Raw genomic sequence first — 57671 nt, forward strand, 5'->3', positions numbered from 1 at the left:
ATAAACATGGGCGAAATATTAGCATGTGTTGGGGCCAATGGGTCCCCCCCCCGGGCGTCGTGCAACGGTACACACCTCTCCCCCGATCGACGGGGGAGAGGAAAGCCCCCCTTCCGCAACTGCTGCGGAGGACGGGCAGGCAGGTGAGGGGCGCGCCGACGGTTGCAAGGAATCCTGAAGCGGTGCCTTGAGAAGAACGAGGCGGGATTAAGTCAATCTTTTAAGCCAGCGCAATCCAATCTCCACCCGCAACACGGTATAAAGCCAGCCGATGCAAAATCGTTTCTTGCCCTATCTCCTGACCTTGCCCAGCCTGTTTCTGGCGGCGGTGGTTATCTTCTGGCCGGTCTGGGACCTGATCCAGATCTCGACACATGATGTCAACCGCTTCGGCCAGCTTCGCGAATTCAACGACTTCGCCAATTTCGCAGCGCTCACTGCCGATCCCGATTTTATCGCCGCGCTCTGGCGCACCGGCCAGTGGACCGTGATGGTCGTCGGCGGTGCGCTTCTCTTGTCGATCCCGGTGGCGATGATCCTCAACACCGATTTCTATGGCCGGGGTATTGCCCGCGTCATCATCATGCTGCCCTGGGCAGTGTCGCTGACCATGACCGCGGTGGTCTGGCGTTGGGCGCTGAGCGGCGAAAGCGGTATGCTGAATTCGGCGCTGATCGGCCTTGGCCTCATCGACCACAACATCCAGTGGCTGGCGAGCGCCGAGACCGCTTTCCCGATGCAGGTGCTGATCGGCATCCTGGTGACAGTGCCGTTCACGACGACGATCTTCCTTGGCGGTCTGTCGTCGATCCCCGACGATCTCTACGAGGCGGCGGCGCTCGAAGGGGCGACGCCGCTGCAGCAGTTCCGCGAGATCACCTTTCCGCTCTTAAAACCGTTCATCAACATCGCCATCGTGCTCAACACCATCTACGTCTTCAATTCCTTCCCGATCATCTGGGTGATGACGCAAGGCGGGCCGGCCAACTCGACCGATATCCTGGTCACCCATCTCTACAAGCTGGCCTTCCGCATCGGCAAACTGGGCGAAGCATCGGCGGTGTCGCTGGTGATGTTCGCCATATTGCTGGTCTTCACCATGATCTATGTGCGGCTGGCGATGCGGGAGCAACGCGCATGAGAGGCAAGATCAAGCGTTCGATCATCGCCTGGCTGCTGCTGGCGCCGCTGATCGTGGTGACGCTCTTTCCCTTCGCCGTGATGCTCCTGACCGCGGTCAAGCCAAGACAGGAAGTGCTGTCGCCGACCTGGTGGCCGAGCGAGTTCCGCTGGTCGAATTTTTCCGACATGTGGGTGGCGACCGGCTTTGGCCAGGCGCTGCTCAATTCGCTCTACGTGTCTGTAATAGCAACCGTCGGCGCGATCCTGATCTCGGTTCCAGCGGCCTATGCCATGTCGCGCTTTCGCTTTGCCGGCTACGGCGCCTTGCGCCAGTTCCTGCTGATCTCGCAGATGATCTCACCGATCGTGCTGGTGCTCGGCCTGTTCCGGCTGATGGCCGCCTGGGGCCTTGTCGAGAGCACCACCGCGCTCGGCTTCATCTACATGGCCTTCAACGTCGCCTTCACGGTTTGGATGTTGCAGAGCTATTTCGACACCATTCCGCGCGATCTCGAGGAGGCGGCCTGGATGGAAGGCGCCGGCCGCTGGCTGACCTTGCGCAAGGTGTTCTTGCCGCTCTGCCTGCCGGCGATCGCGGTGACCGCGATCTTCACCTTGATCAATGCCTGGAACGAATTTGTCGTCGCGCTCACCATGCTGCGCAGCCAGGAAAGCTACACGCTGCCGATCCAGGTGTTCTCGCTGGTCGCCGGCCGCTACACGATCGAATGGCACCACGTCATGGCGGCGACGCTGCTGGCGACCTTGCCGGTGGCGATCCTGTTCATCTGGCTGCAGCGCTACCTCGTTCGCGGGCTGGCGCTCGGAGCGGTCAAATAGCCGCTCTATTTCTTCTTTGTTTTGACGCAATTCCGGGCGGAAAACCGCTTCACCCTTTTCCTGGAATTGCTCTAGGCCCACGGAGCTTTCATGCGCATCTTCACCGCCTCGCTGGCGACGGAAACCAACACATTCTCGCCGGTGCCGACCGACCGGGCCTCGTTCGAGATGGCCTTCTATGCCGGACCCGGCAAGCATCCGGAAACGCCGACGCTGTGCTCCTCGCCGATGGTCGCGCTCCGCCGGCGCGCGGCAGCAGAAGGCCTCACCGTCATTGAGGGCACCGCCACCTGGGCCGAGCCGGGCGGCCTGGTACAGCGGCAGACCTATGAGGCGCTGCGCGATGAGATTCTCGGCCAGCTCAAGGCAGCACTGCCGGTCGATGCCGTCATCCTCGGCCTGCATGGCGCGATGGTGGCGCAAGGCTATGACGATTGCGAAGGCGATCTGCTCGAACGCGTCCGTGCAATGGTCGGGCCGGAGGTGGTGATCGCGGTGGAACTCGATCCGCACAGCCATCTGACGCCGAAGCGCGTCGCGGCTTCAGACATTCTCGCCTACTTCCTCGAATTTCCGCACACCGATTTCTACGAGCGCGGCGAACACGTCGTCGAACTCGGGCTTGCAGCAGTGCGTGGCGAGATCAAGCCGGTCATCTCGACCTTCGACTGCCGCATGATCCAGGTGCTGCCGACCAGCCGCGAGCCGATGCGCTCCTTCGTCGACCGCATCAAGGCGCTGCACGGCAAGGACGGCGTGCTGTCGGTTTCCGTCATTCACGGCTTCATGGCCGCCGATGTGGCCGAGATGGGCACGCGCATCCTTGTTGTCACCGACAACGACAAGGCCAAGGGCGACGCGCTGGCGGAACGTCTGGGGCGCGAACTCTATGCGCTGCGCGAGAAGACGGCGATGACCATGCTGAGCATCGCCGACGGCATCGATCGGGCGCTGGCGGTGCGCGCCAAGAATCCGGGCAAGCCGGTGGTCATCGCCGATATCTGGGACAATCCCGGCGGCGGCGTTCCAGGTGACGGCACCTTCGTGCTGCGCCAGATGCTGGCGCGTGGCCTGAACAATGTCGGCGTTGCGACGATCTGGGATCCGATCGCGGTCACCTTCTGCCTGGCGGCAGGCGAGGGCGCCGTCATCGACCTGCGCTTCGGCGGCAAGGCCGGGCCGCAGGCCGGCGAGCCGATCGACGCGCGCGTCAAGGTGCTGAAGGCTGTTCCAGAAGGCTGGCAGAGTTTCGGCCCGAGCCGCGTGACGCTGGGGCCGACGGCGCTGGTCCGCATCAAAGGCACCGAGGTCGACATCATCCTCAACACCAATCGCACGCAGACCTTCGAGCCGGATATCTTTTCCAATATCGCCGTCGATCCGCTGGCCAAGGACATGCTGCTGATCAAGTCGACCAATCATTTCTACGCCGGCTTCGAGCCGATCGCCGCCGAGATCATCTATGTCTCGGCGCCGAGTTCGTATCCCAGCAATCCGGCGGTGACCAACTACACCAAGCTGACGCGGCCGATATGGCCGAGGGTGACGGATCCTTGGAAGGGTGACGCAGGTGTTCTCCCCCCTTGAGGGGGAGATGTCGCCGAAGGCGACAGAGGGGGTCGTCTCTCGTCAAGCGCCAACCTTCTTCTGCCGCGGCAGGTCGAGCCCGGTCGGACCGACCCCCTCTGGCCGCTTCGCGGCCATCTCCCCCTCAAGGGGGGAGATACCCAGCGCTACATCAGCCCGCGCTTGGCCATCATCGCTTCGGGTGACGGCATCTTGCCGCGGAAGGCCGTGTAAAGCTCTTCCGGGTCCTTCGAGCCGCCGGCGGCGTAGATGTTCTTCCTCAGCCGCTCGGCGAGCGCTGGGTTGAAGGGGTCGCCGGTTTCCTCGAAGGCGGCGAAGGCGTCGGCATCGAGCACTTCCGACCACATGTAGGAGTAATAGCCAGCCGAATAGCCTTCGCCCGAGAAGACATGGCCGAAATGCGGGGTGCGATGGCGCATCGCGATGGTATCCGGCATGTCAAGCTTCTCAAGCGTTTCGGTTTCGAAACGAAGCGGCTCCTGCGGTGCATCAGGCCGCGCATGATAGGCCATGTCCATCAAGGCAGAGGCCGTGAATTCCACAGTTGCAAAGCCGGCGCCAAACGTGCGCGCGGCCAGCATCTTGTCGAGCAGCGCCTTGGGCATCGGCTTGCCGGTCTTCACATGCAAAGCGTGCTTTTCCAGCACTGCCGGCACGGTCAGCCAGTGCTCATAGAGCTGCGAGGGAAGTTCGACGAAATCGCGACTGACCGAAGTTCCGGCGACCGACGGCCAGGTGACGTCGGTCAGCATGCCGTGCAGCGCATGGCCGAACTCGTGGAACAGCGTCTTCGCCTCGTCGACCGACAGCAGAGCCGGCTCGCCCACCGGCGGCTTGGCGAAGTTCATGATGTTGTAGATCACCGGTTTCGAGCCGTGGCCGAGTCCATAGCCGGACTGCAGCGCGCTCATCCAGGCACCGGAACGCTTTGACGGCCGCGCGAAATAGTCGGCCAGGAACAAGCCGCGCTCGCTGCCGTCGGCATTCTTCACCACGAAGACGCGGGCATCCGGATGCCAGATCGCGATGCCTTTCTTCTCCACGAAGGTTATGCCGAACAGCCGTGTCGCCACGTCGAAGCAAGCGTCGATGATCCGGTCGAGTTGCAAATAGGGTTTCAGTTCGGCTTCGTCGAAGGCGAACTTTTCCGCGCGCAGTTTCTCCTGGTAGAAACGCCAGTCCCAGGCGGCGAATTTTTCGTTGCTGCCGGCTTCCGCTGCCAGTCGCTGCAGGTCGGTCTGGTCAGCCGCAGCCTTTTCCAGCGCCTTCTCCCACACCGGGTCAAGCAGCGCGTGCACCGCCTTCGGCGTCTTGGCCATGGTGTCGTCGAGCTTCAGCGCGGCGAAGGAGGCGTAGCCGAGCAGCTTTGCCTTTTCGGCGCGCAGGCGCAGCATGTCGCGCACAACGGATGTGTTGTCGGTGGCGCCGCCATTCTGGCCGCGCATGGTGAAGGCGCGGAAGGCGATCTCGCGCAGGTCGCGACGTTCGGAGAAGGTCGAGAACGGCTCATAGATCGAGCGTGACAGGGTGACGGCATAGCGGCCCTTCTGGCCGCGCATTTCGGCCGCTTCGGCCATCGAGCTTTTCAGAAAGTCCGGCAGGCCGGCAAGATCGGCCTCGTCGAGGAACAGCGCCCAGTCGCGCTCGTCAGCCAACACATTCTGGCCGAAGGTCGTGCCCAGCGAAGACAATTCCTCGTTGATCCTTGCCAGCCGCTTCTTGCCGTCGGCGTCGAGCTTGGCGCCGGATCGGACGAAGCCCTTCCAGGTCTTTTCCAGCACCCGTAGGGTCTCGGCGTCCAGCTTCAGGCTCTCGCGGCGCTGGTAGAGATCGTCAATGCGGGCAAACAGCCTCTCATTCATCGAAATCGCCGAGAAATGCCTGGACATTTTCGGCGAGATGTCGCGCTCCAGCGCCTGAATCGCCTCATTGGTGTGGGCGCCGGCGCGGCACCAGAAGATCGACGAGACACGGTCGATTGCATCGCCACCGAGTTCCAGCGCGGCAAGCGTGTTCTCGATGGTAGGCGCATCCTTGTTGCCGGCAATCGTCTCGATCTCGGCATCGTGCGCCTTCAGCGCCGCATCGAAGACCGGGGAAAAATCGCCGTCACCAATGCGCGTGAAATCGGGCAGGCCGAGCGGCCCTTGCCATGCGGTCAGCGGATGGGCGGCGAGGTCGACGGCTTTCGTGGAAGGCATGGACGGTCTTTCGCTGGTGGAGGGCAGGCAGGGCGGGTCGGTACCGATGTAGGGCGTGGCCGGCGGACCCGCAATATCGCGGTTGGCCGATATCCGCCTCAGAAGCCGTCGCAGTTCTCCGCGATCGCCGCTTGCGAACTGGCGGTGATGCGGTTGTCGGCCACTGCGAAGGTTTCCTGCATCAGCATGTCGTTGTTGGGGAAATCGTAACAGGCGACCACCGTGGTGACGCCGCCTTCGCTCTTCTCGATCCGGTGCCGGATCGCCGCACCGGCAACCGCACCTTTCCATTCGTCGATCGAGGCGATGAATTCCTGCTTGCTTTGTACGACGCCCAGGTCGTCCAGTTTGATGCGGACATCATCGGAGAGCAGGTCGGACAGTTCGGTGCGGTCGGCGACCAGCAGCGCCGAATACCAGCGGCTGATGATGGCGCGGTCGTCGGCGCGGGCGGCAATAATCGCGATCAGCAGCGCAGCCGCCGTCAAAACGGTCGACCTGATATTCACCACCTTGCGCGCCGCTGCGTTCATCCCAGCTCCGGCCGTTCGAAATCGCCGGTCTCCTTGTTCATCACCCAGAGTTCACCGGTCGAAATGTCGAACCAGGCGCCATGCAGCGACAGCCGACCCTTGCCTTCGAGGATCGAGACGCAAGGGAAGGTCCGGAGATTGGCGATGGAATAGCGAATCGAGATGCGCTCCAGCGCGGTCTGGCGCTCCGACGCCGTCATGAAGGTGCTGGAGGACACGGTTTCGGCGGCCGGTGCGATCAGGCTCATCCACTTGCCGATGAAGTCGCCGGGCGACAGCGGTGCGGAATTGGTGTCGAGCGCGGCGCGGATGCCGCCGCAGCGGCCATGGCCCATGACGACGATGTTCTTGACCTTCAGGCTCTGTACGGCGAATTCGAGCGCGGCGGAGGTCGAATGGAATTCGCCGTCCGGCGCGTAGGGCGGCACCAGATTGCCGACATTGCGCAGCACGAAGAGCTCGCCGGGCCCGGCGTCGAAGATCGCTTCGGGTGCCGCGCGGGAATCGCAACAGGCGACGATCATCGTTTCCGGCGCCTGGCCTTCGCGGGCAAGCTCGCGATAGCGTCCGCTCTCTGTGGGATAGCGGCCGGTCATGAAATTGCGGTAGCCGGCGAGAAGGTGGTCGGGGAGATGAGACATGGGCGGCGTCTGGAGCCTTTCCGGGTTGGATGCGGCAGCTCGTTGCGGTCAGAAGAGGCTCTAACGGCAAAAGCCTGTTGCGAGCAATGCAGAATTGCGGGCGCTAGCTATAAATGCATGCGCCCAGCGCGGCTCTGGGCGATGCGGTCACGCCCAGATGGCGACGGGAATGCCGAAATTGTCGGTGAGCGGCGGGTCGGGAAACGGCCTTGCCTCACCGTAGGCAATGCGACCGGCGATGAGCATCATCGCGGCCGCGTCGAGGAAATCATCGGCGGCGGCACCGCGCGGCGGCGGCTGATCGAGAAAATCCATCTCATAGCCGTGCCGGCAGAGCAGCGCCTTGCGTTCCGCCATGCCGGCCGGATTGATGCTGCCCTTGATCTTCTTCGGCAGCTGCATGGCCCGGTCGCCATTCAGCCGGCAGAAGGCGACCTCCGGATGCGATTCGAACACACGGCGGCGCAAATCGAGTCGCGAGATCAGCAGCGCGTCGATCTCGCGGATCTTGGCGAAAATGCCGAACGCCTGGATCGAAACGCCGCGCGGTGGGTCTGATGTGGTCTTGGCGACCTCGCTTGCCCTGATGTGCGCGGCATACCAGGCTTCAATGGTGGTGAAGTCGTTGGTGTCGGCATAGAGCGCGGCGCGGGACGGGATCGAGAAGACGCTGGATTGGCGTGCCCCAAGCAGCGGTCGCACCAATGCTTCCGGGCCGCGCCCGCCTTTGCTCGAAAACTCGGGCAGGCCGATCGGCATGTCGACCGCGATGACCGCATCGTCGGGGAGTGAGGCAAGCAGGGCAGCAAAGCTTGCAAAGACAGCGACGGAGGGTGCCGAATCGGGGCTACGAAGTATCGAACCGGGGTTACGAGGTGTCGAACCGAGATTACGATGTATCGAACCGGGGTCGTGCCGCACGGCGATCCAGCCGGCCTTGCAGCCGTCGACGCCGACAAGCACGGCCTTAGTCGGTATCACGCCCGGCGGTCCCGCCCTGGATGCGTGAGGTGGCGAAGCTGCACCATCGCCATCGGGTGCGACAGGCTCTGCGCATCGGTTTCGAGCTGCAGTTCGTCGCCGCCGCGCTTGGCGGTGCGCGCCAGGATCTCGTAGACCGCCGCCGTCGTCGATTGCAGCGCCTTGATCGGCGGCTGGCCGGACAGGATGCGCGCCAGGTAGACCGCCGCCGTCAGGTCGCCCAGGCCATTCGGCGGCTTGTCGATCAGGCGATGCTCGGCAAGCAGCACCTGGTTGCCGTCGAGCAGAAGATTGCCGGTGCCGCCCGTCATCATCGACGGCGCCGAGGTGACCAGCATGGTCGATGGTCCGGCATGGAGGGCGGCCGCGATCACCGATTTCAGGTCGGGCAACGGCGCGCCGGCCATCCATTCCAGTTCGTAGCGGTTGGGGGTGGCGATGTCGGCGATCGGCATCAGCCGGCCGCGCATGGCGATGGCGGTCGGTTCAGGCACATAGAGGCCGCCCGAATCACCCATCACCGGATCGCAGATATAGACGGCGTCGGGCGTCCTTGCCTTCACCGCGGCCACCAGCGAGGCGACAGCCTCGGCCTGGCCGGCCTCGCCGAGGTAGCCCGACAGCACGGCGCCAACCTCGCCCAGCCACGGCGCCCGCTCGAGATCGGCCAGCAGCGCCTTAAACTGGTCGAGCGACGGCACGATGCGCGTTGCCCGTCCATGGCCGGGATGCCAGGGCAGGATGATCGTCGGCACGGCCCAGACCGGAAAGCCCAGCGTCTCCAGCGCGAACACGGCGGCACGGTTGCCGACCGAGCCGCGTGCGACATGGCTGGAAATGACGATGACCGCACGCGGCGCGTCGGTTTGTTCGGCGCTCATTGTTGTGTGATTCCTAACTGCCCTGGATGACGTAAAGCACGAGCCAGACCATCAGGCCCAGCGCCAGCAGCAGGCCGAGTATCCGGCCAATGCGAGTGCCCCAGACTTCGATCGGATCGGCACGATCGGCATCGGCCGCGGTGATGTGATCGTGCATGCCTTTCGTGGCCCGCGCCACAAACGAGTTGCCGGCCGGATCCGTCTCGCGCGCCACGCGCTCGAGGATACGGCGCGATTCCTTCTCGCTGTCCTGGCGTTCCGCCATGATGATGTCCCGTTTCGACGGACCTTAGCGCGTTCGCACAGTCAATCACAGGGCCTTGCAACGGCATGGGGCGGGCCAGGCAAACGGCTGCCGGCCGGGCGGTTTTCTTGCGCGCCGATTGTGGTAATGCTTCGCATGCAACTTCTATTGAGGGACCCCACATGTTCGCCCAGCGCCTTACCTCACCGTCCATGTTCCGCACGCTGCCCGCGTTCCTGATGATGGCGATCGTGCTGCCGCTGCTTGCCGGCTGCGGCTACAACACCATCCCGACAGCTGAGGAAAGCGCCAAGGCGGCATGGAGCGAGGTGCTGAACCAGTATCAGCGCCGCGCCGACCTCATCCCCAACCTGGTCGAGACGGTCAAGGGCTATGCCTCGCATGAAAAGGATACGCTCGACGCGGTGGTCGAAGCGCGCGCCAAGGCGACCCAGATCACGGTGACGCCGGAAACGCTGAACGACCCCGAAACCTTCAAGAAGTTCCAGGATGCGCAGGCGGGGTTGACGAGCGCGTTGTCGCGGCTGATCGCGGTGTCGGAGGCTTATCCCGACCTCAAGGCCAATCAGAACTTCCTGGCGCTGCAGGCGCAGCTCGAAGGCACCGAGAACCGGATCGCGGTGGCGCGGCGCGATTACATTCAGGCGGTGCGGGATTATAATCTGACGTTGAGGACCTTCCCGTCGGTGCTGTGGGCGACCTTCTGGTTCCGCGGCAACCAGCCTTTCGCCAATTTCACCATCGAGGACGACAAGTTGCAGACGCCGAAGGTCGATTTCGGCACGAAGCAGGGTGGGTGATCCGCGACTGTCATCGGAATAAATCCCGCGAAATGACGGACCGCTGGCGTGCAAACACCCCCCTCTGTCCTGCCGGACATCTCCCCCTCAAGGGGGGAGATTGGCAGTTTCGAGCGCATTGCTCATCCTTGTGCGTCGGTGATTGGCGAAGGCCGGTGTGACGTCCAATCTCCCCACTTGAGGGGGAGATGTCCGGCAGGACAGAGGGGGGCGCCACGGAATACCTACCTTTCCTTTCTTAGCCTTCTTGCCAGCCTCTTCTTCCTCCCGATCACCGCCCTCGCCGCAGACCTCCCAGCCCTGACCGGCCGTGTCGTCGACAATGCCGGCATCATCGATGCCGCGACCAGGGCGGCGCTGACGCAGAAGCTGGCCGACTTCGAGACAAAGGGCTCCGACCAAATCGTCGTGGCGACGATCCCCAGCCTCGACGGCGAGGAGATCGAGCCCTACGCCAACCGGCTGTTCCGGTTCTGGAAGCTCGGCCAGGCGAAGGAGAACAACGGCGTCCTGCTGCTGGTGGCCCCGAACGACCGCAAGATGCGCATCGAGGTGGGCTATGGCCTTGAAGGCACGCTGACCGACTTGCATACCAAGCTGATCATCGAAAACGACATGGTGCCAGCCTTCCGCGCCGGTGATTTCTCCGGCGGCATATCCAAGGCCGTCGACGACATGGTCATGGTGCTGGAAGGCAATCCGGAGGAGCTGGAGGCGCGCGGCGAGCGCAACCAGCAGGCGCCGTTTGATTCCGACGACCTGTTCTTCGCCGTCTTCATCAGCATCTGGGCGATCATCTTCTTCGGCAGCATCGCGATTTCCGTCCTGCCGCCGATCTTCGGCCAGAAGCTCGGTCCCGGCCGCTACCGTTGGCTCGGCATGACCTTCGAGCCAAGCCGGCGATCCTCCGGTGGCGGCTGGTCGTCGGGAAGCTCCGGCGGCGGTTGGTCTTCGGGTGGCGGCGGCGGCTTTTCCGGCGGCGGCGGTTCGTCCGGTGGCGGCGGCTCGTCGGGAAGCTGGTGATGGCATGACGATCCGCAGCATCAGCTCGTCGACATCGAGCCGCCCGGCAGCGGCGATCGGCAGTGCCTTGATCATACTGGCTGCCGTGCTGTTCTCCTGTTTCACGGCCTGCGCTGCCGAACTCCCAGCCCTGACCGGCCGTGTCGTCGACAATGCCGGCATCATCGATGCCGCGACCAGGGCGTCGCTGACCCAGAAGCTCGCCGATTTTCAGACAAAAGGCTCCGACCAGATCGTCGTCGCGACGATCTCGAGCCTCGACGGCGAGGAGATCGAGCCCTACGCCAACCGGCTGTTCCGGTTCTGGAAACTCGGCCAGGCGGGCGAGAACAATGGCGTGCTTTTGCTGGTGGCCCAGAACGACCGCAAGATGCGCATCGAGGTCGGCTACGGGCTCGAAGGCACGCTGACCGACCTGCACACCAAGTTGATCATCGAAAACGACATGGTGCCGGCCTTCCGCGCCGGTGATTTCTCCGGCGGCATATCCAAGGCCGTCGACGACATGATCATGGTGCTGGAAGGCAATCCGGAGGAGCTGGAGGCACGCGGCCGCCGCAATCCCGCTGACAACAGCATTTCTATCGACCCAATATTCGCGGTGTTCCTGATCCTGTGGGCGACGATGTTCTTCGGCGGGATGGCGATGGCATTCCTGCCGCCGATGTTCGGCACAAAGCTGTCGCCGGGCGTGTACAAATGGCTGGGCATGACCTTTCGCTACGGCCGCGGACCGAACGGGTCGGGCGGCAGGAGCGGCTGGACAACGGGTTCGTCGTCGGCCGGCGGCTGGTCGTCCGGAAGTTCGAGCAGTGGCTGGTCTTCGGGGTCGAGCAGCAGTGGCGGTTTTTCCGGCGGCGGCGGCTCATCCGGTGGTGGCGGTTCTTCAGGAAGCTGGTGAGACAAATCATGGCAACACGACCAATCAGCCCGCAGGATCATGAGCGCATCGCCACCGCGATCCGCACCGCCGAATCGAAAACCGACGGCGAGATCTACTGCGTCGTGGCGCATGCCAGCGACGGCTATTTCTTCCCGGCTGCCTTCATGGCGACCGTGTGTATGCTGATCGTCAGTCTGGCCGTCGGCTACGGGCTGGAGACCTGGTGGCTGTCGATCCGGCTGCCGCATTTCGTCCTCGCCCAGCTCCTGGCGCTGGCGTGCGTGCTGGCCTTGTTGTGGGCGATGCCCGGCCTGCGCATCCATCTGGTGCCGAGGCGGCTGCGCTACCAGGCGGCGCATGCCAATGCGATCAAGCAGTTCCTCGCCCGCAACGTCCACCGCACCACGGCGCGCACCGGGGTGCTGGTCTTCGTCTCAATCGCCGAACGCTATGCCGAAGTGGTCGCCGATTCGGGCATCGATGCCAAGGTCGGCCAGCCTGTCTGGGATGGCGTCGTGCGCGATCTCACCGCGCATGCCGGCGACGACCGGCTTGCCGACGGCTTCGTCAAGGCGATCGAGCAGGTGGGGGCGGTGCTTGCCGAACATTTCCCGGTCACGGCGGGTGACGGCAACGAACTGGACGACCATCTGGTCGAAATCTGAGTTCTTCCAGAGAGATTTCGAAGGCGCCTCACTGATGCGATGATCGCCTGTGAGAAAGCCGGCGGCGGGCCGCCCGGACTCTTGCAATCGGGCGATGCGGGTTTATGGTTAACAAATCATGAATACGCTGACCATCGACATCAGGAAGGCCGACCCGCGCGATGCCAGTGCCATCGCCGAGGTGCATCTGGAGGCCTGGCGCGGCGCCTATTCCGGCATCATTCCGCACCGAACCCTGACATCGATGATCAACCGCCGCGGCGCCGACTGGTGGGCGAATGCGATTCGCCGCGCCGCCACCGTTCTGGTCGTCGAAATCGGCGGCAAGATCGCCGGCTATGCGACGATCGGCAAGAACCGTGCCCGCGAACTGCGCCAGCAGGGCGAAATCTACGAATTGTACCTGCGGCCGGAATATCAGGGCATCGGGCTTGGGAGCCGGCTGTTCGCGGCGGCCAGGGCGCGTCTGGCCGATCACGGGCTGAAAGGCATGGTGGTTTGGGCGCTGGAAGACAACCAGAACGCGCTTGCCTTCTATGCCGGCGCCGGCGGCCGCGATGTCGCTGAGGGCGTTGAGATCTTCGAGCAGAAGGCGCTGAAGAAGGTCGCTTTCGTCTGGGAATGACAGCCCGGCTTTTCGGCCGCCCGCGTCTTCCGATCACACCCAGCACCATTCGCCGCATTGCACCATGGCGCGCCGCCCGCTATCGATCTCTCATCAAAAGAGGGACAAAGCCATGCGCATTGAAGCCATAGCCATCGGAAAGAATCCGCCGGAGGACATCAACGTCATCATCGAGGTGCCGATCGGCGGCGAGCCGATCAAGTACGAGATGGACAAGGAGGCCGGCACACTGTTCGTCGACCGCTTCCTGCACACCTCGATGCGCTACCCCGGCAATTACGGCTTCGTGCCGCACACGCTGTCGGGTGACGGCGATCCGATCGACGTGCTGGTCTGCAACACGCGCGCGCTGGTGCCCGGCTGCGTCATCAACGTCAGGCCGATCGGCGTGCTCGTGATGGAAGACAATGCCGGCCAGGACGAGAAGGTGATCGCCGTGCCGTCACCAAAACTGACGCTGCGCTACGAAAACGTCACCGAATACACCCATCTGCCCGATATCACGCGCCAGCAGGTGCAGCACTTCTTCGAGCACTACAAGGATCTCGAGCCCGGAAAATGGGTCAAGATCGAAGGCTGGCACGATTCCAAATATGCCAAGAAGATGATCGTCGACGCGATCGAGCGGGCGAAGAAGAGCAAGTAGCTAGCTGTGAGCTTTCAGAGGGTTGTCCATGTCGCGGCATGGATCCTCGGGTCTGCGCCACGTCGCTGCGCTCCTTGCTCCGCCCGTGGATGACGAAGTGGTGCTCAGTTATCCACCCGGCCGAAAGCCGGCACGCTGCCGATGACGGTGTGCCTGTCCTTGCCGCAGGCGAAGGTTCGCGCCTTGTCGTCGGCAAGCTTGCGCGCCTGGTCGTTGGCGGCGGGATTGCCGGTGGCCAGCACCAGGCCGACCGTGCAGCCGTCGCGGGCACCCATCTGGCCGACCTTGGCGACGAGCAGCACTTCGGTCGGCTTTTTTTCGTCGTCCAGGTTGCTGATCGAGCGGCGGTGGATGGCGGCAAAGGGCACTGCGGTCCCGCCCTTGGTCTCGATGCGCCATTCGATCTTGGCTCCGGATGAATTGAAACCGGAAAAGCTTTCCCAGACCGTTGTCATGTCGCCGCCGGGCGGAAAACCGTAAAACAGCGATTCACGGGCATCGTCATAGGCGATCAGCACGGGATAGCCGCGATAACCCGAACAGGCGAGTTCGGCCCAGTCGCCGTCGCCTTCTTCGGCCTGCGCATAGGTCACGCAATCCTTCTTCGAGTCGAGATCGGTATAGGCGCTTGCAATGCCGTCGGCGTGTGCAGCCTGGCAGAAGCCGGCGAGGGTGAGCGAAATCAGCAGGCTACGCATCGCGGGACATCTCCGTTGGAGGCTGTCCTAGCGTATCGCCTGCCGCTATTTCTTCAAGCTGGCTTCGATCAGCAGATCGGCGTTGCGGGCGACCGACTGGGCCGGGCCGCCGAGCCCAAACAGCTGGCCGCTGATATAGGCGCCTTCGATCAGGAGCAGCAGGCCATCGCCGAGCGTGTCAGGGTCTTGCGCGCCCATCGCAACCGCCATGGCGCGCAGGCGGCGGCGCAATTCCTGCTTGTTGGCCTCGCTGACCACGCGGGCCGGATGGCTGTGGTCGGGATATTCGACCGCTGCATTGGTCATGCCGCAGCCGCGATAGTCCGCCACTTGCGTGCGCTTGCCGATGCGGGTCAGGAAAGCCTTGATCTGCGCGCGCGGGTCGCCGGGATGAGCGGCGACCGCCTCATCGAAACGCTCCCAGTATTCACGGTCGTATTGCCTGAGATAGGAAGCGGCCAACTCATCCTTGGACGGAAAGCTACGATAGAGGCTGGGCTTGGTGACACCGGCGCGCTTGACGATCTCGTCGACGCCGATCGCCCTGATGCCGCGCCGATAGAACAAGTCATAGGCCACATCGAGGATCTTCTTGGCGGCTTTCGGCGGTGCCGATGCATGACTACCCCTGATGGTCAGATCAATATTTTTGTCCGTTGGCATCGTGTGACTCGATTGACAATGTTACCGATCGGTACGATACAGGTTCCCACTCTGCAACGTACCGGTCAGTAACATGATAACTCAATCCCGCCCCTTTGGCCAGCGCTACGCCTTTGTCGTGGTTGGCGTCATCTTCCTCTGCCTGCTGGTCGCGGCCGGCCTGCGGTCCGCGCCCGCGGTCATGATGCTGCCGCTGGAGAACAGTTTCGGCTGGCGGCGCGACGTCATCTCGCTGGCCGCTGGTGTCGGTATCCTGCTTTACGGTCTCACCGGTCCGTTTGCCGCAGCCCTGATGGAGCGCATCGGTCTGCGCCGCACGCTGCTCGCCTCTCTGATGGTGATGTCGGGCTCCACCGCGCTCAGCCTGCTGATGACTAAGCCCTGGCATCTGTTCATCACCTGGGGCGTGTTCTCGGGCATTGGTTCCGGCGCTGTCGCGAGCGTGCTCGGTGCCACCATCGTCAATCGCTGGTTCAAGACCAATCGCGGCCTAGTCATGGGATTGATGTCGGCCTCCAGCGCCTCGGGCATGCTAGTGTTCCTGCCGATGATCGCCGCCCTGGCGCAGTCGGGTGGCTGGCAGCCGGTCGTCATTGCGGTCGCGATCGCCACCGCGGCTCTGATACCGCTGGTCTGGCTGCTGGTGCCGGAGCGTCCGGCTTCAATAGGCATGGTGCGCTACGGCGCCGAGGCCGACGACGTGCCGCCGACATCGCCTGCGTCGCAAGGCAATTTCCTCGCGCATACGCTCAACACGCTGCGCCGCGCCGCCGGCACAAGGGTGTTCTGGTATCTGTTCGCCACCTTCTTCGTCTGCGGCTTCACCACCAACGGTCTGGTCGGTACCCATCTGATCGCCTTCTGCGGCGACATGGGCATCGGCGAAGTTCAGGCCGCCGGGCTGCTGTCGATGATGGGCATTTTCGACCTGATCGGTACGACGCTGTCGGGCTGGCTCACCGACCGCTACGATCCGCGCAAGCTGCTTGGCGTCTATTACGGCATTCGCGGCCTGTCGCTGATCTATCTGCCCTATTCCGGCTTCTCGGCGACCAGCCTGATCATCTTCGCCGTGCTCTACGGCCTTGACTGGATCGCCACCGTGCCGCCGACGCTGAGGCTCGCCAATGAGGCGTTCGGCGATCGCAGCGGGCCGATCGTGTTCGGCTGGATCGTTGCCGGCCACCAGATCGGCGCGGCCACCGCCGCCGCTTTCGGCGGCACCATGCGCGAGTTGCAGGGCAATTACGAACTGGCCTTCCTGATTGCCGGCATGACGGCGATTGCCGCCGCCTGTATCTCGCTGCTGATCAACACGAGCCGGCCGGCTTTCGATCCGGAGCCGCAGGCGGCGTAGCTGCGACGGCGGAGCGCCAATCTCCCTCCTTGAGGGGGAGATGGCCGCGAAGCGGCCAGAGGGGGTCGGTCCGACCGGGCTCGGCCTCCTGGTGCAGATGGAGGTCGGCGCTCTATGCGAGGCGACCCCGTCTGTCGCCTTCGGCGACATCTCCGCCTCGAGGGGGGAGATCACCCTGTTCACTGTTATCAAACCTTCATCATCCCGAGATGCGCCTGAAACATTGACGCTGGATCTTGGTGGCACCGTTCAAGCCATCCAGGAAACAGCCATGAACAAGCTCTCGATGACCCGCCGCGCCTTCGTCACCTCCGCCAGCGCCGTTGGCCTGGCCGGGGTCTCGAGCCTGGCGCTGCCATACTATTCGCGCGCCAATCAGCGGCCGGTCTTCACCCATGGCGTCCAGTCGGGCGATGTCGACGCCACCAGCGGCATGGTGTGGACGCGCACCGACCGCCCGTCGCGCGTCATGTTCGAGGTGTCGTCGACGGAGAATTTCGCCAATGCGACGCGCCTGGCGCCGCTCGATACGTCGCCGGCCAGCGACTACACGGTCAAGCGGCTGCTCACCGACCTCGCTTCCGATCAGGACATCTTCTACCGCATGACATCAGCCGATCTCGCCGACATCAACGCCGTCTCCGAGCCGATCACCGGCCGCTTCAGGACGGCGCCGGCCTCGAAGCGCGACATCCGCTTTGCCTGGTCGGGCGACACCGCCGGCCAGGGCTGGGGCATCGACGAGACCGGCATGAAGACCTACGCCACGATCGGCAAGCACACGCCCGACTTCTTCCTGCATTCAGGCGACACCATCTACGCCGACGGCGCCATGAAGGACGAGGTTGACCTGCCCGGCGGCGGCAAGTGGAAGAACGTCGTGCTGATCGACGGCAAGCGCAAGGTCGCCGAGACACTGGACGAGTACCGGGACCAGTGGAAATACAACATGATGGACAGGAACGTGCTCGGCCTGAGCGCCATCTGCCCGACCTTCTACCAGTGGGACGACCACGAAGTGCTCAACAACTGGTCGGATTCGAAGGATCTCAGCGCCGACAATCGCTACACGGAGAAATCCATCCACGTGCTGGCGGCACGTGCGGCGCGCGCCTTCCATGAAATGACGACGATCCGCTACGAACCGTCCGAGCCCGGCCGCGTCTATCGCAAGATCGCCTACGGGCCGCTGCTCGACGTGTTCTTCCTCGACATGCGGTCCTATCGCGGCCCCAATGGTCCGGACATGCAGGATGAGATGACGCCGCAATCGCGCATGCTCGGCGAACAGCAGACGAAATGGCTGAAGCGCGAACTGGCCAATTCGAAGGCGACCTGGAAAATCATCGCTGCCGACATGCCGCTCGGCCTAGTCGTCTGGGACGATGGCACCAAGAAGGTCGGCGCCGAAGCGGTCAGCAATGGCGATAATGGCTTGCCAAAGGGACGCGAACTTGAGATCGCCGACCTGCTGCGCTTCATCAAGAATGCCGGCATCAGCAACACCGTCTGGCTAACCGCCGACGTGCATTACACGGCCGCTCACCACTACAACCCGGACAAGGCGCAGTTCCAGGATTTCAATCCGTTCTGGGAATTCGTGTCGGGCCCGATCCATGCCGGCACGTTCGGCCCCAACGATTTCGACATGACCTTCGGGCCGGAACTGAAGTTCATCAAGGCGCCGACTGCCGAACAGGGTCAGAACCTGCCGCCATCGGCGGGCCTGCAATTCTTCGGGCTGGTCGATATTTCAGGCGCCAGCGAGCAGATGACCGTGCGGCTGATGGATCGCGACGACAATGAACTCTACAAGGTGACGCTCGACCCGGTGCGGTCGGCGTAAACGCACTTTTCGCCGGCTTCGCAAAGCGAAGCTGGCGAGACGGGCGGGAGTGAAGCGCCGCCTTAGTCCGGGTAGCAGACCATTGGAATGTTCGGCCAGACGGCGCTGTCGCAGTTGGCGCTGTCCTGCCTTTGCTTGAAGGAGGCGCTGACCGGGCCGGTCACCATCGGGTCGACGCCGTCGGGTGCGTCGGCGAAGACCTGCTCGGCTGTCTGGGTGCCGGACTGCGCAACGGGGCGCGCTTCGCGCAGCGTCGCGGCGGACTGCGCGGCATTGGCGGCCAGCAGGATTGCAAAGGCAGCGGACGCGATAAGCGGCCAAAATCGGTTGAGTTTATCGGTCATGACGTTCGAACTGCCCGGGCCCTGAAAGGTTCCCGCCTTGGTTAACAAAATCATCTCACACGCAGATGCTTAAGATTTGATGAGTATTTGGTGTCGCGCCTCCTCTTTCGCAATTGCGAAAAACCCTGTATGAGCCGCCCAACCGAAAGAGGCAGCGCCTTTTGGCCTGCTGCCTGCAACGCTCCCGAGACCCAGAACATGAAAATCCGTAATATCGCGATCATCGCGCACGTCGACCATGGAAAGACCACCCTTGTCGATCAGCTTTTGAAGCAATCCGGCTCCTTCCGCGACAACCAGCGCGTCGCCGAACGCGCCATGGATTCCAACGACCTCGAAAAGGAACGCGGCATCACCATCCTGGCCAAGGCGACCTCGGTCGACTGGAAGGATACCCGCATCAATATCGTCGACACCCCCGGCCACGCCGATTTTGGCGGCGAGGTTGAACGCATCCTGTCGATGGTGGATTCGGCCATCGTGCTGGTCGACGCCGCCGAAGGGCCGATGCCGCAGACCAAATTCGTCGTCGGCAAGGCGCTCAAGGTCGGCCTGAAGCCGATCGTGGTCATCAACAAGATCGACCGTCCGGACGCCCGCCATGTCGAAGTGGTCAACGAGGTGTTCGACCTGTTCGCCGCCCTCGACGCCACCGATGAGCAGCTCGACTTCCCGATTCTGTACGGTTCGGGCCGTGACGGCTGGGTTTCCGAAAATCCGGAAGGACCGAAGGACCAGCAGTTGGCGCCGCTGTTCGACCTCGTCATCAAGCATGTGCCGGCGCCGACCGTGCATCCCGGCCCGTTCCGCATGATCGGCACCATCCTGGAAGCCAATCCGTTCCTCGGCCGCATCATCACCGGCCGTATCGAATCGGGTACGTTGAAGTCAAACCAGCCGGTCAAGGTGCTGCACCATGACGGCACGCTGGTCGAAACCGGCCGTATTTCCAAGATCCTTGCGTTTCGCGGTCTCGAGCGGCAGCCGATCGATGAAGCCCAGGCGGGCGACATCGTCGCCATTGCCGGTCTCTCGAAAGGCACCGTCGCCGACACGTTCTGCGATCCGGCGGTGAGCGAGCCGCTGCATGCGCAGCCGATCGATCCGCCGACCGTGACCATGTCCTTCCTCGTCAACGACAGTCCGTTGGCCGGCACGGAAGGCGACAAGGTGACCAGCCGCGTCATCCGCGACCGCCTGCTGCGCGAGGCCGAAGGCAATGTCGCGCTGAAGATCGAGGAATCGCCCGACAAGGATTCGTTCTTCGTCTCCGGCCGCGGCGAATTGCAGCTGGCCGTGCTGATCGAGACGATGCGCCGCGAAGGTTTTGAGATCGCCGTGTCGCGTCCGCGCGTCGTCATGCAGAAGGGCGAGAACGGCGAGTTGCAGGAACCCATCGAGGAAGTCGTTATCGACGTCGACGAGGAGCATGCCGGCATCGTCGTGCAGAAGATGTCGGAGCGCAAAGCGGAGATGGTGGAGCTGCGCCCGTCCGGCGGCAACCGCCAGCGCATCGTCTTCCACGCGCCGACGCGCGGCCTGATCGGCTACCAGTCGGAACTGTTGACCGATACGCGCGGCACCGCCGTGATGAACCGCCTCTTCCATGCCTACGAGCCTTACAAGGGAGAGCTGCCGGGCCGTACCAACGGCGTTCTGATCTCCAACGAGCAGGGCGAGGCGGTGGCCTACGCCATGTGGAATCTCGAAGACCGTGGTCCGATGGTCATCGACCCCGGCGTCAAGGTCTATCAGGGCATGATCATCGGCATCCATTCGCGCGACAACGATCTCGAAGTGAATGTGCTCAAGGGCAAGAAGCTGACCAACATCCGCGCCGCCGGCAAGGACGAGGCGGTGAAGCTGACGCCGCCGATCCGCATGACTCTGGAACGCGCACTGGCCTGGATCCAGGACGACGAGCTGGTCGAAGTCACGCCGAAGACCATCCGGCTGCGCAAGCTCTATCTCGACCCGAACGAGCGCAAGCGCTTCGAAAAGTCGGCCAAGGCGGTCGGCGCGGCGTAAGCTTTTCTATTTCCGACAGCTGAGAGGGCGGAGCAAACCAGTTGCTCCGCCCTCTTTTCATTCACCACCGGCAGCCGAGACAATGTCGTCCTGGTCGACCTCACCGGCCAGATCTATGCGGATCGTCATTCCCTGGCGGATCGGCTTGCGCAAGGCGTTGGCACTGTCGGCAACGACGATCAGCAGTCGCCGCTCGTCCAGCGCCTGAAGCCGTGATCGCGAGATGCCGAGTTCGCTGGCAAGCAACCGGTCGAGTCGCAGGGATGTCGGCATTTCGAGCCTAAGCTGGAGTTCCAGCGCGGTTGCGGTCTCCCTTGTGCCGCCAAGCCTGCGCTTGTGAACGGCGACATCGGGAAATTCCTCGACGCGCCCGATCCGGTTTCGCAGCGCGACGACATCGAAGGCATGGCGGCGGGCCAGCCCCGGATCGTTGCATTCGAGCGCCTGCAGCAACGCCGGTTCGATATCGCGGCGGTTGCAGCGCTCGAAAATGCCGAAATTCCAGGAATTTTCGCAGTCGACGCAGCGGTAGATCAGCCAGACATCGATGCGTTTGCCATTGGCGTTGACGCGGAATTTTCCACTGCTGCAATAGGCCTTAACGGTGCCGCAGCGATTGCAGTTGATGAGCGGTCGAGGTGGGGTTTGGGGCGCGATCGCCCAGTCGATACGCAGAAATCCAGACATGCCGATAAGCCCTTCCCGTCGGGAAGTTCATCAGGCCGGCGATGTCGAGATGCCCATGCGGGCACGGCGTGGCGGTAGGCTGCGGTTTTTGGAAATCAGGTGTCACGGGCAAAAGCCGCGCGACGCGGTTCAGCAGTGCCAAACCGGTCTCGAACCGCCGCCCAGAAGAACACGTGAACATAAAAACAGACACCGCGAATGCGGCGCCATGCAGTGTGTTGGGGGTGTTGACGAGACCGGCGGTTACGTAGGCAAAGTGAAGCTCAAAATTGTTTCGCGGCGGCCTTTCTAACCGCGAGATGCCGGACGGGCAAGGGACCTCGCAAGCCTTGGTTCCTCGCCCCCACGGGAGTGGGGGAGAGGTGGCTCGGCGAAGCCGAGACGGAGAGGGGGAAGGGCTCGGCGTTCACAAGAATTCGGAGCAAACTCACCAGCGTCGCAGCCCCCTCTCCGACCGCTTCGCGGCCACCTCTCCCCCGCCTTGCGGGGGCGAGGAACCCAAGGCTTGGTACGTCAGCGCCAATGGCCCGTATCGGGTTTGCCTTTGCCAGAGCCGCAGCTGTCGAGTATTTGTGGTTGATCGAGCCCCAAACAGAGATCCTGGCCCATGCACCTCACATCGCTCCTGATCTTCGCCGCCGCTTTGTTCGTTGCCGCCGGCTCGCCCGGCCCATCGATCGCGGCACTTGTCGCGCGCGTCATCTCGAAAGGTTTTCGCGATGTGTTCCCGTTCCTGCTCGCCATGTGGATCGGCGAGGGCATCTGGCTGTCACTGGCGGTGTTCGGACTGGCTGTGGTGGCGCAGACCTTCCATTTCGCCTTTGTCGTCGTGAAATGGGTCGGCGTCGCCTATCTCGCTTACCTTGCCTGGAAGATGTGGACTGCGCCTGTCGATGGGAAAGAGGGCGAGATGCCGCGCGAGGATTCTCCGGCAAAGCTGTTCTTCGCCGGGATGGCGGTGACGCTCGGCAATCCCAAGATCATGATGTTCTACCTGGCACTGCTGCCGACCATCATCGACCTCGCTTCGGTCAGCGTCGTCGGCTGGGTCGAGCTGACGGCGACCATGGCCGTGGTGCTGGTCGCCATCGATCTGGCCTGGGTGCTCGCCGCGTCACAGGCGCGCAAGCTCCTGAAGAGCAAGCGCGCCATGAAGATCGCCAACCGCATCAGTGCCACTACGATGGCCGGCGCGGCTGCAGCGATCGCGGCGCGGTCGTAACCCGTCACATCATCTCGATGATCGGCGCGATCTCGACGCTGAAGGCCGGGTTCATCAGGATCGGGCAATCCTTGGCCTTGGCTACGGCATCGTCGATGTCTTTCGCTTCGACGATCGTGTAGCCGGCGGTCGGATTGCTGCCGCCATTGTTCTCGACCTTGCCGCCGGGCAGCACCATCTTCGACATGCCGACCGGATTGCCGCCGTCGACCACGGCCGAGCCGAGCTTGCCGTACCAGCCGTTCCAGGCGTCCATTGCGGCTTTCCGCTCGGCCTCGTCGGTCGGCATCTTGCCCGAGCCATGATAGACGTAGAGATACTTCGCCATGTTCTCCTCCCTTGGTGAGCGGCATCGAACCGGCATGCGGTCATGCCGCCTGCCGATCATCGGACCAAACCGGCAAACAAGCAACGAGAATGCGAAACGGCTAATATAATGCCCAGTCGTTGCAGCCGCCAACCTCACCTTGCCATGGCGTCATATTCGTCGTTCGGCCGCATATCAATTGCCGCGGCCACCCGGTTCGACATGTTGAAGAAGGCCGTGGTCGAAGCAATGTCCCAGATGTCGCGATCGGTGAAGCCGGCCTTGCGAAGTGCTGCCCGATCGGCCTCGACGATCTTCGCCGGCTCCTCGGTCAACTTGACGGCGAATTCGAGCATCGCGGTCTGCTTGGGCGAAAGATCGGCGGCGCGGAAATTCATCACCATCATTTCGCCGAGCGCAGGGTCGCCGGACAGCTGGCGTACCGCCGCGCCATGCGCGGTCAGGCAATAGTAGCAATGGTTGATCGAAGAGACGGCGACCGCGGTCATCTCGCGTTCCAGCTTCGACAGGCCGGATTCTCCGAGCATTAAATCGTTGTACATGTCGGTGAAGGCACGCAGCTTTTTGTCGTCGAAGGCATAGGCGCGCAGCACGTTGGGGACGAGGCCGAGCTTCTCCTCGCATTTGGCGAAATAGGCTTTTGTCGCCTCGCTCAGATCTCCCAGGCCAAGGTCAAGCGCGGTGATTTTGCCGGTCATGGGTCATTTCTCCTCGTTGGATGACGTCTTGTTGCCGAATTCCGATATTTCTTTGCAAGCCGTCAAACCTTTGTCGCCAAACAGCGGTCATCTGCTACCATAGTCGTAAAAGCATTGACGGGAGGGAAGTGCGTGATGGCCAGCGTGAAATCCGCGAGCAAGCCGAAGAAAAAAGCCACGGCAGCGACAAAAGCGGAGGAAAGGCCAGCCAGGCTCGCCGACTATCTGCTCGCCCGCGCGCCGGCTGAAGACATCGCCACTTATGAGGTAGCCGACCTCGAACGCGCCGCCGATCTGGCCGGCCGGGCTGTTGCCGCTCATAAAAAAGGCGAGTGCGTTGTGGCCGTCGATGCAGATTCCGGCGTCATGCGAGACGGCCGCCCGATGACGGTCATCACGGTCGTCAACGACAACATGCCCTTCCTGTTCGATTCCATCCTCGGCGAGGTCACCGAGACATCAGGCGAACCGACGCTTGTCACCCACCCTGTTATCGTGGTGCGTCACGGCAAGAGCGGTGTCGACGAAATCCTCGGCGATGGCAATTTCGCTAGGGATGACGGCAATCACGACCGGCTGAGCGTCATCCATGTCCATATCCCGCGGCTGACCGCGGAGCAGGCGAGCGGACTGACCGAGCGGCTGCGCAAGATGCTCGGCCAGGTTCATGCCGCCGTCAACGACTGGAGACCGATGCTGGCCCGCCTCGATCAGGCGATTTCCGAGTTCCGCTATACGGCCGTGCCGCTCGACAAGAAGAGCGTCGCCGAGGCGATCGCCTTCCTCGAGTGGCTGCGCGACGACAATTTCACCTTCCTCGGCATGCGCGAATTCAAATACACCGGCGGCGAAGAAAGCGGCAATCTGGAACGCGCCGACAAGCCCGGCCTCGGCATCCTCGCCGATCCCGATGTGCTGGTGCTCAGGCGCGGCACAGAAGCGGTGACGACAACGCCGGAAATCCGCGCCTTCCTGCATGGGCCGGAGCCGCTGATCGTCACCAAGGCCAATGCCAAGTCTTCCGTGCATCGCCGAATCTATCTCGATTACATCGGCGTCAAGACCTACACCGCAAAGGGCACGCTTGCGGGCGAATTGCGCATCGTCGGCCTATTCACCTCGACCGCCTACACGCGCTCGGTGATGAAGATCCCTTATCTCCGCTCAAAGGCCGAAACCATCATCGCCAAGTCCGGCTTCGACCGCCACGATCATTCCGGCAAGGCGCTGATCAACGTTTTGGAGAGCTATCCGCGCGACGAGTTGTTCCAGGTGCCGGTGCCGATCCTGAGGAAGCACGCAGCCGCCATTCTCGGCCTGGTCGAGCGACCGCGGGTGCGGGCGTTGGTGCGCGCCGACCAGTTCGATCGTTTCGTCTCGATCCTCGTCTTCGTGCCGCGCGACCGTTACGACAGCGTGGTGCGCGAGAAAATCGGCAGCTATCTCAAGACCGTTTTCGAAGGCCGGCTGTCGGCCTACTACCCAGCCTTCCCCGAAGGCGGGCTGGCGCGCGTGCATTTTATCATCGGCCGCTCCGGCGGCAAGACGCCGAAGGTCGAGCAAGCGACGATCGAGGCGGCGATCCGCGACATCGTACGCACCTGGGAGGATGCCCTTTCCGATGCAGCGGAGGCCAGTGGCGGCGACCAGGCGTTGAAGGCGATTGCGGCGCGGCTGCCGGAAAGCTACCGCGATTCGTTCAGCGCGGCGGTGGCGCTGGCCGATGCTCGGCGCATTGCCAAAATCAGCGCCGATAATCCGATCGCTATCGACTATTATCGTCATGCCGAGCAGAAGCCGCACCAGGCGTCGCTGAAGATCTATCACCACGGCAGCCCGGTGGCGTTGTCGCGGCGGGTGCCTGTGCTGGAAAACATCGGCTTCCGCGTCATCAGCGAGCGCACTTTCGAGGTCGGCGACGACCAGTCCGGCATGATCAGTAGTGATCAGCCCGGCCTGGTCTTCATCCACGACATGGAGCTGGAGAACAGCTACGGCAAGCCGATCGACCTTGCCGATGGCGGCGCGGTGTTCGAGGATGCGTTCCTTTCCGTCTGGCGCGGCGACGTCGACAATGACGGCTATAACGGCCTTGCCCAGACCGCCGGCCTGTGGTCGGGCGAGATCACCATCCTGCGCGCCTATGGCCGCTATCTGCAGCAGGTCGGCATTCCGCAAAGCCAGGATTTCATCGCCGCTGCGCTCAACCGCTATCCCGACATCGCGCGCGGCCTGCATGCGCTGTTCATCGCCCGGCTTGGCCCAACGGCCGAGACCGAAGGCGTTGTCGCGGCAAAGCACCTCAAGGCCAAGATCAAGGACGCGCTGGAAGATGTGCCGAATATCGACGACGACACCATCATCCGGCGTTATCTCAATCTGATCGACGCCTCGCTGCGCACCAATCATTTCGTTGCCGATACGAAAGAGAAAGGCCAGTCGCTGGCGATCAAGCTCGATTCGCATGCGGTGGAAGGATTGCCGGCGCCGCGGCCGTGGCGGGAGATCTTCGTCTACGGTTCCGAGGTCGAGGGGCTGCACCTGCGCTTCGGTCCGGTGGCGCGCGGCGGCCTGCGCTGGTCGGACCGCGCCCAGGACTATCGCACCGAGGTGCTCGGCCTGGTCAAGGCGCAGCAGGTCAAGAACGCCGTCATCGTGCCGGTCGGCGCCAAGGGCGGCTTCTATCCCAAGAAGCTGCCGATGAGCGCCGGCCGCGATGCGATCTTCGAGGCCGGCACATCGGCCTACAAGAACTTCGTCTCCAGCCTGCTGTCGATCACCGACAATATCGGCCTCGACGGTGTCATCCCGCCGGCCGGCGTCGTGCGCCGCGACCCGGACGATCCGTATTTCGTCGTCGCCGCCGACAAGGGCACGGCGACCTTCTCCGACACCGCCAATGCGATCTCAGAGAAGCACGGCTTCTGGCTCGATGACGCCTTCGCCAGCGGCGGCTCGGCCGGCTACGATCACAAGAAGATGGGCATCACCGCCAAGGGCGCCTGGGAAGCGGTCAAGCGGCATTTCCGCGAGATCAACCGCGACATCCAGACCTCGCCCTTCACCGTCGTCGGTGTCGGCGACATGTCGGGCGACGTGTTCGGCAACGGCATGCTTTTGTCGCCGAAGACCCGGCTGATCGCCGCCTTCGACCATCGCGACATCTTCATAGATCCCGATCCGGATATGGCGGCGTCGATGGCCGAGCGCGAGCGCATGTTCGCTCTCCCCCGCTCGAGTTGGCAGGACTACGACAAGACCAAACTGTCGGAAGGCGGCATCATCGTCTCGCGCAACCAGAAGTCGATCACCTTGCCGGCGGCAGCGGCGGCGGCGATCGGCTTGGCCAAGACCACCGCAACGCCGGTCGAGATCATGACCGCCATCCTCAAGGCGCCGGTCGATCTTCTCTGGTTCGGCGGCATCGGTACATATCTCAGGGCATCGACCGAGACCAACGCCGAGGTAGGTGACCGCGCCAATGATGCCGTCCGCATCACCGCGCTCGACGTGCGCGCCAAGGTGATCGGCGAGGGCGCCAATCTCGGCGTCACGCAGCGGGCGCGTATCGAGTTCGGCATGAATGGAGGCCGCTGCAATTCCGACGCCATCGACAATTCCGGCGGCGTCAACTGCTCCGACGTCGAGGTCAACATCAAGATCGCGCTGGCGTCCGCCATGCGCAAGGGATCGTTGACGCGTCCGGCCCGCAACAAGCTGCTGGCCGAGATGACCGACGAGGTCGGCTCACTTGTCCTATCCAACAACTACCAGCAAACACTGGCGCTTTCGATCGCGCGCAAGCGCGGCCTCGCCGACATCGCGCATCAGAGCCGCTTCATGACGGCGCTGGAGGCGCGCGGCCTGCTCGACCGAGCCGTCGAGACGCTGCCGTCGCCGGCGGCACTCGCCGAGCGCGAAGCGCGCGGCGAACCGCTGACCAGGGCCGAGCTCGGTGTGCTGCTCGCCTATGCCAAGATCGTGCTGTTTTCCGACATCGTCGCCAGCGACGTGCCGGACGATGCGCATTTCGACCGCGACCTGATGGGCTATTTCCCGGACCGGATGGCGAAGAAATACGTCGCCGAGATCCACGGCCACCGGCTGCGCCGCGAGATCATCACGCGGGTCGTCGCCAACGATCTGGTCAATCGCGGCGGCCCGTCCTTCGTCAACCGGCTGCAGGAAGCGACGGGGCGCACCGCCGCCGACGTGGTGCGCACCTTCGCGGTGGTGCGCGATGGTTTTGCCTTGCCGGCGCTCTATCGCGAGATCGACGCGCTCGACAACCAGATCGACGGCCAGGTGCAGCTCGATCTCTATCAGATGGTCAGCCGGCTGATCTACGTGACCAGCGGCTGGTATCTGAAGAACGATACCGGCACGGCACCGCTTGGCCAGCGCATCACTGAGCTGCTGGAAGCCCGCAAGGCGCTGGAGCCCAAGCTCGTTTCGCTGCTGCCGGCTTTCTCGCGCGAGCGGATCGAGGAGAAGCGGCACGGGCTGTTCAAGAGCGGCGCGCCGGAACGGCTGGCCGAGCAGCTGGCGCTGAGCGAGGTGGCGGAACTGATCCCCGACATCGCGCTGACGGCGCGTACGGCCGGCGCCGACATCGTCGCGGCGGCCAGGGCGTTCTTCGCGGTCAGCGATGCCTTCCGTATCCCTCGTGTCGAGGACGCTGCACGCTCGATCACGCCATCGGACTATTACGACCAGCTGGCGCTTTCGCGTGCCACCGACACGATCGGCGCCGCACGGCGCGGCATCGCTGTGGCGGCGCTCACCGGCCACGCCAAGACGGCCGATCCGGTAGCAGCCTGGCTGGAAGCCGGTGGCGAACGAGTGGCGCGCATCCGCGACCGGCTGCAGGCGCTCACCGAGGGCGGCGACATCACCGTGTCGCGGCTATCGGTCGCTTCCGGGCTGATGAGCGATCTGACGGGGATGTGAGCGAGATTCGTTCGGCGCGGTTGGCGCCGCCCGTTCAGCCGGCTGATAAGCTGCGCCAATCGTGGTCGTTTGCATGCGCACTGCAAAACATGCAGACATGGGGCCAACCGCTAGCGTTACAAAGGCGATCGGAGGGGACATGACCGAAGTAGCACTGCAGCGTGCGTCTGGGCGCGGCATCTGGGGATGGATGCTGTTCGACTGGGCGGCGCAGCCGTTCTTCACGGTCGTCACCACCTTCATCTTCGGGCCTTACTTCGTCTCGCGCATGGCGAGCGATCCGGAAACCGGCCAGGCGGCCTGGGGTTACGGCATCGCCGCGGCGGGCCTGGTCATCGCCGTGCTGTCGCCGGTCCTCGGCTCGATCGCCGATCAGACCGGCCCACGCAAGCCGTGGATAGCGTTCTTCGCCGCGGTCAAGGTCACCAGCCTTTGCCTGCTTTGGTTCGCGGCCCCCGGTTCGAACCTTTTCATGGTCGTGTTCTTGTTCTCGCTGGCGTCGGTCGCGGCCGAATTTTCGACCGTGTTCAACGATTCGATGATGCCGCGCCTGGTGCCGAAGAGCGAGATCGGCCGGATTTCCAACATGGCCTGGGGCCTTGGTTATCTCGGCGGGATGATCGCGCTGATCTTCGTGGTCGCCTGCATGGCCGGTTCGCCGGAAACGGGCAAGACGATCATCGGCATCGACCCGCTGTTCGGGCTCGACCCGAAGCTCGGCGAGGACGCCCGGGCCACCGGGCCGCTGTCGGCCGGCTGGTATTTCCTCTTCATCCTGCCGATGTTCTTCTTCACGCCGGACGCTATCAAGGGCATCCCGATCGGGCCGGCGGTGCGAGAGGGGCTGGCGGAGCTGAAAGTAACACTGGGTGAGGTGCGCAAGCGCAGCGGTATCTTTCGCTTCCTCGTCGCCCGCATGATCTATCAGGACGGGGTCAATGCGCTGCTGGCGCTGGGTGGTACGTTTGCGGCTGCAATGTTCCATTGGTCGATCACCGAGATCGGCATTTTCGGCATCATTCTCAACGTCGTCGCCATCTTCGGCTGTCTGGTTGCAGCTCGTCTCGACACGGCACTTGGTTCAAAAACCATCGTGATGATCTCGCTGGTCCTGCTCGGCATCGCCACGATCGGCATCGTCTCGACCGGACCGGGCTACACTTTGTTCGGCCTCTGGATGATGCCCGGACCAGACAGTGGCGGCCTGTTCGGTACGGCGGCGGAAAAGGCCTACATCTTCTTCGGCCTGTTAATCGGCGTGGCTTTCGGGCCCGTGCAGGCGTCGTCACGGTCCTATATGGCGCGCAGCGTCACAGCCGCCGAATCCGGCCGTTATTTCGGCATTTACGCGCTGGCCGGCAGGGCAACCAGTTTCTTGGCGCCGTTCATGGTCGCGTCCGTCACCCTGGCCAGTGGCTCGGCGCGCCTCGGCATGGCGGTGATCGTGCTGTTCCTTGGGCTCGGCATGGCGATCCTGGTCAAGACGCCCTATCCGGCGGACCGGCCAAGCGAATAGCAACAGCGCTTCTTCCTTTTCCGCAAACGCTCAATGCCGGAAATGCCTCACGCCCGTAAACACCATGGCGATGCCGTGTTCGTCGGCGGCAGCGATGACGCCCTTGTCGTTCATCGAGCCGCCCGGTTGGATGACGGCGGTGGCGCCGGCGGCGATCGCGGCCAGCAGCCCATCGGCGAAGGGGAAGAAGGCGTCGGAGGCGACGACCGAGCCCTTGGTCAGCGGTTCGGCAAGGCCCGCCGCCTCGGCGGCGCCGAGTGCCTTGCGCGCGGCGATGCGTGAGGAGTCGACCCGGCTCATCTGGCCGGCGCCGATGCCGACGGTGGCACCGGCCTTGACGTAGACGATGGCGTTGGACTTGACGTGCTTGGCGATGCGGAAGGCGAATTTCAGGTCGGCCATTTCGGCCGGCGTCGGCGCGCGCTTGGTCACCACCTTCAACTCAAGGTCGTCGACGACGGCGTTGTCGCGGGACTGGACGAGCAGGCCGCCCGCGACGGATTTGACCGTCGTGCCTGATGTGCGCGGGTCCGGCAGGCCACCGGTGACCAGCAGGCGCAGGTTTTTCTTTGCCGCGACGATTGCTGCTGCCTCATCGGTCGCGCCGGGCGCGATGATCACCTCGGTGAAGGTCTTGACGATTTCTCCGGCGGCCTCGGCGTCGAGGATGCGATTCACAGCGACGATGCCGCCGAAGGCCGAAACCGGATCGCAGGCCAGCGCCTTGACGTAGGCCGCCTTCAGCGAAGCGCCTTCGGCGACGCCGCACGGGTTGGCGTGCTTGATGATGGCGACGGCGGCTGAGTGGTTCGGATCGAATTCGCCGACCAGTTCGAAGGCGGCGTCGGTGTCGTTGATGTTGTTGTAGGACAGCTGCTTGCCCTGAAGCTGGCGCGCCGTGGCGACGCCCGGCCGCTTGTCGCCATTGACGTAGAAGCCGGCGCTCTGATGCGGGTTCTCGCCGTAGCGCATCACCTCGACCAGCCTGCCGCCAAAGGCGCGCCAGGTCGGGTGTTCGATCTCGAGCGCTTCCGCCAACCAGCCGGAGATCGCCGCGTCATAGGTGGCGGTGCGGGCAAAGGCCTTGGCCGCCAGCTTCTTGCGGAAATCCAGCGACAGCGAGCCGATGTTCATCTCCAGCGCGTTCAGCACCGAGGCGTAGTCGCCGGGATCGGTGACGATGGCGACATAGGCATGGTTCTTGGCCGAGGCGCGGATCATTGCCGGTCCGCCGATGTCGATGTTCTCGACGATCGATGCGTAATCGGCGCCGGAGCGGCGGACCTCCTCGAACGGATAGAGATTGGAGACGACGAGATCGATCGGCTCGATGCCGTATTTGCGCATTGCCGCGGAATGCTCCGGATCGTCGCGCACGCCAAGCAGCGCGCCATGCACGCTGGGATGCAAGGTCTTGACGCGGCCATCCATGATCTCGGGAAAACCGGTGAGCTCAGAGACGTCGCGCACCGCCAGGCCCGCTTCGGCGATCGCCTTTGCCGTGCCGCCGGTCGAGACCAACTCGACGCCCGCCGCTGCCAGCGCTTTGGCGAAATCGATGAGCCCGGTCTTGTCGAAAACGGAGAGCAGGGCGCGACGCATCGGAACGAGGTCAGGCGCGGGAATGTTCTTGGCGGCGACGGCCATGGGGTGGCGGCCTTTCACGACTGGTGTGATGGATGCCGCGCCCGTAGCACATGCCGCCCGGAAATCAAACCGGCGGTCAGGCAGGCTCAGCTGTTTTCCGGATAACCGGCGATGCTGGTACGCGTCAGCTGCCAGTGGATTTCGGCGACTTCCGAGGCCTTGAAGGCGAGCACGATCTGGCGGCTGCGGCGCGGGCCGCCGAGACCGGCGAAATAGATCGACTCCTCGACCTCCGGCACCACTTCGGCTGCTGTAAACACCCACGTGTCGGCCTGGTCGGCGGTCATCACCAGGCGATCATGCTCGTCCTGCAGCAAGCTGATGTCGGGGTGGACGTGGAAGCGGACGGTGACGAAGTCGCGGCCGTTGTTGCGGATCGCCGCATTGCCGGGCCGCTGGAAGCGGTCCCTGCCGGCCAGCACATTGCCGTCCGAGGAGAGCTTCAGTTCGCGCTCATGCAGGAAGCCGAAGCGGGGGACATAGCCATCATGGCGGGCGATGAACCCCTGAATGCCCTTCTGGTCGGTGCGCTTGCACTGCACATGCTGCGGGCCGCCGATCAGCGGCGAACCGAGCAGGTCGTTGACGCGCAGCGAATGGCTGAAGCGTGCCGACGAGGTGTCGTTGATGGTGGCGGTCGAGTGCGCGGCGGTGGCGCGCGCCAGCGGCCGGAATTCAGCCGCGCCATAGGTGTCGATGCCGGCATTGACGATGTAGTGCTGGCGGCCGGACGACAGCTCGAAGGCGAGGCAGCTGGCGTGCGCGGCGTTGGACACGTCGATCGGCGGCGGCAGGCCGGTGTCGGCTATGACCGTCACGCCGCCCATCGACAGGCGCTCATAGCCGGAATGCGGCGCATGCAGCAGCGGCGCGCCGGCGGTGTCGTCATGGCGCAGGATGGTGGCGATGCGGTCATGGATGGTGGCGCCCATGCCGTTGAAACGGGCGAGGCTGCCGTCCTGATGGCGGAAGAAGCGCAGCGCCGGCAGCATGCGGTCGATGGCGCCGATCAGCGCCTGCGGCGGCGTCTCCGCCTGATTGGCATAGGTCTGCCGCAGCGGCAGAAGGTCGGCGAGGATTTCCAAGACGACCATCGGATTGCGCGAAATGTGTCCGCCGTCGGCAAGGATCTGGCGGTCGAGTTCCACGGCAAGGTTGCGGGTCGCGCCACGCAGCGCCGAGGCCGGCGCCGGCAGGGACAAAGCGGCGAAGGCGAGCGCGATGCGGGCGCGCAGCCTGTCCTTGCCGTCCGGCATTTCGCGCGCCATCGACCTGAGGTAGCGGATCTGGACGGCGAGCGATTTCAGGAAGGCGCGGTAGAAGGGAAACTCGGCCCCCTGCAACACGACGGAGGAGTGCTGCAGCCAGGCGATGATGCGCTTGGCCGTCGTGCCGGACTCCCAGGCGACGCCGGAAATATGGCTGCCATGCATGACGATCCAGTCGGAAACCAGGGCGCGGGCGTTGGCGGCGGCAAGGTCGGTGGCGGCGGCGCGCATGTGGCGCAGCCAGCGAAAACCGTGCAGCGTTTTCTGCCAGCCATGATTGGGCACGTTGATCTGGAAAGGCGACTTGCCGCCGGTCTCGACCAGATGCCCCGACAGGGGATAGCGGCCGTAGTAGATCTCGAGTGCGATCTGCGGGTCGGCGAGGCGCAGGTCCGGCGGTGCGATCAGCACACGTTCCGGCGTGCGGCCAAAATAGCGCCAGCGGTAGACCGGCCCGGCACGCAGGCGCCGGCGCGTTTTGCGCCAGAACTCCTTCGCGACAAGCGTCCACAGGCGCGTCGTGCTGCTGGCAGCAACTGCCAAAACCCCTCCTGATCGTCCTCTACCCCATCACCGAGTTTACATGATTGCTGGACTCGTGCGAAGGCGAATTCCATCGGACGATGCCGGCTCACCCGGTATTGACCCCGATAATCGCCAAAAAGCCGGTAAATCCGGGCAGTTAAGTCAAAGCGCGTCGCGCCCGACCGGTCGAATGCAACGCGCTTTGGTATTCTGTTTTATGCATGTCGTTGTCCCAAAACCGCTGCACACTTTTGGGCGACATGCATTAGCCGGCTCGGCGGATGCGAGCCGCGAAGAAGCCATCGAGACCGGAAACCCCGGGCGAACCAAGATCCAGATCGGCGGGCGTGGTGCGCAGTGTGCCTTGTGGCGTCAGGAACGGATCGATGCCGGCGATCTCGCTTTGCTGCAGCGGATCATTGGCTATGTCAGCCGTGCCGGCCAGAAAGGCGCGATAGAGGTCCTCGCCTTCGAGCGGGTCGAGCGAACAGTTGGAAAAAACGATCCGACCGCCGGGTTTCACCAGCGTGACGGCGCGGCCGAGCAGCCTGCGTTGCAGGTCGGCGAGTTTTTCGACATCGGCCACCGTCTTGGTCCATGGCACATCGGGATGCCGCCGCACCGTGCCGGTCGACGAGCAGGGCGCGTCGAGGAGAACGGCGTCGAACAATTCCTTCGGCTCGTATTTGAGCAGGTCGGCCTGGACGATCTCGGCGGACAGACCGAGACGGTCGAGGTTTTGCGTCAGCCGCACCAGCCGGTTTTTCGAGGTGTCGACGGCGGTGACCTTGGCGCCGGCGAGAATGAGCTGCGCGGTCTTGCCGCCGGGGGCCGCGCAGAGATCGGCGACGCGAAGTCCCCTGACATCGCCGAACAACCGGGCAGGCAGACTGGCCGCGGCGTCCTGGACCCACCAGGCGCCATCGGCAAAGCCGGGCAGTTCGGTGACGGGCCCGACGAGATTCTCGACCCGGATCGTGCCGGTCGGCAGGACGATGCCGCCGAGCCTTTCGGCCCAAAGCTCGGGATCGGCTTTGACTGAAAAGTCGACCGGCGCCTCGACGCGGTGGGCTTCCAGGATCTGCCTTGCCTTCTCTGGGCCATAGGTGGCCTTCAGCCGCTCGGAAAACCATTTGGGCGCTTCGTCGGTGGCGGCGAGGGCAGCAGGCAGTTCCGTTTCCTTGGCGCGCGCCAGCGTGCGCAGCACGCCGTTGACGAGGCCGGAGAATCGCACCGTGCGCGGATCGGACTTGGCATGGGTCACAGCGAGGTCGACCGCGGCGCTATCGGGAATGTCGAGGAACAGGATCTGTGCGGCTGCCACATGCAATATGTGCGACAGCGCGGTAGCGTTGGGCGGCAGCGGCTTTTCCAGGCGCCGCGCCAGCAGCCCCGATATGGTCATGCGATAGCGCAATGCGGTGACCAGAATGGCGCGGACCAGGCCACGGTCGCGCAGGTCGAGCGCCTTGTATTGCGGGTGGCCGTTCTCATGATCGGTCAGCCCGTCAAGCGGTGTCCGGGCATCGATGACGGCGGCAAGCAGGCGCGCCGCCGTCTTGCGGGCGGCGAGGCCGGCAACGAAGTCGCCGCCGTCTTTGTGTTCCTGATCGCCTGAAACCGTGCGTCGAGGTCCTCTGTCCGCCACGCTCACGACCACCGGCCCTTGGGCCCGGTCGGGTTGCGGCCCCACGGGTTGGATTTCGGCTTGGCTGGTTCCGCCGGCTGCTCGGGTTGTGCTGCCTGGTCCCAGGGGCCGGATGGCCGCTGTTCGTCCGCCTGCCGTGGCGTCGGGGCCTGGCGCGGGGCGGCCCGGGTTTCGCCGCCTTGCATCTGCTGCGCCATCGCCTGCAGAGCAGCGATGCGGTTTTCTGTGTTCGGGTGTGTGGAAAACAGACTGTCCATACGCTCGCCGGAAAGAGGATTGATGATGAAGAGATGCGCGGTTGCCGGATTGCGCTCGGCATCGGGGTTGCGGATGCGTTCGGCGCCGCGAGCGATCTTGTCAAGGGCGGATGCCAGCCAGAGCGGGTGTCCACAGATTTCAGCGCCGCGCCGGTCGGCCTCGTATTCGCGGGTCCGGCTGACAGCCATCTGCACGATCATCGCGGCAAAGGGCGCCACGATCATCGCCGCCAGCACGCCGACAAAGCCGAACGGGCTGTTGTTGTCGCGGTTGCCGCCAAGGAAGAAGGCGAAGTTGCCGAGCATCGAGATGGCGCCGGCAAAGGTGGCGACGATCGTCATGGTCAGCGTGTCGCGGTGCTGCACATGGGCGAGTTCGTGCGCCATGACAGCTGCGACTTCTTCATGCGTCAAAGCTTGCAACAGACCGGTGGAGGCGGCGACCGCCGCGTTTTGCGGATTGCGGCCGGTGGCGAAGGCGTTCGGCTGCGGATTGTCGATCAGGTAGGTCTTCGGCATCGGCAGGCCAGCCTGTTTGGCCAGCGACTGGACGATAGCATAATATTCGGGCGCGGTCCTTTCGTCGACCTCGACGGCGCGGTTCATCGACAGCACCATTTTGTCCGCGTTCCAATAGCTGAACAGATTGGTGCCGGCGGCGATCAGCAGCGCGATCATCATGCCGCCCGATCCGCCGATCAAAAAGCCGACACCCATGAACAGTGCCGTCATTGCGGCAAGAAGCATGGCGGTGCGAATTGTGTTCATCGTCTGCTCCTGTCGAGGCGATAGCGAAAGGGGGTCGATCGTCATTACAGCGCCGCGCGTCCTTTCGGACGCGCAAAGGACGCTGTAACGCTCTTATTTTGCGCATGATCCTTTCCGAAAATCGATTCCGATTTTCGGGGTCATGCGTGAGTTCATCGCTATATGATGGGAAACGCCAGTTCCTGTTTCAATCCGCTGGAAATATCGCATGAACGACGAAACCAGTAAAATCGATGCCGACCTTGGCCGTGACGTCGAGCCAAAGACGCTGACGCCAGCAGCCAGACGTGCGCTCGCGGAAGCCGAAGCGAGACGCGTGAAGTATCTGGAGAAGGAAGCCGCAGTGCCGAAGGAAATCGGCGGCCGCAGCGGGAAGGAGCCCGGTCGCTATGGCGACTGGGAGGTAAAGGGCCTGACCAGCGACTTCTAAGGATATGTTGATATTCAGGTGATGCTGACCTGCAAGCCTGACCTGAATCTCAACACACCTTTGGACGGCGTTGCGCTACATCTTTAGGCGGCGCTGCGCTGCGGCTCGAGCGCGATCCAGCCACGCTCGTCAACGGTGATGCCGACGCCGTCGTAGCCCGCGATCGCGGCATGCTGTGTTGGCAACGGATGCGTATGCGTGGCGTTGATGACCATGACCGCCGCGCCCGCCGCCTCGGCTGCGATGATGCCAGCCGGAGCATCTTCGAACACGAGGCAGTCGCGTGCATCGAAGCCGAGCCGTTCCGCGCCAAGCCGGAAGCAATCGGGCGCCGGCTTGCCGTGGGAAACATCTTCCGCCGCGACGAGAACGGCCGGGACAGGGATGCCGGCAGCCTTCATGCGCAACAGCGCCAGTTCACGTGGCGCGGAGGTCACGATCGCCCAACGCTCGGGCGGCAGCGCGTTGAGAAACGCCACGGCGCCGGCGATCTGGAGAATGCCGTCCAGATCGGCCGCCTCGGCCTTCAGCAGCAATTCAGCCTCGCGCGCCGGGTCGACGCCTGGGAGTGCCAGGCCGGTGATGGTCTCGATTGCCCGCACGCCATGGATCGTCGGCAGGAAGGCGGCGACGTCGAGGCCTTGGCGGCGTGCCCAATCGCTCCATACCCGTTCCGCCGAGGCGATGGAATTGATGAGCGTGCCGTCCATATCGAAGAGGAAGGCCGCGAATTTTCTGCCTGCGTACATGGTTTTCCTTGAGTAAGGGGGTGCTTGTGGCGGTCGCCGAACCTAACGTCGCGGCGTCCTTATGGGAAGGCGTGAGGGGTCACCTTTTCGATGGTCCCTCCGGAATGTTGGCATAGATAACTCCTCCAATCAGGTCGGCTGAACATTGTGCGAATCGGTAGCTGGGTTGCTCGACAATCGGAAGGGCCGGGGGCCTTGCTACGCCGGACTCCTCCCCTAATTGCTTCCGTGGGCGCCTTACTCGCGAGTTCGCCTTTGGGGGCAGCGGCGGTTTGCGCCGTTCTGACTGCATGCCGCGGAAAGACGGTCAGACCGACACACCTATGGAGGTCGTCGTGCGTCAATCCCGTGGATCCAGCTGGGCATTTCTTGCAGTCGCTTGCTCGATCGCGGTAGCTTGTGCTGGCGCTGCAGCCGGCGGCCAGAACGGCCGAGGGCAAGGCGCTGGCGGCCATCATGGTGACAATGGTGGAGGCAATGATGGCGGAAGCCACGGCGCTGGCGGCCATCGCAGCGAAGGCCGCAACAGCGGCCCGCACAAAGGGCTTGGCGGCGACCCCAGCAGTAGTTCACCGGTGGACGACGGCGAGACCAGCGCCACTACAACGACCGTAGAGGCGCCAACTACAGCCAGTACCGTCCCATCCGCAGATCGCGGACAGTCGCTCGGCCTCCCGCCCACCCTACAGCCTTCCAACGACAGCAACAATTCATCAACGGTCAGTCCAATCGTAGCGCTGCCGGGCGTCCCGAATGAAGTCGTTCGCGCCTGCCATGATGCAGTCGAGTCGGCCGCCGCCCCGTTCGATGCGACCAGTGTGCGCGTCAGCAGCGCAGGTTTCATACATCGCCTGAGCCCAGATACGATCTCGGCTCCCATTGAGGTCAGCATCGACTATGCGCGGCAAGGCAACGTAGAGACGCGGCGGGCGCCGATTCAATGCCAATTGGATGCGACAGGCAGCGTTATCGGACTGACATAGCGCATCGCGCAGAACTCCTTGCCGAGGGAGCAGGGCGAATTCGAAAGAGATGACTCATCCCGGCCTAACGGAGGGCGCGAGGCTATGACCTAATAATCGGGGCCTTAAAGAGGGATCGCGCCGTCGTTTTGGAAATTACTCCAATGTCGTCTGTATCGGCCTGAGCGAATAGGGAAGTGTGATAGAACGCACGCGGGTCGTCCGCGACGGATTGCGAACCTTGCTGCGTGCAGTCTTCTGGCTGACAGTCTTCACTTGGCCGGTCGCGGCTGCTGCGCGGGCGGAACGCGGCCTCGGCGACGGTTCGACCTGCGCGCTGGGGCGCTCAGTCCTGAGCCTGTCATTGTCGGCGCGCGCGGTGGCCAGGTCGCGGGCAAGAGAAGCAGCGGCTTCACGTTGCTTGTCCAGAGCCGTCTTCAAGCCGGCGACCTCTGCCACGATTGCTCGGGCGGCGTCGCGCTCGCGGCGAGTTCTGTCGATATCCTCATGGATCGAGACTGCTGCAGCGCGTTCTCGTGCCAGAGCCTGCGCCGTCTCGGCTGCAGTCTGTTCGGCACGCTCTCTCGCTGTGACTGCACCGGTCCGTTCCTGCTCAGCCGCGTCCGCGCGCTCCACGAGCGCGGCATTGGACAGTTTGACTTTGGCGAGATCGCCACGAAGGTCCGCAGACTTCCGGCGCTCGTCATCGAGCATTCCGCTCGCTTGCGCCAGCGAAGCCTTGGCCTTGGTGCGATCCTTGGCGGTCTCGATCTCAAGCTGTTCAATTTGCGCCCGCGCTCGCGATAGCTCGCGCGCCAGCCACTCCGTTCGCTGACGCTCCAGATGAGCAGCGGGCATCTCCACAAAAACATAGTTGGCGGTCTCGCGCAGCAGCGTGCGGGCATCTCCCGCAATGCGTCGAAGTGCGTCAAGGGTTCGAGCTGCCGCGAGTTCGTTGCGCAATCGCTCCTCGCGTGCGTTGTCGGCGGCTGCCATGGTTGCCCTCAGCGCGCCGATCTGCTTGCTCGACTCCAGGAGCGCTTTCTGCAGAGCGGCGCTCCTCGCGCGCTCGCCTTCCGCCGCCCCCTGCTCCTGGCGGGCCAATTCCCTGGCAGCGGCTGCCTGAGCACGAACTGCCCCGACTTGCGCCCGAGCTGCCCCAAGATCCGGATTGAGCAATTCGACATTCGTGCGCCCGTCTCCCTGGGCTGGTCTATGCATGCCTAGCGCAGCACTCGCAGGAAGCTCGAAGGATCGCGAAGGTTCCGGATGGGCAGGGCCTTGCGCCTGCGAAATGGCGGGGGCTCTTTCGATCCAGTTTTGTCTCGTCATCGCATAGCCAAGCGGCACGGCCAGACAGATTGCGGCGACGCCCAAACGGAGTACAAGACCGATCGGCCTGAGAACGCGAGGGGGTGAGGCTGTCGCGATGGTCGGGTCGGGATCCAGGCTGGATCGTCCCGTTTGCGCTATGACCTTCAAACCGCGATGCGCCGGATTGGCCAACTGAGCAACTTTGCGACGCAATCGGCCGGATTGCGGTATGTCGGTTGCGGAAGCAAAAGCACTGGTCTGGGCCACTGACGAGCGCGCGCAGGCTTCGGAACTTGCGTCGAAATGTTCGACCCGCACCCCAAAATGACGGTAGTTGGCATTCTGAGGCCGAACATTCAGGTCTGCCGTGTCTGAAAGAGCTGCAACCTGAGAAGAAGGGGCACGCTCGGTTGCAGGGTCGACCGGGCCTTGCCAGTCCCAAGAAGCCTCCCCGGGAGGATAAGATACGCCTTCGCTCAGGTAGGCATCTGGTTTTAGGCGCCGCCACCTTTGCACTCCGATAGCAATGCGCCGAAGCACAAGATAGATGCCCACTGATGCAAGTATTGCTATCCCGCCCAGTACGGCAATATCTGCATCGTTTGCGTAAATCTCAGCAAGATGATTTGGCATTGGCGTGCCCGTGCGGTCTTGGGTGTATTCTTAAGCTCGTGAAGCGGTGCTTTGGCCCTCACCTTGGCGCTGGCTAGGCCTTGGATCGCTCGCGAAGTCACTTGCTTCGAGGTCGACGGTCCATCCTGAACTTAAGCTAGGTCACAGAGCTCCACGGTCAACCGTCACCATTTTCATAACAGCGGCACCCATAAGCGAACGTGCCGTCGGACATTCCTCGAAATATTGCGACGCGTTCACCTCGACCGCTGGCGCGGCCTCGTCGGGCGGACCTCATTCTAAGTCTTGGCAGTAGGTTCGCCACCGAACATGAGAGCGCACGAGGAAAATGGTTGGGCGAACCATTCGCCAGCTGGCTGTTTTGTTGAAAAGGCGACGTCCCAAGGGAACCACAGCCAGTTCTGTCGCGTTCCAACAAACTGCTTTCCACGATAATCGAAGGGGGACTGCGATGCTGATCCGGCTCGGCTATGAAATCGCCATCGAATGCACAGCAGGCACTCCGGTGATTTCGGTGCTCGAGATACACAAGGACAGGCAAGCCGACATCAAGCGGCAGACGCGGGTGCTGACATCGCCTGCCGTGCCGACCAGGCTCTACCACGATCTGCACGGCAATGCCTGCCGCCGCTTCACGGCGCCAGCCGGGAGCTTTCGCATCCTCTACGATGCGGTCGTCGAGGACAGCGGCGAGATGGACGAGGTCAACACGCTGGCCAGGGAAGTGCCGGTGGCGGACCTGCCCGACGAGGTGCTCGGTTATCTCCTGGGCAGCCGCTATTGCGAGACAGATCATCTCAGTGACCTGGCCTGGCAACTGTTCGGCCATCTCCCGCCCGGCTGGGCGCGGGTGCAGGCGATCGTCGACTATGTCCACAACCGGTTGTCGTTCGGCTATGGCTATGCGCGCTCGACCCGCACCGCGGCCCAGGCGCATGAGGAGCGCGTCGGCGTCTGCCGCGACTACGCCCATCTGGCGATCACGCTGTGCCGCTGCATGAACATTCCCGCGCGCTATGTGAACGGCTATCTCGGCGATATCGGCGTGCCGATCGATCCGGCGCCGATGGATTTCTCGGCATGGCTGGAAGTGTTCCTCGACGGCAAATGGTACACGTTCGATCCCCGCCACAACAGGCCGAGGATCGGCCGCGTCGTCATCGCGCGCGGCCGCGACGCCACCGACGTGCCGCTGCTGCACAGCTTCGGCCCGCACCGGCTCAGCCTGTTCAAGGTGTGGACCTACGAACAGGAAGGCAATCTGTTCAACCCGCCCTATCACGGCATCGACAGGACCGTCAGCGCGCAGATGCTGGCCTAGTCGCGAGGCCTACCGACGCAACGGTTCCAGAAACATGGTCCGCTTCGGCACAGGGGCACTGTGCCGCAACAGGACGTCGTCGAGCTTCCTTCGATTGGCTTGTCCTGAGGATGGTAACCAGCTCGTAAACGCAGCTGCAGCGCGCGTTGTTCTGTTTACCAGTCATTCACCTTCGCAAAGGACGAAATCAAGCAAAAACAATGTGTTGCTGAAGGGCGGCGTGCTTTCGGCGGCCAAGCGGCGTCATCCGGCGGGAATCCTGCATTGCCCTGTCTGCGGCGACGAGGCCGAGGCAAGCGGAGGCTGTAGGATGCGGAATTACGGGGGTCTTGTTCACGCGGTCGGCGGGTTCGCCAGAGATCGCGGTGGAAATTTCGCAGTCCTGTTCGGCCTTGCTGCCTCGGTCTTGGCGCTGGGCGTTGGCTTTTCCGTCAACGTCTCGCAGCTGTACAATGCCAGATCGAGCCTGCAGGGCGTGGTCGACGCCGCGGTCACGTCGACGGCGCGCGACCTGACGACCGGTGCCATCAAGGAAGCCGACGCCAACACATCGGTGCAGGCCTTTCTCGACGCCAACAGCCAGGCAGGCATCCTGCAGGCCGACCAGATCGTGCTCGACAGCCTGATTGTCAGCAGGACCGCCAAGACGGTCCAGGCGGACGCCCATGTCGACGTCGCCCTGTATTTCCCGATTCTTGGCATGGGCGACATGAAACGCGTCACCGCTTCCACGACGGCGCTCTATTCGGACAAGACCATCGAAGTGGCGATGATGCTCGACGTAACAGGATCGATGGCGAAGCGGGGCAACGTCGACAAGATCGGCGATCTGAAAGCAGCCGCGAAAAACGCCGTCCAGACGATGCTTCAGAACCAGGATCCAAACAACCCCCGCATCCGCGTCGCGATTGTGCCTTACGCATCTGGCGTGAATGCCGGCAAGCTGGCGGAAAACGTCTATGCCGAGAAGCAAGGGAGCTCCGACCTGCCACCCGTCGCCGGCAGTCCGCTTCTCGTCGCCGAGACGGGCAAGAATCTGCTGCCGTCCTTCAGCGAATACATCTCCATTGCTGGCGCGGCGATGCCGCACCCCGATAATTGCGCCACCGAGCGCAAGGACAAAAACGGCGATGCGGATATGAGCGCCGACGGCCCAGACACGGTTCGCACGGACGGGAACGGCAAGAAATATTACGCGCTCGTCAATCGGGATGATCATCTCGGTGGCGGGGGAATGAACAGGTGCCCTGGTGCGGAGGTGATCCCGCTGACCGCCGATTCCGGCGCATTGCTTGATTCGATCGGCGACTTCCGAGCCGAAGGATATACGGCCGGCGCGATCGCCATTCAGTGGACCTATTATATGCTGTCGCCGCAATGGCGCGGCGCGATCAAGAACGCTGGCCTCGGCAAAGGCGCCTCGGATGCCGATGCGAAGAAGATCGCCAAGGTCGCGATCCTGATGACCGATGGCCAGTTCAATACCGCCTTCGCCGGTGTTGGGGGCAGCTACAACAGCCAGGGCAACCTTGCGCGCGACAACGCCGAAACGCTGTGTGGCAACATGAAAAACGACGGCATCGAGATTTTCACCATCGGCTTCGATCTGGACGACAAGGACATGTCGGCAACCGAGCGGGACCAGGCCAAGGCGGTGCTGAAGGACTGTTCATCGAAGGACACCTCCGCCGTGAAGAGACATTTCTTCGACGTGTCCACCGGAGTGGAATTGGACGCCGCCTTTCAGGAAATCATCCGCAACACCGAAAAGGTCGCGTTGACTCAGTAGTCCGCAAACGGAAAAGGCCACCGCTTCTTGCGAAGCCGGCGGCCTTCCGTGTTTCCGTCCGTGGCGCGGCCCAGGGCGGTGACCTATCAGGTCACCCGCCGCGCATCTCGCGCCTTAACGGGGAGACTGCTTCCCGAAAGTGCAATCCGCTGAGGCCACGTTCTGGAAAACGAAATCACTCGACATCGGATCACCTCCTTTCGATTTGTTGAACATCCCACAATGATGGGGTGCATTGCAGCAAAAGGCAAGGTGCAGGTCTGAAATTAGCCAACGGGCGATCCGGCTTGCGATTGCCAGGCCGGCCGGGCAAACTTCTGCCCGGGGCCAGCATTCGGAGGAATCGCATGGAGGCAGCCGAAAAGGCCGCTCGCATCGTTCGAACGGTGATCGAAACATTGAAGCCGGGCTTTGCGGTCAGGCTGTGGACCGGGGAGCGGATCGGCCCCGCCACTGGTCCGGTGCTCACCATCAACGACCAGGACATTGTCTGGCAGATCGTGAAGCGACCGTCCCTGTCGACGCTGATCGAGATGTGGATTTCCAAGACCGTCGACATCGAAGAGGGATCGCTGTTCGATTTCTATGCCTTGCCTTCGCAAGGTAAACTCAGGACGAAGCTGAAGACATTGCCGAAGCTGGCGATCCTGCGTGACCTGCCGGCGGTGCTGTTTTCAAGGAAACAGATGACGGCGCGGACCGATCTTTCGGGACGCAATCCCTTCGTCAGCGGTTCGAGCCAGGAAGCGATCCAGCATCACTATGACATTTCGAACGCTTTCTATCGGCTCTTCCTCGACGAGCGCATGGTCTATAGCTGCGGCTACTTCAAGGATTTCACCAACAGCATCGATCAAGCGCAGATCGACAAGCTCGACTATATCTGTCGCAAGCTCCGGCTGAAGCCCGGAGAAAGACTGCTCGATATCGGCTGTGGCTGGGGAGCGATGCTCATCCATGCGGTGAAGAACTATGGCGTCATCGGCCATGGTGTCTCGCTGTCGGAGGCGCAGACCAATCTTGCCCGTGAGCGCATCCGCGCAGAAGGGCTGGAGGATCGCATCACCATCGAGATAAAATCCTATGCCGAACTCTCCGGCTCGTTCGACAAGATATCGTCAATCGGCATGTTCGAGCATCTCGGCCTTGCCAACCATGCCGCCTATTTCTCGACCGTTCATCGCCTGCTCAAACCGGGCGGTATTTATCTGCATCACGCCATCACCAGGCGCAGCAAGGGCGATATGAAAAAAACCTTGCGCAAGGGGCCGGAATACAAGGCGCTGATCAAATACATCTTCCCCGGCGGCGAACTCGATACCATCGGCATGACGCTCGGCAATCTCGAGGCGCACGGTTTTCTCGTCTATGATGTCGAGAACCTGCGCGAGCACTATGCCCGCACCTGCAAGCTGTGGGCCGAACGCCTGCACGCACGCTTCGGTGAAGCAATCGCCGAGGTGGGCGAGCCGAGGGCACGCCTGTGGCTGCTTTACCTGACCGGCTGTTCGATCACCTTCGAACGCGCCTCGGCACAGATTTTCCAGACCGTCGTCACCAAGCGGGCGCGTGGCCCGAGCGGCCTGCCGCCGACGCGGGCGGATCTGTACCGATAGCTTACAAGAAGCGCATCGTGTCGCCGACCTCGACGCCGGCCGGCCGATCGACCGTGCAATAGACGCCGAGATTGTGCGCGTTGTGTCGAACCAGATTGCGCAGGATCGCCGGATCATGGTCGAAGCCATCCTGGGCGATGATGGTGAAGCCGCAGCGGCGGCACGGCTCGGAGATGGTCAGCAGGAGATCACCGACGGCAAGCTTGCGGCCGATCCATTCCGTCTCCGGAAACGACCCTTCGATTGCCGCCATCTCGACGACGATGTTGGGGCGGAAGCGGCGTGGGTCGGCGGCCCCTTCCGGATGCAGAGCCTTCAGGCGTGCCAGCGAAGCCGTGGTCAGAAGATGGATCGGGGCCTTGCGATAGCGTTCCACTGTCAGCGGGCCGGAATAGCCAGAGGCGGCGTTCTCCCGGCGAAACGGCCGGATCGAGGCCTCGAAGCCAAGATAGGCCGACACCGCGCGGTCGCCCTCGATACCCGGCGCAGCCAGCCAGTCGCCGTCCGGGACGGCGATCTCAAGTTCGCGGGCAGGCGACAGCCGGGTCCGGATGCGCGGCACCTTGTGCCATTTCGCCTCGCGATCCGGTCGTGCGATTTCATTGTCGGAAACGTCAACAAGGCCGAACAGGCGGTCGCCGTCGACGCTTTCCGAGCCGACAAGGATCGCATCGAGCCGCTCGCCGGCGAGCGAACTCGCCGGATAGCGCCAAAGCTCGGTGACGGAACCCAGTGCAGTCCTGGTTTGCATCAAGCCTTCTTGTTCTGCCGGTTGGCGATCAGGTCGTCGACGACGGCCGGGTCAGCCAGCGTCGAGGTGTCGCCGAGTGCCGAAAAATCATCCTCGGCGATCTTGCGCAGGATGCGGCGCATGATCTTGCCAGAACGCGTCTTTGGCAGACCGGGCGCGAACTGGATCTTGTCGGGCGAAGCGATGGCGCCGATCTCCTTGCGGACATGGGCGATCAACTCCTTGCGCAATTCCTCGCTCGGCTGCTCGCCGGCCATCAGCGTGACATAGCAGTAGATGCCTTGGCCCTTGATGTCGTGCGGATAGCCGACGACGGCGGCTTCCGAGACCTTGTCGTGGCTGACCAGTGCGGATTCGACTTCCGCCGTGCCCATGCGGTGGCCGGAGACGTTGATGACGTCGTCGACTCGGCCGGTGATCCAGTAGTAGCCGTCGGCGTCGCGGCGGCAGCCGTCGCCGGTGAAGTACTTGCCCTTGTAGGTCGAAAAATAGGTCTGCATGAAGCGATCATGGTCGCCATAGACGGTGCGCATCTGGCCGGGCCAGGAATCGGCGATGCACAGATTGCCGTCAGCGGCACCCTCCAGCACCTTGCCTTCGCCGTTGACCAGCTCCGGCTTGATGCCGAAAAAGGGCCGCGTCGCCGAACCTGCCTTGAGGTCGGTGGCGCCCGGCAGCGGCGTGATCAGGATGCCGCCGGTCTCGGTCTGCCACCATGTGTCGACGATCGGCACCTTGCCGTTGCCGACGATGTTGAAATACCATTCCCAGGCTTCCGGATTGATCGGTTCGCCTACCGAACCCAGCACGCGCAGTGACTTGCGCGACGTCTTGGTGACATGCGCGTCGCCGGCGCCCATCAGGGCGCGCAGCGCCGTCGGCGCGGTGTAGAAGATGTTGACCTTGTGCTTGTCGATGACGTCCCAGAAGCGCGACTGCGACGGATAGTTCGGCACGCCTTCGAACATCAGCGTAGTGGCGCCGTTGGCGAGCGGGCCGTAGACGATGTAGCTATGGCCAGTCACCCAGCCGACATCGGCGGTGCACCAGTAGATATCGCCGTCATGGTAGTCGAAGACATATTGGTGCGTCATCGAGACGTAGATGAGATAGCCGGCGGTGGTGTGCAGCACGCCCTTCGGCTTGCCGGTCGAGCCCGACGTGTAGAGGATGAACAGCGGATCCTCGGCCTTCATCTTCTCCGGCTTGCACTCAGGCCTAACCGTCGCGACCTCGTCATGGTACCAGACGTCGCGTCCGGCCACCCAGCCGGTCTTGCCGCCGGTGCGGCGCACGACCACCACCTTTTCGACTTTCGTCCCGGCTTTCGCGGCGATCTCGATCGCCTTGTCGGTGTTTTCCTTCAACGGGATCGGCTTGCCGCCACGCAGCCCCTCGTCGGCGGTGATGACGAAGGTCGATTTGCAATCGTCGATGCGACCGGCCAGCGCATCCGGCGAAAAGCCGCCGAAGACGATCGAGTGGATGGCGCCGATGCGCGTGCAGGCCAGCATCGCATAGGCGGCTTCCGGGATCATCGGCATGTAGATGGTGACGCGGTCGCCCTTCTTGACGCCATGCTTCTTCATCACATTGGCGAGCCGGCAGACATGCTCATAGAGCTCGTTGTAGGTGATCTTCTTGTCGTCGTAGGGATTGTCGCCTTCCCAGACGATGGCGGTCTGGTTGCCACGCTTCTTCAGGTGCCGGTCGATGCAGTTGACCGAGACGTTGGTCAGCCCGTCCTCGAACCATTTGATCGAGACCTTGCCGTCGAAGGAGGTGTTCTTGACCTTGCTGTAGGGCTTGAACCAGTCGATGCGCTTGCCGTGCTTGCCCCAGAACTTGTCCGGATTCTTGACGCTGTCGGCATACCATTTCAGGTAGGTTTCATTGTCGATCAGCGCATTTTTCTTCCACGCCGGCTGGACGCGATGGACATGAACCTCGGACATTTCTTCACTTTCCTCCCAAACCGATCCGCCGGCTTGAAACGCCGGTGGGATCGCGGCAAAGCTGCCGCGAATTCGGCGGCATTATTACCAGTTCGTCCGTCATCGCAACATTAGACGTTGGATTCGCGCGGCGGGATGCCGCAGGTGTTTCCCCGGCAGCGCATGACCCCGAAAATCGGATTCGATTTTCGGAAGGGATCATGCGCCAAATCAAAAATGCTATTGCGTCTTTACGCGTCCAAGGGGACGCACGGCACTGTCGTGTCAGCACTCAAGCTGGCTCGCTGCTAACTGCATGTTTTCGCGCGGAAAACCCGTTCTCGATCAGGAAAAATCAATAGACAGTTAAGCAACGGCGCGCACACTCTGACGTTGGGAGGAAAGGAGACTCAACCAGGGACCGCCCAAGGGGGACTGCCATGCGCGACCATTCCGAAATGGACCTGATGCTCAGAGGCTATGGCCTGACCACGGCCAAGATTCTCTATCATTTTCCGGACCACCCGCATCTGTTGCAGAGCTTCATCTGGCAGGATTACGATCTGGCGCCGAAGTTTCCAGTGCTGATCAAGTTCATCGAATTCTGGAAGGCCAAGCTCGACGGGCCGCTGCATTCGATCAGCTACACGCACCAGAAGCTGATCGCGCCGAACGAATGGCGCAAGGTCGACGGTGAGTTCGTGCTGCACTGAGGGGCGGCACCAGCGCTCACACCGCCGGTGGGTTGAGCCGGGCGAAGCCTTCCTGGCGGCGATAGGGGAAGTACGGATAAGGCGCGGTGACTTCGCTTGCGGCGTCGAGCTTTTTCATCTGCTCCGGGGTCAAATTCCAGCCAATGGCGCCGAGGTTCTGGCGCAGTTGCTCCTCGTTGCGGGCGCCGATGATGACGGATGATACGGTCGGGCGCTGCAGCAGCCAGTTGATGGCGATCTGCGGCACGGTCTTGCCGGTTTCCTGGGCCACCGCGTCCAAGGCATCCATGACCCGATAAAGATGCTCGTCCTCGACTGGCGGCCCGAAGCTCGCTGTGTCGTGCAGCCGGCTCTTTTCGGGCAAAGGCTGGCCACGACGGATCTTGCCGGTCAGGCGGCCCCAGCCGAGCGGGCTCCACACCAGCGCGCCGACGCCCTGGTCGAGACCGAGCGGCATCAGTTCCCACTCATAATCGCGGCCGACCAGCGAATAGTAGACCTGATGCGCGATATAGCGCGGGTAGCCGTGCTTGTCGGCTTCCCCCAGCGACTTCATCACTTGCCAGCCGGAAAAGTTGGAGACGCCGACATAACGCAGCTTGCCGGCGCGAACGAGTTCGTCCAGCGTCGACAGAACCTCCTCGATAGGCGTACCTGCATCGAAGGCATGCAGTTGCAAAAGGTCGATGTAGTCGGTGCCGAGGCGCCTCAGCGAATCGTCCACGGATCTGATCAGCCGCGAACGCGACGAGCCGTAATCGGCGGGGCCGTCGCCCATCGGCAGCGAGGTCTTGGTCGAGATCAGCACGGCGTCGCGGCGACCTTTTATAGCTTCGCCAAGCACCTGTTCCGACGCGCCGTTCGAATAGACGTCGGCGGTATCGAACAAATTGACGCCGGCTTCGAGGCAGATGTCGATCAGCCGCCGCGCTTCCCTGGCATCGCTGTTGCCCCAGGCGCTGAACAGCGGGCCGGAACCGCCAAAGGTTCCCGCGCCAAACGAGAGTGCGGGCACTTTCAGGCCCGATGCACCGAGACGTCGATAGTCCATTTTCTTGCTCCTGTTGGTGTGGAAGAAGGGTGTCGACAGCGATCCGGTTCAGATACTCATGGTCGGACGGAGGCAGGCGTGCCGAGCGTGGCGGTGCGATCGAGACGCAGCGCCAGTCCCGCCACGGCGAGTGCCGCGAGCGGCAGCAGGGCGGCGACCCAGGTGAGGGAACCCAGCCCAAGACCATGGGCAATCACCGCGCCACCAAGCCAGGCGCCTGCGGCGTTGCCGAGATTGAAGGCGGCGATGTTGAAGGACGAGGCGAGGCTCTGGCCCGCACCTTGCGCCTTGTCCAGCACCCACATCTGCAGCGGTGCCACGGTGGCGAAGGCAGCAGCACCGAGCAGGCCGACATAGATGACGGCCATCACCTGGCTGTGGATGGCGAAGGTCATCGTGGCGAGCACCAGGGCCAGCACCACCAGACTGCCCAGCACGGCCGGCACCAGCCAGCGATCGGCGACCTTGCCGCCGGCAAGATTGCCGGCGATGAGACCGCCACCGAAGACGAGCAGGATCGGCGATACGGCCGCTTCCTCGAAGCCGCTGATCTGCGTCAGCAAAGGAGCGATGTAAGTGAAGACGGCGAAGACGCCGGCATAGCCGAGCACGGTGGTGGCGAGACCGAGCAGGACGGGCGTGCGGCGCAAGACGGCGAGATCCGCGCGCAGGTCGCTCTTTTCGGGCGCCGTCCGGCTACGCGGCACCAGAGCCAGGATGACGGCGAAGGCCGCCAGACCGACCAATGTCACCGCCCAGAAGGTCGCCCGCCAGCCAAAGGCCTGGCCAAGCCAGGTGCCGAAAGGAACGCCGAGGATGTTGGCGATGGTCAGGCCGGTGAACATCAGCGCGATCGCCGAGGCCTTCTTGTTGGGTGCGACCAGCCCGGTGGCGACGACAGAGCCGACGCCGAAGAAGGTGCCATGGGCAAAGGCGGTAATGATGCGGGCGCCCATCAGCGTCCAGTAGTCGGGCGCCAGCGCACAGGCGAGATTGCCAAGCGTGAAGATCGCCATGAGCGCCAGAAGCACGGTCTTGCGCGGCCAGTTGCCGGTGGCGATGGTCAGCAAGGGCGCGCCGATGACGACGCCGAGCGCATAGCCAGAAATGAGCTGGCCGGCGGCCGAGATCGAGACGCCGAGGTCCTTGCTGACATCAAGCAGCAGACCCATGATGACAAATTCGGTGACGCCAATGCCGAAGGCACCGGCGGCGAGGGCGTAGAGGGCAAGAGGCATGGCGGTTTCCACTTCGATGACGAAGAGCGCCGTCCCGCGCCCCGGCCCGAAAGATCGTGCCGCCATGCATTGTGAACCAGACTTGCCTTGGGCACATTTTCTGTGAAATAGATTCACAAATGGTCAGGTCCGACATCAATCGCTCCGGCGAAATCGAAGTGTTCGTGCGCGTCGTCCAGGAAGGCAGCTTCTCCTCCGCGGCACGCGCGTTGCGCATGACGCCGTCGGCGGTGAGCAAGCTGATCGCGCGGCTGGAGGCCCGGCTTGGCGCGCGGCTGGTCAGCCGTTCGACACGAAAACTGCAGCTGACGCCGGAAGGCACAGCGTTCTACGAAAGCGGCCTGCGCATCCTCGCCGACATGGCGGCGGCCGAGCAGGAGGCAGCAGCGGGTGCAGCACCGCGCGGACGGCTGCGCGTCAACACCTACGTGCCCTTCGGGGTGCACCGGCTGATCCCGCTTCTGCCGCGCTTCCTCGAACGCTACCCCGAGATTTCGGTCGATCTGGTGCTGACCGACAGCGTCATCGACCTGATGGCGGAACGCGCTGATGTGGCTATCCGTGCCGGACCGTTGAGTGAGTCACGGCTGGTGGCGCGCAAGCTCGGGCAAAGCCCCGTGGTCGTCGTTGCCTCGCCCTCGTACCTCGAAACGTACGGCACGCCGCTGACACCGGCAGATCTCGACAGGCACAACCGCATGGGCTTTGGATTCGTACGGCATGTCGATGGCTGGCCGTTCCTCGACGCGGAAGGCCGCGCCATCATGGTTCCGATCACCGGCAACACGCTGGTCAGCGATGGCGAGGCGATGCGGCTGATGGCGCTGGCGGGCGCGGGCATCGCCCGGCTGGCATTCTGGCATGTCGCCGCCGATATCGCCGCTGGCCGGCTGGCGTCGCTACTGGATGTATTCAATCCCGGCGACGAGGAGCCCACCCACGCTGTCTATGTCGGCCAGGGCCGACATCTGCCGGCGCGGGTGCGCGCCTTTCTCGATTTTCTGGGGGAGAGCGTGCGGCTGACCTGACAAGGCTCTCGGGAGCCGACGGGCTCCCGAGATGTCTGCGCTGGCGGGGCCTATGCCTTCGGCGTGAACGGCGCCGGGCGCCGGCCGGCAGCCTGACGCTCCAGCATCCAGCCGGGATATTCGGCCGGCAGGGCGCTGACCTCGTCGAGGCGGACGAGATCGTCGGTATCGAGCTTCACTTCAGTCGCGGCAAGGTTCTGCTCCAGCTGCTCCATGCGGCTTGCGCCGATGATGACGCTCATCACGAAAGGCTTGGCCAGGACGTAGCCGAGCGCTACCGTGGCGACGCTCACATCGTGCTTTTTGGCGATTTCGCGCATGACGGCGACGGCCGCCCAGGCACGGTCCTCGTTGACCGGCGGGAAGTTGAAGGCAGCGCGGCGGCCCTCGCCATTGCCCGGCGCGCCGGGGCCGTATTTGCCGGACAGCAGGCCGCCGGCCATCGGCGACCACACCATCAGGCCGAGTTTCTCCTCATCGAGCAGCGGCACGATTTCGCGCTCGAGGTCGCGGCCGGCGATCGAATAATAGGACTGGACGGTCTCGAAACGAGCAAAACCCTTGCGCTCGGTGATGCCGAGCGCCTTGGCGACGCGCCATGCCGCCCAGTTGGAGACGCCGACATAGCGGACTTTGCCACTGGCAACGAGATCGTCGAGCGCCCGCAACGTCTCGTCGATCGGCGTCACCGTGTCGGTGCCGTGCAGCTGATAGAGATCGATATGATCGAGCTGCAGCCGCTCCAAACTGGCATCGACCGAATTCATGATGTGGCCGCGCGACGAGCCGCGCTGGTTGGGGCCGTCGCCCATGGCGCCGTGGACCTTGGTGGCGATAACCACATTCTGCCTGTCGACGCCAAGGTCCCTGAGCGACTGGCCGAGCAGCCGTTCGGACTCGCCAAAGGAGTAGACGTCGGCGGTATCGAAGAAATTGACACCGGCGGCGAGCGAACGGGCAACGATCTCGTTGACGCCCTTCTGGTCGAGGCTGGCGATCAGGCCCCATTGGGCATTTTCGCCCGCAGCACCGAAGGTCATGGTGCCGAGGCAGAGTTCGGAGACGAACATCCCCGTATTTCCAAGCTGGTTATAACGCATGGTGGAGGCTCCAGAGAGTTTGTGATGACACAAAACAAATAGGAACGGTACGTTTCGTTTCCAGTGTTGGCCCAAAGAATTTCTCATCTGGCCGACGTGTGGACGTGCCGACGGTCAGCTGGCCAGTAGCGACACGATCGCGAAGGCTGTCATGCCGAAGGCGACGGCGGCAAGCGGCAGCAGAATTTCGAGCAGCGCTCTCTTGGAGGCAACGCGGTTGCCCTGGCCGAGATCGAATTCGCCGGCGATCCAATCCTCGAAGCTGCCGATGCTCGCGGGTGTCCACGGGCGATGCCGATACCAGACATGCCCGGCGAGGGCCGGCAATGCCACCGCGATAACAAGGAAGCCGGTCATGACGACGAGAAGATAATCGGCGTAGCTGCTGCCGCCGAAGCCTGCCCAGGCGGACAATGCGTACCATCCGGCAAGGCCAGCCATCGCACTATAGATGTCTGGATGCAGCCGGTCGGAGACATGCCGGTTGTGAGGCCGGTCACGGGGTTGTTTGTGGGAAAGGTGTTCGTTGTTCATGATGCCCTCCTTCGACATTGCAAAGGAACGGCCATGACGGTCGCTCAGGGTCTCCGACGGAGGTAGGGAGGGGGCGCGGCATCGCAATGCGATGCTATGACGCGGCTGCCGCATCCAACCTCCGGGGTTTGTGGCAATGTGGGACGGGTCAGATCACCCAGGGATTGAAGACCGTCACGCCGGTATCATCAAAGTCGGCAACATTGCGGGTCACAAGAATGAGGTCATGGACAAGCGCGGTTGCCGCGATGAGCGTGTCGGCGCTGCCCCGTGTACGACTAGCAGTGATGCGCCCCCAGGCCAACGCGACATCTTCCGTAACGGCAAGAATGCGGTCGGCGTTGTCCCGCCGCAGCTCCCGTAGCCACAAATCGAGGCGCGTTGCCTTTTCGGAGTCGACCTTGCGTAGCTTGACGATCCCACGCTCGATCTCGCCAAGGGTAATGACGCTGAGGCTCACCGATGTCGGATCCACCGAAGTAAGCCATTCAGTCGGCTTGGGTAGCCGCCTCTGCACGTCCGAAACGATGTTCGTGTCGAGCAGATACATCAGAGATCGACATCCCGGATCATGGTATCCGAGCGACGGTTGACCTCCTCGGCGAAATCATCGTCCCAGACCGGGCCAGTCAAAAGATATTCGGCAAGGCTTTTCTTCTTTCCGGCCAAGCGGTCGTAGTCTTCCGCAGAGAGCACCACCGCTGCACGCTCGCCGCGCAGGGTCACCGTCTGTGGTCCCTCGCTGCGCGCGCGGTGAACCACCTTGGAAAAATTGTTCTTTGCGTCCTGAAGATGCCAGTTCATGAGAATGCGTCCTAGCTAGCTTGGCTAGATATAGCATTGTTGCGGTGAGGCAGCAAGAAATGCTGCATTCGAACTGCCGCTATCAATGGCTATCGACTGCCGAAAATCGCCGAACCGACCCGGACGCTGGTGGCGCCGAAGGCGATCGCCGTCTCGTAGTCGCCGGACATGCCCATCGACAGTCTGGCGACGCCGGCCTCATGCCCAAGCTTTTCCAGCAAGGCGAAGTGGGGACCGGGATTCTCATCGGCCGGCGGGATGCACATCAGGCCTTCGATGGCGAGGCCATGGACATCGCGGCAACGGGCGACAAAGGCCACGGCGTCGCGTGGCTCGACGCCGGCTTTCTGCGGTTCGGAGCCGGTGTTGACCTGGACGTAGAGCTTTGGGGCGCGGCTCTGCCTTGTGATCTCCTTGGCGAGTTCGGCGGCGATCTTCTCGCGATCGATCGTTTCGATGACGTCGAACAGTGCCACCGCTTCCTTGGCCTTGTTCGATTGCAACGGGCCGATCAGATGCAGTTCGATATCCGGAAATGCGTCCTTCAGCGCCGGCCATTTGCCTTGCGCCTCCTGCACACGGTTTTCGCCGAAGACGCGCTGGCCGGCCTTGATGACCGGGTCTATGTCGGCGACTTCAAAGGTCTTGGAAACCGCGACCAGCGTCACAGCGCCGGCATCGCGTCCGGCCTCCTGCTCCGCTGCGGCGATCTTCGCCTTGACCGCGAAAAATTGCTGAACGGCATCGCCCATATGCAAATCCTGCTGTTTTGGCCCGCGTTTTTGTCAGGCGCGATACCCATATGGTTGACGGGTTTGCCAAACCATGGTGAACACCCGGACCACATTCCCTGAACTACCGAGCCATCGCCCCCAGTTCGCGCATGCTTTTAAGTGAAAAACGTCCCATGGCAACCGAACGATACAATCCGCGCGCGTCAGAGCCCAAATGGCAAAAGGCCTGGGACGCCAAGAAGCTGTTCGAAGCGCACAATGACGATCCGCGCCCGAAATACTACGTGCTGGAGATGTTCCCCTATCCGTCGGGGCGCATCCATATCGGCCACACCCGCAATTACACGATGGGCGACGTCGTGGCGCGCTACAAGCGGGCCAAGGGCTTCAACGTGCTGCACCCGATGGGCTGGGACGCCTTCGGCATGCCGGCCGAAAACGCGGCGATGCAAAACAAGGTTCATCCCAAGGAATGGACCTACCAGAACATCGCCACCATGCGCGAGCAGCTCAAGGTCATGGGCCTGTCGCTGGACTGGGCCCGAGAATTCGCCACCTGCGACGTCGACTACTATCACCGCCAGCAGATGCTGTTCCTCGATTTCGTCGAGAAGGGGCTGGTGACGCGCAAATCCTCCAAGGTCAACTGGGACCCGGAGGACATGACGGTGCTCGCCAACGAGCAGGTCATCGACGGGCGCGGCTGGCGCTCGGGGGCGCTGGTCGAACAGCGCGAACTGACGCAGTGGTTCTTCAAGATCACCGACTTTGCGCAGGACCTGCTGGATTCGCTTGATGGTCTCGACGAATGGCCTGAAAAAGTGAAGCTGATGCAGCAGAACTGGATCGGCCGCTCGGAAGGGCTACTGATCCGTTGGCCGCTGGCCGTCGCCTCTGATGGCGAGCATGAGCTGGAAGTCTATACGACACGGCCCGACACCATCTTCGGCGCCTCCTTCATGGCGGTCGCTGCCGATCATCCGGTGGCCAAGAAGGCCGCGGCAAGCAATCCGGCGCTGGCGAAGTTCATCGAGGATATCAGCCACATGGGCACGTCCGTGGCGGCGCTGGAGACCGCTGAGAAGAAGGGTTTTGATACCGGCATCCGGGTTGTCCACCCGTTTGACGACAGCTGGACGCTGCCTGTCTACGTCGCCAATTTCGTGCTGATGGAATACGGCACCGGCGCCATTTTCGGCTGTCCGTCGGGCGACCAGCGCGACCTCGACTTCGCCAATAAATACGGCCTGCCGGTGACCCCGGTGGTGATGCCGGAAGGCGAGAATCCGGCAAGCTTCCAGATCATCGATCAAGCCTTTGTCGACGATGGCGTGATGATCAATTCGCGCTTCCTCGACGGCATGAAGCCGGATCAGGCTTTCGACGAGGTGGCGAAGCTGCTGGAACAGAAGACCATCGGCAACCGGCCGATGGCGGAGCGCAAGGTGAATTTCCGCCTGCGCGACTGGGGCATTTCGCGCCAACGCTACTGGGGCTGCCCGATCCCGATGATCCATTGCGAGGATTGCGGCGTGGTGCCGGTGCCGAAAGCCGACCTGCCGGTCAAGCTGCCCGACGATGTCGATTTCGACCGGCCGGGCAATCCGCTCGACCGCCATCCGACATGGCGCCATGTGAAATGTCCGCGATGCGGCAAGGATGCGCGGCGCGAAACCGACACGATGGACACCTTCGTCGATTCGTCCTGGTATTTTACCCGCTTCACGGCACCGTGGGCGCATGAGCCGACCGATCCCAAGGCGGCCAATGAATGGCTGCCGGTCGACCAGTATATTGGCGGCATCGAGCACGCGATCCTGCATCTGCTCTACTCCCGCTTCTTCACCCGCGCCATGCGCGAGGCCGGCCATGTTGATCTGGCCGAGCCGTTCAAGGGCCTGTTCACGCAAGGCATGGTGGTGCACGAGACCTATCGCCTCGGCTCGGCATCGAATGGCCGCTGGCTGGCGCCCACGGAGGTTCGGCTGGAGGACGTCGACGGCAAGCGCAGCGCCATCGACATCGCCACCGGCGAGGCTGTCACCATCGGCCCGCTGGAAAAGATGTCGAAGTCGAAGAAGAACACGGTCAGCCCGGAAGACATCACCGATGGCTACGGCGCCGACACGGCGCGCTGGTTCATGCTGTCGGATTCGCCGCCCGAGCGCGATGTCGAATGGACCGACGATGGCGCCGCCGGCGCGCATCGTTTCATCCAGCGCATCTGGCGCCTGGTGTCGACGGCGGCCGAAACGCTGGCCGGCATCAAGCCCGTGGCGGCTGGCAGTGGCGAAGCCGCGGTGGTTTCCAAGGCCGCCCACAAGATCCTGAAGGCGGTCGGCGAGGATATCGAGAAGCTCGCTTTCAACCGAGCCATCGCCCGCATCTACGAACTGGCCAACGCGCTGACCACGCCGCTCAACGAGGTGGCCGAAGGCAAGGCCGACCCGGCGCTGAAAGGCGCCTGTCGGCAGGCCGTGGAGATCCTCGTGCATCTGATCGCGCCGGTCATGCCGCATCTGGCCGAGGAGTGCTGGGAAACGCTCGGCGGCACCGATCTGGTTGCCGAACGGCCATGGCCGGTCTTCGATCCGGCGCTGGTCGTCGACAACGAAGTCACCTATCCGGTCCAGGTCAACGGCAAGAAGCGGGGGGATTTGACAATTGCCCGCGACGCGGACCAAGGTGCTGTCGAAAAAGCGGTATTGGCTCTCGACTTCGTGCAAAAAGCACTCGAAGGTAAGGCTCCGCGCAAGGTGATCATCGTGCCGCAGAGGATCGTCAATGTCGTTGCCTGATCCGGAAAAGACAGAGCCGAGCCGTGTGC

50 protein-coding genes (1 of these 50 running past the window's edge) are annotated in these 57671 nt (G+C 63.2%); 23 read left to right on the forward strand and 27 right to left on the reverse strand.

Going from position 1 to position 57671, the window contains the following annotated elements; translation table 11 throughout:
- Positions 1–271: 271 nt before the first annotated feature.
- From NKI38_RS20505 to NKI38_RS20515, 3 genes are all read left to right on the forward strand, one after another.
- Positions 272–1141 (forward strand): carbohydrate ABC transporter permease, encoded by an 870-nt coding sequence (locus NKI38_RS20505; protein WP_352636191.1) that lies wholly within the window; start codon positions 272–274, stop codon positions 1139–1141.
- Positions 1138–1962 carry a carbohydrate ABC transporter permease gene (locus NKI38_RS20510; protein ID WP_352660011.1) on the forward strand — a complete coding sequence of 275 codons (825 nt, stop codon included), beginning with the start codon at positions 1138–1140 and terminating at the stop codon, positions 1960–1962. Before NKI38_RS20505 ends, NKI38_RS20510 begins: the two co-directional genes overlap by 4 nt.
- Before the next feature lie 90 nt (positions 1963–2052).
- Positions 2053–3549: a M81 family metallopeptidase gene (locus NKI38_RS20515; protein WP_352660012.1), complete on the forward strand. Its 1497-nt coding sequence runs from the start codon at positions 2053–2055 to the stop codon at positions 3547–3549.
- 146 nt (positions 3550–3695) lie between these two features.
- Here the strand turns inward: NKI38_RS20515 and NKI38_RS20520 are convergent, their stop codons facing one another.
- From NKI38_RS20520 to NKI38_RS20545, 6 genes are all read right to left on the reverse strand, one after another.
- Complete coding sequence (locus NKI38_RS20520; RefSeq protein WP_352660013.1) at positions 3696–5750, reverse strand: M3 family metallopeptidase; 2055 nt, start codon at positions 5748–5750, stop codon at positions 3696–3698.
- Positions 5751–5848: 98 nt separating this feature from the next.
- Positions 5849–6283, reverse strand: coding sequence for a nuclear transport factor 2 family protein (locus NKI38_RS20525; RefSeq protein ID WP_352660014.1), 435 nt, complete (start codon positions 6281–6283; stop codon positions 5849–5851).
- Complete coding sequence (locus NKI38_RS20530; RefSeq protein WP_352636201.1) at positions 6280–6924, reverse strand: carbonic anhydrase; 645 nt, start codon at positions 6922–6924, stop codon at positions 6280–6282. Before NKI38_RS20530 ends, NKI38_RS20525 begins: the two co-directional genes overlap by 4 nt.
- 147 nt (positions 6925–7071) lie before the next feature.
- Positions 7072–7905 (reverse strand): DUF429 domain-containing protein, encoded by an 834-nt coding sequence (locus NKI38_RS20535; RefSeq protein WP_352660015.1) that lies wholly within the window; start codon positions 7903–7905, stop codon positions 7072–7074.
- Complete coding sequence (pdxY, locus tag NKI38_RS20540) at positions 7902–8786, reverse strand: pyridoxal kinase PdxY (protein WP_352660017.1); 885 nt, start codon at positions 8784–8786, stop codon at positions 7902–7904. Before pdxY ends, NKI38_RS20535 begins: the two co-directional genes overlap by 4 nt.
- Before the next feature lie 13 nt (positions 8787–8799).
- Positions 8800–9051 carry a hypothetical protein gene (locus NKI38_RS20545; protein WP_352660018.1) on the reverse strand — a complete coding sequence of 84 codons (252 nt, stop codon included), beginning with the start codon at positions 9049–9051 and terminating at the stop codon, positions 8800–8802.
- Between the two features lie 161 nt (positions 9052–9212).
- Here NKI38_RS20545 and NKI38_RS20550 point away from each other — a divergent pair, with 161 nt between their 5' ends.
- The 6 genes from NKI38_RS20550 to ppa all read left to right on the forward strand — a co-directional run bounded on the left by NKI38_RS20550 (position 9213) and on the right by ppa (position 13693).
- Complete coding sequence (locus tag NKI38_RS20550; RefSeq protein ID WP_352660020.1) at positions 9213–9851, forward strand: LemA family protein; 639 nt, start codon at positions 9213–9215, stop codon at positions 9849–9851.
- A gap of 177 nt (positions 9852–10028) precedes the next feature.
- Entirely contained in the window at positions 10029–10874 is an 846-nt protein-coding gene (locus tag NKI38_RS20555; RefSeq protein WP_352660022.1) for a TPM domain-containing protein, read from the forward strand.
- A 4-nt stretch (positions 10875–10878) separates the two neighbouring features.
- Positions 10879–11775, forward strand: coding sequence for a TPM domain-containing protein (locus NKI38_RS20560; RefSeq protein WP_352660024.1), 897 nt, complete (start codon positions 10879–10881; stop codon positions 11773–11775).
- An 8-nt stretch (positions 11776–11783) separates the two neighbouring features.
- Positions 11784–12422 (forward strand): TPM domain-containing protein, encoded by a 639-nt coding sequence (locus NKI38_RS20565; RefSeq protein ID WP_352660025.1) that lies wholly within the window; start codon positions 11784–11786, stop codon positions 12420–12422.
- 118 nt (positions 12423–12540) lie between these two features.
- Positions 12541–13047 carry a GNAT family N-acetyltransferase gene (locus tag NKI38_RS20570; RefSeq protein ID WP_056586049.1) on the forward strand — a complete coding sequence of 169 codons (507 nt, stop codon included), beginning with the start codon at positions 12541–12543 and terminating at the stop codon, positions 13045–13047.
- A gap of 112 nt (positions 13048–13159) precedes the next feature.
- Positions 13160–13693 carry an inorganic diphosphatase gene (gene ppa, locus NKI38_RS20575; protein WP_258590510.1) on the forward strand — a complete coding sequence of 178 codons (534 nt, stop codon included), beginning with the start codon at positions 13160–13162 and terminating at the stop codon, positions 13691–13693.
- Between the two features lie 104 nt (positions 13694–13797).
- Here ppa and NKI38_RS20580 read toward each other — a convergent pair whose 3' ends face one another.
- Both NKI38_RS20580 and NKI38_RS20585 read right to left on the reverse strand, forming a co-directional pair.
- Entirely contained in the window at positions 13798–14391 is a 594-nt protein-coding gene (locus NKI38_RS20580; RefSeq protein ID WP_352660027.1) for a hypothetical protein, read from the reverse strand.
- 45 nt (positions 14392–14436) lie between these two features.
- Positions 14437–15054 (reverse strand): TetR/AcrR family transcriptional regulator, encoded by a 618-nt coding sequence (locus NKI38_RS20585; RefSeq protein ID WP_352660029.1) that lies wholly within the window; start codon positions 15052–15054, stop codon positions 14437–14439.
- A gap of 73 nt (positions 15055–15127) precedes the next feature.
- Here NKI38_RS20585 and NKI38_RS20590 point away from each other — a divergent pair, with 73 nt between their 5' ends.
- Together NKI38_RS20590 and NKI38_RS20595 are read left to right on the forward strand one after the other, a co-directional pair.
- Positions 15128–16411, forward strand: a complete 1284-nt coding sequence (locus NKI38_RS20590; RefSeq protein WP_352660030.1) for an MFS transporter — start codon at positions 15128–15130, stop codon at positions 16409–16411.
- Positions 16412–16682: 271 nt separating this feature from the next.
- Positions 16683–18257 carry an alkaline phosphatase D family protein gene (locus NKI38_RS20595; protein ID WP_352660087.1) on the forward strand — a complete coding sequence of 525 codons (1575 nt, stop codon included), beginning with the start codon at positions 16683–16685 and terminating at the stop codon, positions 18255–18257.
- Between the two features lie 62 nt (positions 18258–18319).
- Here the strand turns inward: NKI38_RS20595 and NKI38_RS20600 are convergent, their stop codons facing one another.
- A complete protein-coding gene (locus NKI38_RS20600) occupies positions 18320–18601 on the reverse strand; it encodes a hypothetical protein (protein WP_352660031.1) in 282 nt (93 codons plus the stop codon).
- Positions 18602–18799: 198 nt separating this feature from the next.
- Here NKI38_RS20600 and typA point away from each other — a divergent pair, with 198 nt between their 5' ends.
- A complete protein-coding gene (gene typA / locus NKI38_RS20605) occupies positions 18800–20629 on the forward strand; it encodes a translational GTPase TypA (protein ID WP_352632924.1) in 1830 nt (609 codons plus the stop codon).
- A gap of 57 nt (positions 20630–20686) precedes the next feature.
- Here typA and NKI38_RS20610 read toward each other — a convergent pair whose 3' ends face one another.
- On the reverse strand, positions 20687–21316 hold the full coding sequence (locus tag NKI38_RS20610; RefSeq protein ID WP_352660033.1) for a DUF1062 domain-containing protein: 630 nt from the start codon (positions 21314–21316) through the stop codon (positions 20687–20689).
- 607 nt (positions 21317–21923) lie between these two features.
- Between NKI38_RS20610 and NKI38_RS20615 the strand changes: the two genes are divergently transcribed.
- Positions 21924–22538: a LysE family translocator gene (locus NKI38_RS20615; protein WP_352660034.1), complete on the forward strand. Its 615-nt coding sequence runs from the start codon at positions 21924–21926 to the stop codon at positions 22536–22538.
- Between the two features lie 4 nt (positions 22539–22542).
- On the opposite strand, the gene NKI38_RS20620 is transcribed toward NKI38_RS20615, so the two are convergent.
- Positions 22543–22866, reverse strand: coding sequence for a YciI family protein (locus tag NKI38_RS20620; protein WP_352660036.1), 324 nt, complete (start codon positions 22864–22866; stop codon positions 22543–22545).
- A 134-nt stretch (positions 22867–23000) separates the two neighbouring features.
- Positions 23001–23564, reverse strand: a complete 564-nt coding sequence (locus tag NKI38_RS20625; RefSeq protein ID WP_352660038.1) for a peroxidase-related enzyme — start codon at positions 23562–23564, stop codon at positions 23001–23003.
- A 135-nt stretch (positions 23565–23699) separates the two neighbouring features.
- Between NKI38_RS20625 and NKI38_RS20630 the strand changes: the two genes are divergently transcribed.
- Positions 23700–28514 carry an NAD-glutamate dehydrogenase gene (locus tag NKI38_RS20630; protein WP_352660039.1) on the forward strand — a complete coding sequence of 1605 codons (4815 nt, stop codon included), beginning with the start codon at positions 23700–23702 and terminating at the stop codon, positions 28512–28514.
- Positions 28515–28653: 139 nt separating this feature from the next.
- Positions 28654–30030 carry an MFS transporter gene (locus NKI38_RS20635; RefSeq protein ID WP_352660041.1) on the forward strand — a complete coding sequence of 459 codons (1377 nt, stop codon included), beginning with the start codon at positions 28654–28656 and terminating at the stop codon, positions 30028–30030.
- 30 nt (positions 30031–30060) lie between these two features.
- Here the strand turns inward: NKI38_RS20635 and purH are convergent, their stop codons facing one another.
- The 4 genes from purH to htpX all read right to left on the reverse strand — a co-directional run bounded on the left by purH (position 30061) and on the right by htpX (position 36143).
- On the reverse strand, positions 30061–31677 hold the full coding sequence (gene purH / locus NKI38_RS20640; protein WP_352660043.1) for a bifunctional phosphoribosylaminoimidazolecarboxamide formyltransferase/IMP cyclohydrolase: 1617 nt from the start codon (positions 31675–31677) through the stop codon (positions 30061–30063).
- An 86-nt stretch (positions 31678–31763) separates the two neighbouring features.
- Positions 31764–33488, reverse strand: coding sequence for a heparinase II/III family protein (locus NKI38_RS20645; protein WP_352660044.1), 1725 nt, complete (start codon positions 33486–33488; stop codon positions 31764–31766).
- Positions 33489–33735: 247 nt separating this feature from the next.
- The gene (locus tag NKI38_RS20650; RefSeq protein WP_352660045.1) at positions 33736–35124 is read right to left on the reverse strand and encodes an RsmB/NOP family class I SAM-dependent RNA methyltransferase; all 1389 of its coding nucleotides are present in this window, start codon (positions 35122–35124) and stop codon (positions 33736–33738) included.
- A complete protein-coding gene (gene htpX / locus NKI38_RS20655; protein WP_352660047.1) occupies positions 35121–36143 on the reverse strand; it encodes a zinc metalloprotease HtpX in 1023 nt (340 codons plus the stop codon). The genes NKI38_RS20650 and htpX overlap by 4 nt, the downstream gene beginning before the upstream one ends.
- Before the next feature lie 208 nt (positions 36144–36351).
- On the opposite strand from htpX, the gene NKI38_RS20660 reads away from it, so the two are divergent.
- Complete coding sequence (locus NKI38_RS20660) at positions 36352–36573, forward strand: DUF1674 domain-containing protein (RefSeq protein ID WP_352632914.1); 222 nt, start codon at positions 36352–36354, stop codon at positions 36571–36573.
- An 83-nt stretch (positions 36574–36656) separates the two neighbouring features.
- On the opposite strand, the gene NKI38_RS20665 is transcribed toward NKI38_RS20660, so the two are convergent.
- Positions 36657–37322, reverse strand: a complete 666-nt coding sequence (locus NKI38_RS20665) for an HAD-IA family hydrolase (protein ID WP_352660049.1) — start codon at positions 37320–37322, stop codon at positions 36657–36659.
- 1118 nt (positions 37323–38440) lie between these two features.
- Positions 38441–40231 (reverse strand): hypothetical protein, encoded by a 1791-nt coding sequence (locus NKI38_RS20670; RefSeq protein WP_352660051.1) that lies wholly within the window; start codon positions 40229–40231, stop codon positions 38441–38443.
- 451 nt (positions 40232–40682) lie between these two features.
- Here NKI38_RS20670 and NKI38_RS20675 point away from each other — a divergent pair, with 451 nt between their 5' ends.
- The 3 genes from NKI38_RS20675 (at position 40683) to NKI38_RS20685 (ending at position 44957) form a co-directional block, all read left to right on the forward strand.
- Positions 40683–41552 carry a transglutaminase-like domain-containing protein gene (locus NKI38_RS20675; protein WP_352660053.1) on the forward strand — a complete coding sequence of 290 codons (870 nt, stop codon included), beginning with the start codon at positions 40683–40685 and terminating at the stop codon, positions 41550–41552.
- 310 nt (positions 41553–41862) lie between these two features.
- On the forward strand, positions 41863–43341 hold the full coding sequence (locus NKI38_RS20680) for a TadE/TadG family type IV pilus assembly protein (RefSeq protein ID WP_352660054.1): 1479 nt from the start codon (positions 41863–41865) through the stop codon (positions 43339–43341).
- A gap of 347 nt (positions 43342–43688) precedes the next feature.
- Positions 43689–44957, forward strand: a complete 1269-nt coding sequence (locus NKI38_RS20685) for a class I SAM-dependent methyltransferase (protein WP_352660055.1) — start codon at positions 43689–43691, stop codon at positions 44955–44957.
- Between the two features lies 1 nt (position 44958).
- Here NKI38_RS20685 and NKI38_RS20690 read toward each other — a convergent pair whose 3' ends face one another.
- Both NKI38_RS20690 and acs read right to left on the reverse strand, forming a co-directional pair.
- A complete protein-coding gene (locus NKI38_RS20690; protein WP_352660056.1) occupies positions 44959–45708 on the reverse strand; it encodes an MOSC domain-containing protein in 750 nt (249 codons plus the stop codon).
- Positions 45708–47663 (reverse strand): acetate--CoA ligase, encoded by a 1956-nt coding sequence (gene acs, locus NKI38_RS20695; RefSeq protein WP_352660058.1) that lies wholly within the window; start codon positions 47661–47663, stop codon positions 45708–45710. Before acs ends, NKI38_RS20690 begins: the two co-directional genes overlap by 1 nt.
- A gap of 419 nt (positions 47664–48082) precedes the next feature.
- On the opposite strand from acs, the gene NKI38_RS20700 reads away from it, so the two are divergent.
- Positions 48083–48355: an usg protein gene (locus NKI38_RS20700; RefSeq protein WP_352660059.1), complete on the forward strand. Its 273-nt coding sequence runs from the start codon at positions 48083–48085 to the stop codon at positions 48353–48355.
- Between the two features lie 16 nt (positions 48356–48371).
- On the opposite strand, the gene NKI38_RS20705 is transcribed toward NKI38_RS20700, so the two are convergent.
- Both NKI38_RS20705 and NKI38_RS20710 read right to left on the reverse strand, forming a co-directional pair.
- Positions 48372–49406, reverse strand: coding sequence for an aldo/keto reductase (locus tag NKI38_RS20705; RefSeq protein ID WP_352660061.1), 1035 nt, complete (start codon positions 49404–49406; stop codon positions 48372–48374).
- Positions 49407–49462: 56 nt separating this feature from the next.
- The gene (locus NKI38_RS20710) at positions 49463–50644 is read right to left on the reverse strand and encodes an MFS transporter (protein WP_352660089.1); all 1182 of its coding nucleotides are present in this window, start codon (positions 50642–50644) and stop codon (positions 49463–49465) included.
- A 119-nt stretch (positions 50645–50763) separates the two neighbouring features.
- Between NKI38_RS20710 and NKI38_RS20715 the strand changes: the two genes are divergently transcribed.
- Positions 50764–51672, forward strand: a complete 909-nt coding sequence (locus tag NKI38_RS20715; protein ID WP_352660062.1) for a LysR family transcriptional regulator — start codon at positions 50764–50766, stop codon at positions 51670–51672.
- A gap of 50 nt (positions 51673–51722) precedes the next feature.
- On the opposite strand, the gene NKI38_RS20720 is transcribed toward NKI38_RS20715, so the two are convergent.
- The 5 genes from NKI38_RS20720 to NKI38_RS20740 form a co-directional block, all read right to left on the reverse strand.
- A complete protein-coding gene (locus NKI38_RS20720; protein WP_352660064.1) occupies positions 51723–52772 on the reverse strand; it encodes an aldo/keto reductase in 1050 nt (349 codons plus the stop codon).
- Positions 52773–52886: 114 nt separating this feature from the next.
- Entirely contained in the window at positions 52887–53306 is a 420-nt protein-coding gene (locus NKI38_RS20725; RefSeq protein ID WP_352660065.1) for a hypothetical protein, read from the reverse strand.
- 148 nt (positions 53307–53454) lie between these two features.
- Positions 53455–53856, reverse strand: coding sequence for a type II toxin-antitoxin system VapC family toxin (locus NKI38_RS20730; protein WP_352660067.1), 402 nt, complete (start codon positions 53854–53856; stop codon positions 53455–53457).
- Positions 53856–54110 (reverse strand): type II toxin-antitoxin system Phd/YefM family antitoxin, encoded by a 255-nt coding sequence (locus NKI38_RS20735; protein WP_352660068.1) that lies wholly within the window; start codon positions 54108–54110, stop codon positions 53856–53858. The genes NKI38_RS20730 and NKI38_RS20735 overlap by 1 nt, the downstream gene beginning before the upstream one ends.
- Positions 54111–54199: 89 nt before the next feature.
- Positions 54200–54862 (reverse strand): YggS family pyridoxal phosphate-dependent enzyme, encoded by a 663-nt coding sequence (locus NKI38_RS20740; protein ID WP_352660069.1) that lies wholly within the window; start codon positions 54860–54862, stop codon positions 54200–54202.
- Between the two features lie 155 nt (positions 54863–55017).
- Between NKI38_RS20740 and leuS the strand changes: the two genes are divergently transcribed.
- A complete protein-coding gene (gene leuS, locus NKI38_RS20745) occupies positions 55018–57642 on the forward strand; it encodes a leucine--tRNA ligase (protein WP_352660070.1) in 2625 nt (874 codons plus the stop codon).
- Positions 57629–57671: the start of an LPS assembly lipoprotein LptE gene (gene lptE, locus NKI38_RS20750; protein WP_352660071.1), read on the forward strand. The gene runs 536 nt beyond the window's last position; only the first 43 of its 579 coding nucleotides appear in the window; it begins with the start codon at positions 57629–57631; its stop codon lies off the right edge, out of view. The genes leuS and lptE overlap by 14 nt, the downstream gene beginning before the upstream one ends.

Origin of the sequence: Mesorhizobium sp. M0621 (assembly GCF_040320745.1) — a bacterium.
GTDB lineage: Bacteria > Pseudomonadota > Alphaproteobacteria > Rhizobiales > Rhizobiaceae > Mesorhizobium.

Bases quoted from the DNA above. Each gene is read 5' to 3' on its own strand.
- NKI38_RS20730 (WP_352660067.1), bottom strand. From the start codon at position 53,856: ATGTATCTGCTCGACACGAACATCGTTTCGGACGTGCAGAGGCGGCTA.
- NKI38_RS20515 (WP_352660012.1), top strand. From the start codon at position 2,053: ATGCGCATCTTCACCGCCTCGCTGGCGACGGAAACCAACACATTCTCG.
- NKI38_RS20725 (WP_352660065.1), bottom strand. From the start codon at position 53,306: ATGAACAACGAACACCTTTCCCACAAACAACCCCGTGACCGGCCTCAC.
- NKI38_RS20550 (WP_352660020.1), top strand. From the start codon at position 9,213: ATGTTCGCCCAGCGCCTTACCTCACCGTCCATGTTCCGCACGCTGCCC.
- NKI38_RS20615 (WP_352660034.1), top strand. From the start codon at position 21,924: ATGCACCTCACATCGCTCCTGATCTTCGCCGCCGCTTTGTTCGTTGCC.
- NKI38_RS20585 (WP_352660029.1), bottom strand. From the start codon at position 15,054: ATGCCAACGGACAAAAATATTGATCTGACCATCAGGGGTAGTCATGCA.
- NKI38_RS20705 (WP_352660061.1), bottom strand. From the start codon at position 49,406: ATGGACTATCGACGTCTCGGTGCATCGGGCCTGAAAGTGCCCGCACTC.
- pdxY (WP_352660017.1), bottom strand. From the start codon at position 8,786: ATGAGCGCCGAACAAACCGACGCGCCGCGTGCGGTCATCGTCATTTCC.
- NKI38_RS20710 (WP_352660089.1), bottom strand. From the start codon at position 50,644: ATGCCTCTTGCCCTCTACGCCCTCGCCGCCGGTGCCTTCGGCATTGGC.
- NKI38_RS20560 (WP_352660024.1), top strand. From the start codon at position 10,879: ATGACGATCCGCAGCATCAGCTCGTCGACATCGAGCCGCCCGGCAGCG.
- NKI38_RS20665 (WP_352660049.1), bottom strand. From the start codon at position 37,322: ATGTACGCAGGCAGAAAATTCGCGGCCTTCCTCTTCGATATGGACGGC.
- NKI38_RS20625 (WP_352660038.1), bottom strand. From the start codon at position 23,564: ATGACCGGCAAAATCACCGCGCTTGACCTTGGCCTGGGAGATCTGAGC.
- purH (WP_352660043.1), bottom strand. From the start codon at position 31,677: ATGGCCGTCGCCGCCAAGAACATTCCCGCGCCTGACCTCGTTCCGATG.
- NKI38_RS20610 (WP_352660033.1), bottom strand. From the start codon at position 21,316: ATGTCTGGATTTCTGCGTATCGACTGGGCGATCGCGCCCCAAACCCCA.
- NKI38_RS20600 (WP_352660031.1), bottom strand. From the start codon at position 18,601: ATGACCGATAAACTCAACCGATTTTGGCCGCTTATCGCGTCCGCTGCC.
- NKI38_RS20590 (WP_352660030.1), top strand. From the start codon at position 15,128: ATGATAACTCAATCCCGCCCCTTTGGCCAGCGCTACGCCTTTGTCGTG.
- NKI38_RS20595 (WP_352660087.1), top strand. From the start codon at position 16,683: ATGAACAAGCTCTCGATGACCCGCCGCGCCTTCGTCACCTCCGCCAGC.
- NKI38_RS20530 (WP_352636201.1), bottom strand. From the start codon at position 6,924: ATGTCTCATCTCCCCGACCACCTTCTCGCCGGCTACCGCAATTTCATG.
- NKI38_RS20740 (WP_352660069.1), bottom strand. From the start codon at position 54,862: ATGGGCGATGCCGTTCAGCAATTTTTCGCGGTCAAGGCGAAGATCGCC.
- NKI38_RS20635 (WP_352660041.1), top strand. From the start codon at position 28,654: ATGACCGAAGTAGCACTGCAGCGTGCGTCTGGGCGCGGCATCTGGGGA.
- leuS (WP_352660070.1), top strand. From the start codon at position 55,018: ATGGCAACCGAACGATACAATCCGCGCGCGTCAGAGCCCAAATGGCAA.
- NKI38_RS20720 (WP_352660064.1), bottom strand. From the start codon at position 52,772: ATGCGTTATAACCAGCTTGGAAATACGGGGATGTTCGTCTCCGAACTC.
- NKI38_RS20680 (WP_352660054.1), top strand. From the start codon at position 41,863: ATGCGGAATTACGGGGGTCTTGTTCACGCGGTCGGCGGGTTCGCCAGA.
- NKI38_RS20715 (WP_352660062.1), top strand. From the start codon at position 50,764: ATGGTCAGGTCCGACATCAATCGCTCCGGCGAAATCGAAGTGTTCGTG.
- NKI38_RS20660 (WP_352632914.1), top strand. From the start codon at position 36,352: ATGAACGACGAAACCAGTAAAATCGATGCCGACCTTGGCCGTGACGTC.
- NKI38_RS20620 (WP_352660036.1), bottom strand. From the start codon at position 22,866: ATGGCGAAGTATCTCTACGTCTATCATGGCTCGGGCAAGATGCCGACC.
- NKI38_RS20570 (WP_056586049.1), top strand. From the start codon at position 12,541: ATGAATACGCTGACCATCGACATCAGGAAGGCCGACCCGCGCGATGCC.
- NKI38_RS20630 (WP_352660039.1), top strand. From the start codon at position 23,700: ATGGCCAGCGTGAAATCCGCGAGCAAGCCGAAGAAAAAAGCCACGGCA.
- ppa (WP_258590510.1), top strand. From the start codon at position 13,160: ATGCGCATTGAAGCCATAGCCATCGGAAAGAATCCGCCGGAGGACATC.
- NKI38_RS20685 (WP_352660055.1), top strand. From the start codon at position 43,689: ATGGAGGCAGCCGAAAAGGCCGCTCGCATCGTTCGAACGGTGATCGAA.
- NKI38_RS20675 (WP_352660053.1), top strand. From the start codon at position 40,683: ATGCTGATCCGGCTCGGCTATGAAATCGCCATCGAATGCACAGCAGGC.
- NKI38_RS20735 (WP_352660068.1), bottom strand. From the start codon at position 54,110: ATGAACTGGCATCTTCAGGACGCAAAGAACAATTTTTCCAAGGTGGTT.
- acs (WP_352660058.1), bottom strand. From the start codon at position 47,663: ATGTCCGAGGTTCATGTCCATCGCGTCCAGCCGGCGTGGAAGAAAAAT.
- NKI38_RS20505 (WP_352636191.1), top strand. From the start codon at position 272: ATGCAAAATCGTTTCTTGCCCTATCTCCTGACCTTGCCCAGCCTGTTT.
- typA (WP_352632924.1), top strand. From the start codon at position 18,800: ATGAAAATCCGTAATATCGCGATCATCGCGCACGTCGACCATGGAAAG.
- NKI38_RS20525 (WP_352660014.1), bottom strand. From the start codon at position 6,283: ATGAACGCAGCGGCGCGCAAGGTGGTGAATATCAGGTCGACCGTTTTG.
- NKI38_RS20580 (WP_352660027.1), bottom strand. From the start codon at position 14,391: ATGCGTAGCCTGCTGATTTCGCTCACCCTCGCCGGCTTCTGCCAGGCT.
- NKI38_RS20670 (WP_352660051.1), bottom strand. From the start codon at position 40,231: ATGCCAAATCATCTTGCTGAGATTTACGCAAACGATGCAGATATTGCC.
- NKI38_RS20545 (WP_352660018.1), bottom strand. From the start codon at position 9,051: ATGGCGGAACGCCAGGACAGCGAGAAGGAATCGCGCCGTATCCTCGAG.
- NKI38_RS20690 (WP_352660056.1), bottom strand. From the start codon at position 45,708: ATGCAAACCAGGACTGCACTGGGTTCCGTCACCGAGCTTTGGCGCTAT.
- NKI38_RS20565 (WP_352660025.1), top strand. From the start codon at position 11,784: ATGGCAACACGACCAATCAGCCCGCAGGATCATGAGCGCATCGCCACC.
- NKI38_RS20700 (WP_352660059.1), top strand. From the start codon at position 48,083: ATGCGCGACCATTCCGAAATGGACCTGATGCTCAGAGGCTATGGCCTG.
- htpX (WP_352660047.1), bottom strand. From the start codon at position 36,143: ATGAACACAATTCGCACCGCCATGCTTCTTGCCGCAATGACGGCACTG.
- NKI38_RS20520 (WP_352660013.1), bottom strand. From the start codon at position 5,750: ATGCCTTCCACGAAAGCCGTCGACCTCGCCGCCCATCCGCTGACCGCA.
- NKI38_RS20510 (WP_352660011.1), top strand. From the start codon at position 1,138: ATGAGAGGCAAGATCAAGCGTTCGATCATCGCCTGGCTGCTGCTGGCG.